Origin of the sequence: Azospirillum sp. 11R-A (genome assembly GCF_049472615.1) — a bacterium.
GTDB classification, from domain to species: Bacteria; Pseudomonadota; Alphaproteobacteria; order Azospirillales; family Azospirillaceae; genus Azospirillum; species Azospirillum palustre.
In genome coordinates, this window is the sequence record NZ_JBCEBL010000024.1 from 54,832 (window position 1) to 112,318 (window position 57,487).

Genomic DNA, 57,487 nt, shown 5'->3' on the forward strand with positions numbered 1-57,487 from the left:
CCAGCGCGCCGGCGTTCGACCAGCGGTCCAGCATCAGCTGTCCACGGTCGGGGGCGACATGGTCGGGCGGCGCCTCGAACTTGTAGCCGCGGCCATAGACCGTCTCGATGTAGCGGCCGCCGCCGGTCGCCGTGTCGATCTTCTTGCGCAGCTTGCAGATATAGACGTCGATCACCTTGTCGAGCGGGTCGGAGCCGGACAGGCCGTAGACCTCCTCGTAGATGTGCTCCTTCGACACCACCCGGCGGTGGTTGAGGGCGAGCACCGACAGGATGGCGTGTTCGCGCTGGCTGAGGCGCAGGCGTTCGCCGTCCACCTCCGGATCGCGGCCGTCGAGGAAGACGGTCAGGCGGCCCACCGTCACCGCGTTGCTGGTCAGCCCGTAGGAGCGGCGGCGGATCGCCTCCAGCCGGGCGCGGATTTCGGTGCTGACGACCGGCTTCACCAGCACGTCGTCGGCCCCGGCCCGCAGGATGCCGGCGGTGGTGTTGGCGCAGCGGCGCTCGATCAGGCAGATGATCGCGGCGGTGACGTTGCGGGCGCGCAGCATGGCGACGCAGGCTTCGGTGTCGCCGACATCGCCGATGATGATCGCGTCATGGGTGATATCGACGGAGCCATGCCCGCCCACCAGATCGCGCAGTCCATTCAGGTCCAGGCGGTCATGGTTAACCTTGCACAGGGCGAGTTGCTTGCCGATGGCATCGGCGATCAGATCGGCTGGCTCAATCAGCAAAGCCTGCATTGGATTCTCCATTGTCGAGCAAGCGCAGATAAAGCATTGTTTTTTACGCAATTGCGCTGATGTCACATGCTTATCACAGCCTCAAAAGAACCTATCGAAAGGCAGTATGTCAACAGATTGGGTTACCCGGATAGACATAGGTGCGACCCTGGTTTTACGTGGTTTTAATGGTTCCGTTCTACTAAAGACTGGATAAATTTTTATTCATGTGGGGTTTTACTTGGAAACTCTATGCGAATTTCGAGTGATCGCCACGAACAACCATTAATTCACCCGCCACCTATGGTTAACGTTGGTGATGAAACAGAAAACCAGCGCTTACAAACATGAACGCTGGTTTAACCCTGATGTCCTAGGGTCCCCGGGCACCCGCGTTTGAGGAGGTTCCATGTCCGGAACGACGTTGTCCGTCCTTGGGGCGGCCGCAGCCGCTGCTTGCCTGCTTGTCCTGGGAGGCTGTGCGCAAGTGTCGCAGGCACCAGACAGCGATTACCGCCAAGCCCTTGAAAAAGCGCTGACCGCCGGCCGATGCGACGGCGATGCCGTGCGCGACCTGTGGTCGGCCTATGGGCGCTGGTACGGAGTCGCGTCCTCCATCGCCGGCCATCCGAAGACCGACGAGGCCGCCGCCCTGCTGCGCCAGGGCGACCAGTTCCGCATCCTGAACTGCCCGGAGGTGGCGCGCGCGTCCTACCAGACGCTGATCCGCCGTTTTCCGGAGGACGGCTTCGCCCCGATGCGCGAGGCGGCGCGGGCGTCGCTGCGGTCGCTGCCGGCCCCTCCCCCGGTTGCGGGCGGGCCGATCCCGGTCAGGCCACCGGCGGAGATTTGAGAGCGGAGCGGACGGGCCGGCGGCGGGGCACTGCGGAGGTGCGGCAAGAGGCCCGGAAACAAGGCCCGGAAACGGCGAAGGCCGCCAACCCGTTCCGGTTGGCGGCCTTCAGAATGGTGGTCCCGACTGGGATTGAACCAGTGACCCCTACGATGTCAACGTAGTGCTCTCCCGCTGAGCTACGAGACCACGGGAACCCTATAAACTGTCGCTCCAGATCATGGAGCGGGCGAAGGGATTCGAACCCTCGACCCCAACCTTGGCAAGGTTGTGCTCTACCCCTGAGCTACGCCCGCAAAGTGGCGCGAGTGACGGGACTTGAACCCGCGGCCTCCGGCGTGACAGGCCGGCGCTCTAACCAACTGAGCTACACCCGCGCTGAGGAGCGGCGCCTTATACAAGGCTTCACCCCGACAGACAAGACCTAAACCTACCCAAACTCTTCAGAAGTGGTGGAGCCAATCGGGATCGAACCGATGACCTCTACAATGCCATTGTAGCGCTCTCCCAGCTGAGCTATGGCCCCACTATACTTCTGCACCTCTACACCAACACTTGAAGTGTTGGTGCGCTTGGAGGGACTCGAACCCCCACGGCCTTTCAGCCACTAGGACCTGAACCTAGCGCGTCTACCAATTCCGCCACAAGCGCTTTTCCCCGCACCGCGTTGGGCGCCGCGGGGAGCGCTTATGTAGCGGGATGGATCGCGGCCCGCAAGCAGAGAATTCACTCTCCGCGCATTTTTTTCCCAAGCCCGTTCCGGCGGGCCAGAAGGGCCAGTCCGACCCCCACCGCCGCCGCCGCGGCCACCCCGGCGCCGATGCGCCATGCCGTCCGGTTCACGTCGCCGAACACCGTCGCCCCGCGCAGGATGGTGGTCGCCATCGGCTCCGGACGGTCGGGGTCGAGCAGCCGCTCCTCCACCAGCTTGCGTTCCGTCTCGGTCAGCGGCTGCGGCTCCAGCGGGCGGAGCGAGCGGCCGGCCGGGCGGATCAGCCGGTCAATCGTGGCGGTCAGCGACCCGGTCGCCTCCTCGGTGCGCTCCACCTCCTCGACGGAGACGCCGAGATGCTCCGCCATCAGGCGGGTGCGGACCGAGCGGATGGACCGGCAGACCTCCGGCCGTTCGCCCGGCGCGCACTCGATGGCGAGGTCGCATTCGGTGTCCAGTCCCTGGGACCGGTTGTTGATGTTGGACGACCCCACCCGCAGCAGCCGGTCGTCGACCACCAGCACCTTGGCATGGACATAGATGCCCTCACCGCCTTCGGTCACCGGCGCCAGGATGCGGAAGCGGGGATTGGCGACGTCCTCGTGCAGGCGCTGGAGCAGCAGCGAGCGGGCGCTGCCCATCGACTCCTCCTCCACCCAGGCGGGCGTGCGTTCGGGATTGATCACCACCACTTCGGGCCCGTCCGGTTCCGACAGCCGGTCGATGATGGCGCCGACGATCTTCTGCGAGGCGAAATACTGGCTTTCCAGATAGATGAAATCCCGCGCGGCGGCGATGGCGGCCAGATACAGCGCCTCGATCTCGCGCACGCCGCGCTTGCCGGTCTTCTGCGTCCCCTCATGGTCGGCCATGGGGTCGGTGCGGGCGATGGCGACCGGAAGGTCGCGGAAGTCGGGCTCCAGATCGTCGGGCCAGAAGGCCGGGACCGGCGGCGGCGGGGTCAGCCTCTCGCCGGTCGCCCGGTGCCAGCGCTCCCGCGCCAATTCCCCCAGCGCCCGCGCCGCGGCGCCGTCGACGGCGGTGGTCACGTCATGGAAGGGACCGTAGGACTCGCCGTTCGGCCGCACCCGCCGGGGATCGCCGTCGCGGTGGTCGGGCGTGTCCCAGCGGTCGGTGGTCATGTCGATGCCCCCGCAGAAGGCCAGCGCATCGTCGATGATGGCGATCTTCTGGTGGTGGCAGGCGCCGGGCGGGTGGGCGGAATCCAGGCGGAAGCGCAGGCGCCGGCTGCTGATCCAGTCGAGCAGGACCAGCGGCGTCCCGCCGCGGAACGGCATCTTCAGGATCGCCAGATCCCATTTCAGCACATTGATGGTCAGCTCCGGCCGGACCCGGACGATCCAGGACAGGAAATCGCCCAGCTCGTTCGGCACGCCCGGCATCGGATCGTCAAGTTCCAGCTTGATCCGGGTGTCGAAATCCCAGCCGATCAGCATCACCGTGTGGCGGGCATTCAGGATGGCCGTCTTGATCCGGGCGAAATAGGCGGCGGCGTCGATGATGACCGCCACGCGGTCCGCCTTCTCCATCCGCCAGCAGGTCCGGCCGGGCAGCAGGATCGGATCGGCGGCGTTCTGGCTGGACTGACAATTGGAGCTTGGGCGGGCGGCGTCAGGCATCGCGGCCATATCGACCATTCCTTCCGGCGTCGTGGGCATCATCGCAGGGGCGACAGCGGAGCCGCTGCCGTGCCATGGATGAACCCCGCGAAGCCAGGGACGGTTCCCGCGCCGCGCTCAGCCCGCCCGGAATCGCAGCTGCATCCGGTGGCGGTAGGTCTCGCCGGGATCGAGCCGGGCCGAGGGGAAATGGCCGATGTTCGGGCTGCCGGGGAAGCGCTGGCTTTCCAGCGCCAGACCGGCGAAGCGGCAGTAGGGCTGCCCGCCCTTGCCGACGATCTTCTCGCTGAGATAGCCGCCGGTGTAGACCTGCAAGCCCGGCTGGTCGGTCGCCAGCTCCATCCGCCGGCCGCTGCCGGGATGCTCCAGCAGCGCCACCGGCCGCAGTTCGCCCGCCGGCCCCTCCAGGCACCAGTTGTGGTCGAAGCCGAAGCCGCCGACCGCCTCCAGCGCCTCATCCAACCTCACCCCGCCGCGGAGATCGAAGGGGGTGCCGTCCACCGGCCGCACCTCTCCCGTCGGGATCAGGTCGGCGCCGACCGGCGTGGTGAAGCCGCCCTGCACCGTCAGCCGATGGTCGCGCAGGTCGCCCGACGCGTGGCCCGCAAGGTTCCAGTAGCTGTGGTGGACGATGTTGACGATGGTCGGCCGGTCGGTCGTCGCCGTCATGGCGACGTCCAGCACACCGTCGTCGGTCAGCCGGTAGCGCGTCGTCGCCGTCAGCGTGCCGGGATAGCCCTGGTCGCCGTCGGGCGAGATCAGCGTGAAGGTGACGGCGTTCGCCGCCGCATCGGCCTCCGCCTGCCAGATCCGCCGGTCGAAGCCGTCCGGCCCGCCATGCAGCTGGTTCGGCGGCTCGTTGACGGCCAGCCCGTACCGCACCCCGTCCAGCGTGAAGGCCGCACCGCCGATGCGGTTGCCGTAGCGGCCGCAGGTGGCGCCGAAATAGGCGTCGCTCGCCAGGTAGTCGGCCACACGGTCGAAGCCCAGCACCACGTCGGCGGCGGTTCCGTCATGGCCGGGCACCAGCATCCGCACCAGCCGGGCGCCATGGGCGATAACCGTCGCCTCCAGCCCGCCGGCGGAGAGGGTGAAGCCCTCCACCGGACGGCCCTCGACGGTGTCGAGCAGAAAACTCTCGATGGGCATCATGCCTCCGCCGGTTCGCCGCCGCGGCCGGCCCAGACCACCAGCAGGCCCTTCTGCAACAGGATGAAAACGAACAGCAGCACGCCGATGGCGATCTTGGTCCACCAGCTGCTCAAGGTTCCGTCGAAGGTGATGTAGGTCTGGATCAGCCCCTGGATCAGCACGCCGACGAAGGTGCCGACGACATAGCCGTAGCCGCCGGTCAGCTGCGTGCCGCCGATCACCACCGCGGTGATGGTGTCCAGTTCCACCCCGGTCGCCGCCAGCGAATAGCCGGCCCCGGTGTAGAGCGAGAAGACGATCCCGGCCAGCCCGGCCAGCAGCCCCGACAGCCCATAGACCGCCACCGTCGTCCGCGCCACCGGCACGCCCATCAGCTCCGCCGACTGGCGGTTGCCGCCCAGCGCATAGAGATTGGCGCCGAAGCGCGTCCAGTGCGCCAGCACCACCGCCGCGACCACCACCCCCAGCATCAGCAGTGCCGGCAGGCTCAGCTTCAGCCCGAAATCGAAGCGCAGCGCCATGTCGTTCAGCTCACCATAGAGCGGGTGGTTGATCGGCACGGAATCGGTGGTCAGGACGAAGCCCAGGCCGCGGGCGATGAACATGCCGGCCAGCGTGACGATGAAGGGCGGCATCTGGAAGACATGGATCACCCCGCCCATCGCCGCGCCGAAGCCGCCGGCGGCGATCAGCGCCACGGCGAAGGCGGGAACCGGGTGCCAGCCGCCATGCTCGATCAGCACCGCCAGCAGCACGGTGGTGAAGCCGATCACCGCGCCCACCGACAGATCGATGCCGCCGGAGAGGATGACGAAGGTCATGCCGACCGCGGTGATGCCGAGAAAGGCGTTGTCGGTCAAAAGGTTGGCCACCACCCGCCAGGAGGCGAAGTTGGGGAACTGCGCCGCGCAGATCAGGAACCCCACCACCAGCACGGCGGTGGTGACGATCAGCGGCAGAAAGCGCTGGAGTGCACCGGTCATGGTTTCGCCCCTCCGCTGGTCGGCGCCACCGGCGGCTTGACCGTCCCGATCGGCCGCGCGCCCTTGGGCCGCGGCAGGAACAGGGTCAGCGTCGGCGATTGCAGCAGCAGGACGACCAGCAGGACGCCCGCCTTGACGATCAGGTTGAATTCCGGCTTGAAGCCGCTCAGCAGGATGCCGGTGTTCATCGACTGGATGATCAGCGCGCCCACCACCGACAGCACCAGCCCGAAGCGCCCGCCGAGCAGCGAGGTTCCGCCGACCACCACCGCCAGGATGGCGTCCAGTTCCAGCCACAGCCCGGCATTGTTGGCGTCGGCGCCGCGGATGTCGGCGGTGACGATCAGCCCGGCCACCGCCGCGCACAGCCCGCACCAGACATAGACGGCGACCAGCACCACCGGCGTGTTGACGCCGGCCCCGGCGCTCGACAGCCGGTTGACGCCGACCGCCTCGATCATCAGCCCCAGCGCCGTCGCCCGCACCAGCAGCGCCGTCACCGCCAGCACGACGATGGTGAGGACCACCGGCATCGGCACGGTCAGGAAGGACCCGCTGCCGATGAAGGCGAGCGCCGGGCTGGTGAAGGTGACGATCTGCCCCTCCGTCACCAGCTGGGCGATGCCGCGGCCGGCGACCATCAGGATCAGGGTGGCGATGATCGGCTGGATGCGCAGGACCGCCACCAGCACGCCGTTCCACAGCCCGCACAGCAGGCCGGCGGCCAGCGACGCCGCCAGCACCGCCGGCAGGCTCCAGCCCGCCCCGGTCATGGTGGCGGCGATGGCGCCGGAGATCGCCATGACCGCGCCGACCGACAGGTCGACGCCGCGGGTGGCGATGACCATGGTCATGCCGACGGCGAGCAGCGCCACCGGGGCGCCGCGGTTCAGCACGTCGATCAGGCTGCCGAACAGCCGGCCGTCCTGGAGACGGATGGCGAAGAAATCGGGAAACAGCAGCCAGTTGGCCAGCAGGACGGCGATCAGCGCACCGTATTGCGGCAGGTTGCGCGCCGGTCCGGGCGCGGACAGCGTCATTGCCGCACCTCCGCACCCGATCCGGCTACATTGGGCGTCTCCGACGCGATGGCGGCGACGATGCGCTCCACGCTGACCTCCCCTCCCCTCAGTTCCGCCACATGGCGGCGGTCGCGCAGCACGACGACGCGGCGGCTGTAGGCGACGATCTCCTCCAGCTCCGACGACACCACCAGCAGCGCCATGCCGTCGGCGCACAGCCGCTCGATCAGGCGGATGATCTCGGCATGCGCCCCGACGTCGATGCCGCGCGTCGGCTCGTCGAGGATCAGCAGCCGCGGCTCGGTCGCCAGCCAGCGCGCCAGCAGCGCCTTCTGCTGGTTGCCGCCCGACAGCAGCTGGATCGGCCGCTCGGCGTCCGGGGTGCGGATGTCGAGCAGGCGGATGAAGCGGTCGGCGATCTCCTCCTGGCGGCGGCGCGGGATCGGCTTCAGCCAGCCCTGCCGCGCCTGGAGCGCCAGGATGATGTTCTCGCGCACCGACAGCTCGCCGACGATGCCCTCCTTCTTGCGGTCCTCCGGGCAGAAGCCGAAGCCGAGCCGCACGGCCTCGCGCGGGCCCCTGAGCCGAACCGCCCGGCCGTCCACCGTCGCCTCGCCCTTGTCGGCGCGGTCCATGCCGAAGACCAGCCGGACCGTCTCCGTGCGGCCGGAGCCCAGCAATCCGGCCAGCGCCACCACCTCGCCGGGGCGGATGTCGAGGTCGAAGGGCTCGACGCTGCGCGCCTTGCCGAATCCCTTGAAGCTGGCCAGCGGCGGACGGCTGTCCAGCTCCGCCGGGCCGAGGTCGATGCGGTGCGCCGCCGCCTCCAGCTCCCGTCCCAGCATCATGGCGACGAGGTCGAGGCGCGGCAGGTCGGCCGTGCGCCGCTCGCCGACCAGCCGGCCGTTGCGCAGCACGGTGATGCTGTCGCAGACCTCATAGACCTGATCGAGGAAATGGGTGACGAAGACGATGCCGATCCCGCGCGACCGCAGGGTCCGCATCACCCGGAACAGCACCGCCACCTCCTGCGCATCCAGGCTGGCGGTCGGCTCGTCGAGGATCAGCACCTTGGCCGACATGTCGACCGCCCGCGCGATGGCGATGATCTGCTGGGTCGCCACCGAGAAGCGCCCGAGCGGCGCCGTCACGTCGACGGACAGGCCGTAGGGGTGCAGCACCGCCCGCGCCCGCCGCCGCATCGCGCCGCGGTCGACCAGCCCCCAGCGCATCGGCTGGCGGCCGAGGAACAGGTTCTCCGCCACCGACAGGTTCGGCAGCAGGTTGACCTCCTGATAGACGGTGCCGATGTGCAGCCGCTGCGCCTCCTCCACCCCGCGCGGCGCGATCTCCCGCCCCTCCAGCGCCACGGTGCCGCCGTCGCGCTGGTAGACGCCGGTCAGCGTCTTGATGAGGGTCGATTTGCCGGCACCGTTCTCGCCCAGCAGGGCATGGATCTCGCCATGGCGCAGGGTGAAATCGACGCCGTCGAGCGCCTGGACGCCGAGAAACGCCTTCGACAGCCCGCGGATCGCCAGCAGCGGCGCGGAAGGAGGAGCGGTGGATGCCGTCATGGCGGACCTCGCCGGATGCGCAGAGAAACAACGTGGAAAATCCCCTCTCCCCGGGGGGGGAGAGAGGGATTTCTGCAACCCTCAACCCAGATCAGTAGGCGTCCTTGCGGCGCTCATACTCGGCCTTGGCGGTGTCCGGGGTGAACAGGGCCGATTCGGTCTGGATCCACTTCGGCGGCGCCTTGCCGTCCTTCTTGAAGGCGATCAGCGCGTCATAGGCGGGGCCGGCCATGTTCGGCGTCAGCTCGACCGTGGCGTTCGCCTCGCCTTCCGACATCGCCTTGAAGATGTCCGGCACGCCGTCGATGGAGACGACCAGGATGTCCTTGCCCGGCTTCAGGCCGGCTTCCTTGATCGCCTGGATGGCGCCGACGGCCATGTCGTCGTTGTGGGCGTAGACGGCGCAGATGCCCTTGCCGCCATTCTCGGCCTTGATGAAGCTCTCCATCACCTCCTTGCCCTTGGCGCGGGTGAAGTCGCCGGACTGGGTGCGGACGATCTTCATGCCGGGATTCTTGGCGACGATCTCGTCGAAGCCCTTCTTGCGGTTGATGGCGGGCGACGAGCCGACGGTGCCCTGCAACTCGACCACGGCGCATTTGCCGCCGGTCTGCTTGGCCAGCCATTCGCCAGCCACCCGGCCCTCATGCACCGTGTCGGAGGTGACGGCGGTCATGTACAGGCTCTGGTCCTTGGTCTCGATCTGGCGGTCGAGCAGAACCACCGGGATCTTCGCCTCCTTGGCCTCCTTCAGCACCGAATCCCAGCCGGTCGCCACCACCGGCGCGATGAAGATCGCATCGACGCCCTGGGCGACGAAGGAGCGCACCGCCTTGATCTGGTTCTCCTGCTTCTGCTGGGCGTCGGAAATCTTCAGGTCGATGCCGCGCTTGTCGGCCTCCGCCTTGGCGGTCTTGGTCTCGGCCGCGCGCCAGCCGGACTCAGAGCCGATCTGCGAGAAACCGACCACCAGCTTCTTGTCGGCGGCCTGGACGGCGCCGAGCCCGATGAACAGGGCCGTAGCAGCGGTGGCGGCGGAGATCACCCATTTCCTGGACATCCGATTCACTCCCTGAGTGTTATGGCGAGGTTTATTGCGGTGCGCGATGGATAAGGGACGAGGGATAAGGGACGAGGGATAAGGGACGAGGGGCAGGCGTCGGGACGGGGCGCTGAAACATCGTGATCGCCACCCGGTCCGGAATTGTTCGTCATGCCTACTTTAAGTACGCAGAACCATAACTGTCCAATACGATTCTTGACCGATGCGATGCTGAAAAACATATATCCAGCTGAAGATGCGGCCCGGAATCCGGTCAAAAAAACGGCCGGGCAGCGGAGTGCCGCCCGGCCGTGAGGTGACCCCGTTCCAGCCTGGACCGGGGCCGACGCACCCGAGGGAGAGCGCGCCGGGACGCAACCACCGCGGCGGGATGGAGAGAACACCGCGGCGGCGCGAAGCCGAAGGAGACGGAAAAGGCCAGGACGTCGGTCGGCCTTTTCGGAACGACAGGCTGTTAGAAGGCCAGATCGGTCCGGATGATGAAGATGTCGCCCTTGTCGCTGTTGGCGGCGACGTCGGAGGTGAGCTTGAAGTGGTTGTATTCCGGCGCGAGGCTGAAGCCGGGAGCGACGACATATTTGGCGCCGACGGTGATCAGCTCGAACTTGCTGCGGCCGCGCACCGTCAGGTCGCCGGCATCCTTGGCGTTCAGGTAGCCGACGCCCAGCGTGGTGGCGCCGAAGGTGTACTGCGCACCGGCCGTCCAGACATCCTGCTTCTCGCGGCTGACGATGCCGGCGGTGCCGGCCTTGGCATAGCCGCTGTCGCCCGACCAGGCATAGCTGCCGCCGACCTTGAAGCCGGCATAGGCCAGCGTCAGGCCGGCATGGGTCGAGGACAGCTTGTCGAACTGCTGCGCCGGGGTGGTGGTGGAGTTTTTGGCCTCGCCGCCGAGATAGAACAGGCTGCCGTTGACCGCGACGCCGCCCAGCGTGTTGGTGTAGGTGCCACCCACTTCATAGACGTCGCGATAGGCGCCGGTGCGGTTGGCCGAGGCGAGCGCCAGCTTGGAGCGGTTGACGTCGGTATTGCTGCTGTCCGACGCCGGCTGGTAGGAGGCGCCGAGCTTGAAGCCGGCGATCTCCGGCGTCCAGTAGGTGGCGCGGGTGGCGCTGTTGCCGGAGATCAGGGCGCGGATGTTGCCGATGGTGACCGGCGCGTTGGCCGCGCTGTTGCCGAGCCAGGACGGGAAGGAACCGTCGACGCCGCCGGTGCCCCAGTCGGACGGGGCGATGATGCCGCTGTCGTCGGACGGGCCGTTCTCGACGCCCAGATGCAGGACGCCGAAGCCGCCGTTGACGAAGATGAAGGCGCGGTCGTTGGTGACGGTGCGGGCGTTGTTGGTGCCGTTCTCCGCCAGCAGGCGGATGCGGGCGCCGTATTCCAGCCCGTTGTCGGCCTTGGCCTTCGGCGTCACCAGCAGGCGCAGGCGGTTGCGGAACTCGGTGTTGCGCTGGCCGGAGTCGCGGTCCTGGTTGACGTAACCGCCTTCGAAATAGGCGTCGCCGCCCAGCATGATGTCGAACTTCGATTGCGCGGAGGCGGAACCGGTCGCCATGACACAGGCGAGCGAAAGGGTGGCTGCGCCAAGCAGCAGAGCTGATCTCACCATTTGCGTTTCCTCTAAATGCGGTTTGTTTTTGCTTCGATGCACTGGGTGGGAGCGATGCTTCGGCGATGCGTCAGGCGCACGCCCTGCCCGACCGTCAGGCCCGGCGCGGGGCCGGGTCCGACGGTGTCCTCTGCGTCAGCGCTCCCTCTGACGCAGCCGTTGCGGGTTGGTGGTGCCGGTCGGTTCCGGCGGCTGGTTACTCCCGTCCAAGCGTCCCGTCGACCCGGCGCCAGATCCCTTGCGGGTTGCCGTCGCGCAGGGCCTCCGGCAACAGCTCCGCGGGGATGTCCTGGTAGCAGACCGGGCGCAGGAAACGGCGGATCGCCAGCGTGCCGACCGAGGTGCTGCGCGGGTCCGAGGTTGCCGGGAACGGGCCGCCATGCACCATCGCGTGGCAGACCTCCACCCCCGTCGGCCAGCCGTTCGCCAGGATGCGCCCGGCCTTGCGCTCCAGCGTCGGGATCAGCCCGGCCACCGCGGCCTTGTCCGCCCCATCCATCTGCAAGGTCGCCGTCAGCTGGCCTTCCAGCCTGTCCGCCACCGCCGTCATCGCCGCCACGTCCGCGCAGCGGATCAGCAGCGAGGCGGCGCCGAACACCTCCTCCTGCAACTCCGTGTCGGCCAGGAAGGCGTCCGCCGTCGCGGTGAAGAAGGCCGCCTGCGCCTGGTTCGGCCCGCTGCACGCCAAGCCGCGGGCCAGCGTCGTCACGGCACCGCTGCCGGCCAGCTTGGCGACACCGCTGTCGAAGGCGGCATGGATGCCCGGCGTCAGCATGGTCGAGGCGGCGCTGCCGCCGAGAGCCTCCACCRCCGCGGCGACGAAGCGGTCGAGGTCCGGCCCRTCCACCGCCAGCAGGATGCCGGGGTTGGTGCAGAACTGCCCSGCGCCCATGGTCAGCGAYSCSACGAACGCCTTGCCSAGCGCCTCGGCGCGGGAYGCCAGSGCCGCMGGCATCAGGAAGACCGGGTTGATGCTGCTCATCTCGGCATAGACCGGGATCGGYTCCGGCCGYTTGGCCGCAACCCCCATCAGCGCCAGYCCGCCGCCGCGCGAGCCGGTGAAGCCSACCGCCTTGATGCRCGGATCGGCGACCAGCGCCGTGCCGATCTCGTTGCCGGTGCCGAACAGCAGCGAGAAGACSCCCTCGGGCAGGCCGCAGGAKGCMRCCGCCGCCTGGATGGCGCGGCCGACCAGYTCSGASGTGCCGGGATGGGCGCCRTGGCCCTTGACCACCACCGGGCAGCCGGCGGCGAAGGCCGACGCGGTRTCGCCGCCGGCCACCGAGAAGGCGAGCGGGAARTTSGASGCGCCGAACACCGCGACCGGCCCCAGCGCGATGTGRCGYTGGCGGATGTCGGCRCGCGGCAGCGGTGTSCGCGCCGGCAKSGCCGGGTCGATGCGGGCCTCGACCCAGCTTCCCTCGCGCACSACCTGGGCGAACAGGCGMARCTGGCCGACGGTGCGGCCGCGCTCGCCCTCCAGCCGGGCRCGCGGCAGRCCGCTTTCGGCCATGGCGCGGRCGATCAGCTCGTCGCCGATGTCGAGGATGTTCTGGGCRACCGTYTCMAGGAAGGCGGCGCGCTGCTCCAGGCCGGTCTCGCGGAARGCRTCGAAGGCGGCCCAGGCCAGCGCGCAGGCGCGCTCCACCTCGGCGGCACCGCCRCCGCCGAAGACGGGCTCCAGCGCCTCGCCGGTGGCGGGGTCGACGGCGCGGAACTCGCCCTGGCTGCCACGATGTGCCGTGGCGCCGATCAGCATCTCGCCGGTGATGGTCATCTTGGGTCTCTCCTTAACTCGAACGCCGCAACTCGAATGCCGCTCAGCGCGCCCAGCGCAGAACGAGCGGATCGAGACGCTTCGCGGCGTCAAGCAGCCCTTCACGGCTGATCGGATGCGGGTTGGCCGTCGGGTGGCGCATCGCGTCGGACGCGATGATGCCGCCCTCCTTCATCAGGATCTTGGCGGTGGCGATGCCGCACTGGCGGTTCTCGTGGTTGATCAGCGGCAGCCAGCGCCCATAGGCCGCCACCGCCGCCTCGCGGTCGCCCGCCAGATAGGGATCGACGATCTGGCGGATGCCGTCCGGATAGCCGCCGCCGGTCATCGCGCCGGTGGCCCCGGCGTCGAGATCGGCCAGCAGGGTGATCGCCTCCTCGCCGTCCCACGGCCCCTCGATGGCGTCGCCGCCCAGTTCGATCAGCGTGCGCAGCTTGGCCGCCGCCTGCGGCACCTCGATCTTGAAATAGGAGACCTGCGCAATCTCCCGCGCCATCCGCGCCAGCAGCGGGGCGGACAGCGGCGTGCCGCTCACGGGGGCGTCCTGGATCATGATCGGGATGTCGATGGCATCCGACACGCGGCTGAAGAACTCGACGATGCCGGCCTCCGGCACGCGGATGGTCGCGCCATGGTAGGGCGGCATCACCATCACCATCGCGGCGCCGAGATCCTGGGCGCGGCGGCTGCGGTCGGCGCAGGCGCGGGTGCTGAAATGGGTGGTGGTGACGATCACCGGAACCCGGCCGGCGACATGGGCGAGGATGGTCTCCATCAGCAGCGTGCGCTCGTCGTCGGTCAGCACGAACTGTTCGGAGAAGTTGGCGAGAATGCACAGGCCGGTGGAGCCGGCGTCGATCATGAAATCGACGCAGCGCTTCTGGCCGTCGAGGTCCAGTTCTCCCGCTTCGGTGAAGATGGTGGGGACGACGGGGAAGACGCCGCGATAGGGGCGGGCGCTGGACGGCATGGCGGTAAGGTCCTTCCTCGGAATCGGATCGGCAGACAGAAGTCAGCAGTCAGGAATCAGCGCGACGGGGCCCCGAATTGTCCGGGCGGCAGGCCGCGGACACCGGGGTCGCACTCGAACAGCGCCCCGGCCAGCGGTTCGTCCGGCCGGCCATGCGCCGCGGTGGTGATGAACAGCCGGTCCAGATCCGGACCGGCGAAGACGCAGGAGGTGACGCGGGAGACCGGCAGGGCGACGGCGCGGTCGAGCGTGCCGTCGGGGCGGAATCGGCTGACGCGCCCGCCGTCCCAATGGCAGACCCACAGCCCACCCTCGGCGTCGCAGGTCATGCCGTCGGGATAGCCGTCGGCCTCGGTGAAGCGGATGTGGACGCGCTTGCCCGATAGGCTGCCGTCGGCGCCGATGTCGAAGGCGTAGACCGTCCGCGCCGCGCTGTCGGTGTGGTAGATCGTCCGCCCGGCCGGCGCCAGCGCCGGCCCGTTGGCGACGGTGTAGCCCTCGTCGACCGTCGTGACGGCGCCATCCCCGTCGATGCGGTAGAAGCTGCCGGCCGGCGCCTCCTCCGCATCGTCCATGCTGCCGGCCCACAGCCGGCCGTCGCGGTCGGCCTTGCCGTCGTTCAGGCGGTTGCCCGGCTTGTCCGGCTCGATCCGGGCGATCTCCTCGCCGACGACCGCCGCCCGGCCCGGCTCCAGCCGCAGCCGGACCACCCGGCGCGAGCGCAAGCCCGCGATGAAGCCGTCGCCGTCGGCGCTCTCCACCAGCCAGCAGGCGGCGTCATCGAGATCCCACCCCGCCTGCGATCCATCGGACAGGCCGTGGCGCAGGATGCGGGATCCGCGGATATCGACGAAATAGACGGAATCCTGCCGTGGGGACCAGAGCGGACCTTCCCCAAGCACAGCCCGGGCCTGCCAGACGCAACGCGCTTCCTGCGCCATCCCGCTTAACTCCCCTCGCTTCGCTCTTCTCGTCCCGGAGATCGCCCCCGGCAAATCGCCGTCACCGGTGAATTCTTAAATTTGTTGACGGCGCAAACGATAAGAGGCCTCTTGATAATCGTCCAATATGAAGATCGGCGCTTGCGATACCAAATGTCGTATCCCGACATCTGCCATCGAGGCGCCACCGCCCCAGTCGGAGGCTTTCCCCCCGTGACCCCCCAACGCTTTCCGCCGAACTGGTTCCAGAAGGCGCGGCTGAAGCTGCGCCATCTCCAGCTGTTCGCGGCGCTCGACGAACACCGCAACCTGCACCGCGCCGCTGCCAGCCTGAACATGTCGCAGCCCGCCGCCTCCAAACTGCTGGGCGACCTGGAGGAGACGCTGGGCATCGAGCTGTTCGACCGCCATGGCCGCGGGATCGAGCCGAACTGGTACGGCAGCCTGATGATCCGCCACGCCCGGATGATCCTCAGCGAGTTGCAGGAGACGGGCGAGGAGCTGAACGCCCTGCTCGCCGGCCACAGCGGCCGGGTGTCGATCGGCACGGTGATGGCCCCGGCGGTGGAGCTGGTGGTGCCGGTCATCAGCAGCCTGACCCGCGACCATCCCAATCTGAAGGTTGCCGTGGCGGTGGAGACCAGCGACGTGCTGGCCGACCGGGTCCACCAGGGGGTGATGGATTTCGCCATCGGCCGCCTGCCCGGCCATTACGACCCCACCGCCTTCGAGTACCAGGAGATCAGCAGCGAGGAGCTGTGCTTCATCTGCCATGACACCAACCCGCTGCTCCGGCTCGGCCGCCCGCTGACCGCGGCGGATCTGTCCGACGCCACCTGGATCCTCCAGCCCGTCGGCACCCTGCTGCGCGACCGGGTGGAGGCGCTGTTCCGCGCCGAGGGTGCCCGGCTGCCGCACCGGGTGATCGAGAGCGCGTCTCCGGTCATCTCGATGGCGATGGTGGCGGAAACCGAGTCGATCACCGTCTTCGCCCGCGCTCTCGCCCAGGTGTTCTCGCCCAGCGGCTGCTGCGCCATCATGCCCTTCCACAAGCGGTTCAGCGTCGAGCCCTACGGCATCTTCTGGCTGAAGGACCGGCCTTTGTCGCCGGGTGCCCGCACCGTGCTGTCGGCCGTCCGCGCGGCCTCGGAACTCAAGATGCGCCTCGTCGCCGCGAGCCCCGCCGCCACTGCCGCAGCACGGTGACGACCGATACCGAAATGCATATCGATTTGCCGAATAATCATATTTGACAGTTATGGGAAAAGGGAGGATTGCTAGGGACACCAACCATCGCGTCCAACGCCATCCGCGCCACAGAACGCGGGGGCGGCGTATCGCGTGCCGTAGTAACGGGGAGGATTCCGGTCCATGTCGTCTGCCAAGCGCACTTCCTTCAGCTCCAAACTGGCCGGCCTCGCCGTCGGCCTGATCGTCGTCGCCGGCGCCGCTGCCGTCCCGGCCATGGCCCAGGACAAGCCGACCGTCGGCATCGCCATGCCGACCAAGTCCTCGGCGCGCTGGATCGACGACGGCAACAACATGGTCAAGTATTTCCAGGAGAAGGGATACAAGACCGACCTGCAATATGCAGAGGACGACATCCCCAACCAGCTCGCCCAGATCGAGAACATGGTCACCAAGAACGACAAGGTTCTGGTGATCGCCGCCATCGACGGGACGACGCTGACCGACGTGCTGCAAAAGGCCGCCGAGCGCGGCGTGAAGGTCATCGCCTACGACCGCCTGATCCGCGGCTCGGCCAACGTCGATTACTACGCCACCTTCGACAACTTCCAGGTCGGCGTCCTCCAGGCCTCCTACATCGAGAAGGCGCTCGGGCTGAAGGACGGCAAGGGTCCGTTCAACATCGAGCTGTTCGGCGGCTCGCCCGACGACAACAACGCCTACTTCTTCTACAACGGCGCGATGTCAGTGCTGCAACCCTACATCGACAGCGGCAAGCTGAAGGTCGGCAGCGGCCAGGTCGGCATGGACAAGGTGTCGACCCTGCGCTGGGACGGCGCCGTCGCCCAGGCCCGCATGGACAATCTGCTGAGCGCCTATTACGGCAACAAGCGGGTGGACGCGGTGCTGTCGCCCTATGACGGCCTCAGCATCGGCATCATCTCGTCGCTGAAGGGCGTCGGCTACGGTTCGGCGGCGCAGCCGATGCCGGTCGTCACCGGCCAGGACGCCGAGGTGCAGTCGGTCAAGTCGATCCTGGCGGGCGAGCAGCGCTCCACCGTCTTCAAGGACACCCGCGAGCTGGCGAAGGTCACGGTGGGCATGGTCGACGACCTGCTGGCCGGCCGCACCCCGCAGGTCAACGACACCAAGACCTACGACAACGGCAAGAAGGTGGTTCCCTCCTATCTGCTGAAGCCGGTCAGCGTCGATCTCTCGAACTGGAAGCAGGTCCTGGTCGACGGCGGTTACTACAAGGAATCGCAGATCAAGTGAGTGAACGGCGCGGGAGCGGGGCGCCATCCGGCATCCCCTCCCGCGCCTCGCCTTGCGGAAGGTCGGGCGGTCAGAGGTCAATCCATGGACAGCATTCTTGAGATGCGCGGCATCACGAAGACGTTTCCGGGCGTCAAGGCTCTGGACAACGTCAACCTCTCGGTCCGCAAGGGGGAGATCCACGCGCTGATCGGCGAAAACGGCGCCGGCAAATCGACGCTGATGAAGGTGCTGAGCGGCGTCTATCCGCACGGCACCTACGAGGGCGAAATCCGCTTCGGCGGCCAGCCCGTCGCCTTTCGCGGCATCGCCGACAGCGAGAAGCTGGGCATCATCATCATCCACCAGGAACTGGCGCTGGTCCCGCTGCTGTCGATCACCGAGAATCTGTTTCTCGGCAACGAGCAGGCGAAACGCGGCCGGATCGACTGGGTCGCCGCCACCGCCCGCGCGCGCGAACTGCTGCGCATGGTCGGGCTGACCGATTCGCCGGAGACGCTGATCACCGACATCGGCGTCGGCAAGCAGCAGCTGGTCGAGATCGCCAAGGCGCTGTCCAAGCAGGTCAAGCTGCTGATCCTGGACGAGCCGACCGCCAGCCTGAACGAGAGCGACAGCGACGCGCTGCTGGCTTTGCTGCTGCGCTTCAAGGAACAGGGCATCTCCTCCATCCTGATCTCGCACAAGCTGAACGAGATCGCCAAGGTCGCCGACCGCGTCACCATCCTGCGCGACGGCACCACGGTGGAGACGCTGGACTGCCACGACGCGCCGATCAGCCAGGACCGCATCATCAAGGGCATGGTCGGCCGCGACCTCGCCGACCGCTACCCGCGCCGCACCAGCAACCCGGGCAGGATCCTGTTCGAGGTGAAGGACTGGAGCGCCGACCACCCCATCCATGCCGGCCGCCGCGTCGTCAAGGACATCGACCTGCATGTCCGCCGGGGCGAGGTGGTGGGCATCGCCGGGCTGATGGGCGCCGGCCGCACCGAATTCGCCATGAGCCTGTTCGGCCGATCCTACGGCCGCAACATCCGCGGCCAGGCCTTCCTCGACGGGCGCGAGATCGACGTTTCGACCATAGCCAAAGCGATGGGCAATGGCCTCGCCTATGCCACCGAGGACCGCAAGCATTACGGCCTCGTGCTCGACAACGACATCCGCCACAACGTGACGCTGGCCAATCTGGACGGCGTCGCCAAGCGCGGCGTCATCCACCACGAGCGCGAGATCGAGGTCGCCAACGAGTTCCGCCGCCGCCTGCGCATCCGCTGTTCGGACGTGTTCCAGCAGACGGTCAATCTGTCCGGCGGCAACCAGCAGAAGGTCGTGCTCAGCAAATGGCTGTTCGCCGACCCGCAGGTGCTGATCCTGGACGAGCCGACCCGCGGCATCGACGTCGGCGCCAAATATGAAATCTACACCATCGTCAACCAGCTGGTGGCCGAGGGCCGCGGCGTCATCCTGATCTCCTCGGAACTGCCGGAGCTTCTGGGCGTCGCCGACCGCATCTACGTGATGAACGAGGGCGCCCTGGTCGCCGAGATGCCGGCGGCCGAGGCCAGCCAGGAAAAGATCATGCACGCCATCATGTCGTCCGCCTCGAAAGCCACGGCAGCCCGCGCCGCCGTCGCCGCTGCCGCCTTGAACAATGGTGCCCGGGAGTCCCTGCAATGAGCGCCGAACTGAACCTGCCGGCCGCGCCGCCGCGCCAGGCCTCGATGGCCAAGTTCCTGAAGAGCCACATGCGCGATTACGGCATGCTGATCTCGCTGCTGGCGATCGTGGCGTTCTTCCAGTACATGACCAACGGCACGCTGCTGCAGCCGCTGAACCTGACCAACCTCGTCCTGCAGAACAGCTACATCGTCATCATGGCCCTGGGCATGCTGCTGGTGATCGTCGCCGGGCACATCGATTTGTCGGTGGGCTCCATCGTCGGCTTCATCGGCGCGCTGGCCGCCATCCTGATGGTGCAGTTCCACTGGCACTTCATCCCCACCGCCATCGTCAGCCTGTTGGCCGGTGCGGCCATCGGCGCCGCCCAGGGCTATTGGGTCGCCTATTTCCGCATCCCGTCCTTCATCGTGACGCTGGCCGGCATGCTGGTCTTCCGCGGCCTCAGCCTCGCGCTGCTGGCCGGCCAGTCGGTCGGCCCCTTCCCGGTGGAGTTCCAGCGCCTCAGCTCCGGCTTCATCCCGGACATCTTCGGCACCGAGGGCTTCCACACCACCACGATGGTGCTGTGCCTCGCCACCCCGGCGATCCTGATCGCCTTCAGCGTCGCCGCCCGCCTGCGCCGCCACCGCTTCGCCATCGAACAGGAGCCGCTGGTCCTGTTCCTGCTGAAGAGCGCCGGGCTGTTCGCGGTGGTCGCCTATGTCGGCTGGCTGCTGTCGACCTACAAGGGCCTGCCGAACGTCCTGATCATCATGGCGCTGCTGATCGGCATCTACGCCTTCGTCACCCGCGACACCACCATCGGCCGGCGCATCTACGCGCTGGGCGGCAACGAGAAGGCCGCCAAGCTGTCGGGCATCGACACCCGCCGCCTGTCCTTCTACACCTTCGTCAACATGGGCGTCCTGGCGGCACTCGCCGGCCTGATCTTCGCCGCCCGCCTCAACACCGCCACGCCGAAGGCCGGTGTGTCCTTCGAGCTGGACGTGATCGCCGCCTGCTTCATCGGCGGCGCGTCGGCCTCGGGCGGCGTCGGCCGGGTGACCGGTGCGGTGATCGGCGCCTTCATCATGGGCGTGATGAACAACGGCATGTCGATCGTCGGCATCGGCATCGACTGGCAGCAGGTCATCAAGGGTCTGGTGCTGCTCGCCGCCGTCTGCTTCGACGTCTACAACAAGGGCAAGGCCTGACGGCGGCCTCGTGACCGCCGCCGACCTTCCCCGACCGGACATATCGCCATGACGCTCCCCACCCTCGGACTTGTCGGTCTGGGAAAGATCGCCCGCGACCAGCATATCCCCGCCATCGCCGCCACCGGCCTGTTCAATCTGGCCGCCGTGGTCAGCCCGGACGGTGCGACGGTCGACGGCGTGCCGAGCTTCCGCTCCCAGTCCGACATGCTGGCGGCCCTGCCCGGCCTCGACGCCGTGGCGCTCTGCACCCCGCCCGCCGTCCGCCACGGCCTGACGGTGGAGGCTCTGCGCGCCGGCTGCCATGTGCTGATCGAGAAGCCGCCCGCGGCCACCCTGTCGGAGCTTCACGATCTGGCGGCGGAGGCGGAGACCGCGCGGCGCACCCTGTTCACCGCCTGGCATTCGCAGTTCAACCCGGCGGTGGAGGAAACCAAGCGCCGGTTGGCGGATGCGGACATCCGCAGCGTCGCCATCACCTGGAAGGAGGATGTGCGGCGCTGGCACCCGGGCCAGGACTGGATCTTCGCGGCGGGCGGCTTCGGCGTCTTCGATCCCGGCATCAACGCCTTGTCGATCCTGACCGACATCCTGCCGGCCCCGGTCTTCGTCCGCGCCGCCGACCTGCATGTGCCGGCCAACTGCGACACCGCCATCGCCGCGACGCTGGAGATGGGGGCCGCCCCCGGTTCCCGCATCGGCCGCGTCACCGCCGACTTCGACTTCCTCCAGCAGGGCGAGCAGACCTGGTCCATCGTCATCGAGACTGCGGACGGGCGCCTCGACCTGACCCATGGCGGCACCCGCCTGTTCGCGGACGGCGTACCGGTGCTGGCCGAGCCCGATACCGAGTACCAGCGCATCTACCGCCACTTCCACCGGCTGATCGGCGATGGGGCGAGCGACGTCGACGGCCGCCCGCTGTCGCTCGTCGCCGACGCCTGCATGGTCGGCCGCTGGCACCGCACCGATTCCTTCGACTGGTAGCAGCCCCCGCAACAGGGCCCCGCAATAGGGAGGTCCCCCCGCATGCCCACCGCAGCCGGCATCAAACTCGGCACCCGCATCGGCCACCGGATCACCGCCGGCAGTGCCGGCATCCTGCTGTTCCTCGCCGCCGTCGCCGGTGTGGGCATCAATGCCCTGTCGGAGACGGAGACGGTGGTGCGCCGCAACGGCGTGCTGGCGGAGCAGGTGGTCGATCTCGGGCGCATGCAGACGCTGATGCTGGACATGCGGCTGAAGACCACCGCCTTCCTGCTGAACGGCCGCGACGAGGATGCCGACGCCGTCGCCTCGCTGTCGGCGGAGGCCGCGAACCTCGTCGCCGCCGTCGACCGGCGCCTGTCCGGCAGCGGCGACACTGCAGCAGTGCAGCAGATGACGGCCCGCGTCGCCCAGTATCGCGACAGCTTCGCCGCCGTCCGCGAGGCGCACGGCCAGCGCAGCGAGGCGGTGGCCGAGGTGGCGAAGTTCGGGTCGAAGTTGCAGACCATGCTCAGCACCATCCTGACCAACGCCAAGAGCGGCGGCAATGTCGAGGCCCTGAACCTCGCGGCCCAGGCGGCGATGCATGTCCAGGCCGCCCGCACCGTCGCCGCCCGCTTCCAGGGCGAGGGCAGCGCCGGCCTCGCCACCGCGACGAAGACCGAGCTGAAGACCGCTGCCCAGAATGGCGACGCCATGGCGAAGACGGTGACCGACCCGGCGCTGCGCGGTCTGGTGTCCGCCTTCCTCAAGACGCTCGACGGCTATGCCGCCGGCTTCGACCGGCTGGTGGAGACCACCCAGCGCCGCGACGCCCTGGTCACCGACACCCTGACCCCGCTCGGCACCGCCATCGGCGATCAGGCGCGCGGCCTGACCGACCAGGGCATCGCCGACGAGCAGCAGCTGCGCGCCGACACCACCTCCGACATCGCCGGCTACCGGCAGGCGATGGCCGGCGCGTCGGCCGCCGGGCTGATCCTCGGCCTTGCCGCCGCGCTGCTGATCGCCCGCAGCCTGTCGCGGCCGGTGGTCGCCATGACCGACGCCATGACCCGGCTGGCCGGCGGCGACCGCTCGGTGACCGTCCCCGGCCTCGACCGCCGCGACGAGATCGGCGACGTGGTGCAGCTGATCGGTTCCATCGCCGCCCAGACCAACCTGCTGGCGCTGAATGCCACCATCGAGGCGGCGCGGGCCGGCGAGGCGGGACGCGGCTTCGCCGTGGTGGCGAACGAGGTCAAGAGCCTCGCCGCCCAGACCGCGAAGGCGACCGAGGAGATCGAGGCCCAGATCGCCGCCGTCCAGCGCGTCAGCAGCGAGGCGGCCGGCGCCATCACCGAGATCGTCAAGGTCATCGGCGAGGTCAACGAGGTCTCCGGCACCATCGCCTCCGCCATCGGCGAGCAGCGGGCGGCGACCAGCGAGATCAGCGGCAGCATCCAGCGCGCCGCGCGCGGCACCCAGGATGTCCGCGACAGCATCGCCGGCGTGACCCACGCCTTCCAGGCCACCAGCGACGCCTCGCGTCAGGTCAGATCCGCCGCCGACGGCCTGTCCGGCGAGGCCGACGACCTGCGCGGCTGCGTGTCGCGCTTCCTGGCCGACATGCGCGCGGCCTGACCCGACCACGGCCTTGAACAAGGCCAAAGAAACGCAACCACACCTCCGGCGCCGGGCCTACGGTCCGCGCCCCAACCTGAAACCGGTGTCGATATGTCCGAGACGAAGCCCCCCTTCCCCGCCAATGCCGATGGTTCGGCCCCCGGTTCAGAACGGCGTCTGCGCTCGCGCGCGTGGTTCGACAACCCCGCCAACCCCGACATGACCGCGCTGTATCTTGAGCGCTACCTGAATTTCGGCCTGACGCGCGAGGAGCTGCAATCCGGCGCGCCGATCATCGGCATCGCCCAGACCGGGTCCGACCTCAGCCCCTGCAACCGCCACCATCTGGTGCTGGCCGAACGGCTGCGCGAAGGCATCCGCACCGCCGGCGGCATCGCCATCGAGTTCCCCGTCCACCCGATCCAGGAGACCGGCAAGCGGCCGACCGCCTCCATCGACCGCAACCTCGCCTATCTCGGGCTGGTCGAGGTGCTGCACGGCTATCCGCTCGACGGCGTGGTGCTGACCATCGGCTGCGACAAGACCACGCCGGCCTGCCTGATGGCCGCCGCCACCGTCAACATCCCGGCCATCGCGCTGTCGGTCGGCCCGATGCTGAACGGCTGGTTCCGCGGCGAGCGCACCGGATCGGGCACCATCGTGTGGAAGGCCCGCCAGATGATGGCGGCCGGCGAGATCGACTATCAGGGCTTCATCGAGCTGGTGGCCTCCTCGGCCCCCTCGACCGGCTACTGCAACACGATGGGCACCGCGTCGACCATGAATTCCCTGGCGGAGGTGCTGGGCATGCAGCTTCCGGGCTCCGCCGCGATCCCCGCCCCCTACCGCGAGCGCCAGCAGGCCGCCTATGAGACCGGCAAGCGCATCGTCGAGATGGTGCGCCAGGACATCAAGCCGTCCGACATCCTGACCCGCGACGCCTTCCTCAACGCCATCGTCGTCAATTCCGCCATCGGCGGTTCGACCAACGCGCCGATCCACATCAACGCCATCGCCAAGCACATCGGCGTGCCGCTGACGGTGGACGACTGGCAGACCCACGGGCTGGGCGTGCCGCTGCTGGTCAACCTCCAGCCGGCCGGCGAATATCTGGGCGAGGACTTCCACCGCGCCGGCGGCGTGCCGGCCGTGGTCGGGCAGCTGATGACCCAGGGCCTGATCCGCGAGGACGCGCCCAACGTCAACGGCCGCAGCATTGGCGAGAACTGCCGCAACACCGAGATCCTCGACACCCGCGTCATCCACCCGATCGACGACCCGCTGAAGATCAACGCCGGCTTCGTCGTGCTGCGCGGCACCCTGTTCAACGCCGCCATCATGAAGACCAGCGTGATCTCCGACGAGTTCCGCGAGCGCTACCTGTCCAATCCCAAGGATCCGGAAGCCTTCGAGGGCAAGGTCGTCGTCTTCGACGGCCCGGAGGACTACCATCACCGCATCGACGACCCGTCGCTGGGCATCGACGCCTACACCATCCTGGTCATCCGCGGCGCCGGCCCCATCGGCTACCCCGGTGCGGCGGAGGTGGTGAACATGCGTCCGCCCGCCGACCTCATCAAGCAGGGCATCCATTCCCTGCCCTGCATCGGCGACGGCCGCCAGTCCGGCACCTCGGGGTCGCCGTCGATCCTCAACGCCTCGCCGGAGGCGGCGGCCGGCGGCAATCTCGGCCTTCTGCGCAGCGGCGACCGCGTGCGGATCGACCTGCGCCGCGGCAGCGCCGACATCCTGATCTCCGAAGCGGAGCTTGCCGACCGCAAGGCCACGCTGGAGGCCGCCGGCGGCTACCCCGCCCCGCCGTCGCAGACCCCGTGGCAGGAAATCCAGCGCGGCATCGTCGACCAGCTGGACGAGGGCATGGTGCTGAAGCCGGCGGTCAAGTACCAGCGCGTGGCGCAGACCATGGGGATCCCGCGCGACAACCACTGAGGCCGGGAGCTTCGGGGTGGATGCCGCCCTCCTGCAATGCGGGAGGGCGGTGGCCATCGGCACGGAGCCGGCACGGACCTTCGGAAGGGAATCGGCTTCACGCTTCAAACCGGGTCCGATTTTGCCAGACCGATCCAAACGTACGGCGTTACAGGAGCTGGATTCCGACAGACTTCACCTGCAAGCGGCGCGCGTGCAGCAACTGACCGCAAGGCGGTTCGACAAGATCGATCCGGATTGGACTTTGCACGCTACCGGGACGCAGCAAGTGTATGCTTATGAATTATGGAACGAGACGCGTCCCCTGATCCGTCCTACTGAATGACTTTTCCGCCGGGGCCGCTCATCACCCCGGCGCACTCAGGCAAAAATATTCAAAATATCACGACATTCAGGGCCTTCTTGAAGTCCTTCAGAAAGGCTGCCACTTCTTCCGCAGCCTGCTTGTCATCCCAGGCCGCCAATGACTTCATGTTCTTTTCAATGTCGGGCTTGATCTCCATTTCCGTCTTGCGGTTTGCAAATGCATTTGCCGCTCCCAATTTTTCATGATGCCCGTCCGATTTTTTGGCCTCGTCGGCCAATTTTTTGAGCAGCGGAATCATTTTTGAATCATCCATGGCAACAGCGAACAATGCTTTGTTCTTAGTCTTATTGTCTTTCAGCATCTCCGCCCACTCCTTCCCGAGCAACCTCGGGTTCACTTCGTGAGATTCGTGGGTGATGCATTTGCAAAAATTATCGAGGGCTTTGAGTCCGTCCTCTTTTTCCTTTTTTGTAGCAGTCAGCCTGGCTTTCAGTTTCTTACCCAAAGCTTCCGCTTGGGCCAGGACCTGCGACATTACGGATTCAACGACCTTGTTCTGCTCGGACCACAGCTTGGTGTAGGCCTTGTACTCGACGACGTGTGCATCGACTTCCTTCGACAGAACGGCGAACTTGTTGCTGAACTTGTGCTTCACCAAATGCGCACGGTGCTTCTTGATAAGGCCATCCCACTCAGTCAGAAGATCCTCAAGGTTCTTTGCCATTTCTACCCTCGATGACACAATAAATTGGGCGAAAGGAACGAAGCACAGCCTCTCTCCCGTCGCAGTAATCCCGTTATAAATCCATCGCATTTTCAGCCAAACAGACGAACCATCCAAAATGGGGCTTCTCAAAGCCGCCAGGGTCCGGACTATAGCCAATGGACTAAAGTTACCGCGACATGGACGGGCCCGCACCGCCATGGAGTCAGTCATCCACAGGGGGGCATCCACAGGCGGGTTGCCACGGGGGTCAGGCGAAGTCGCGCCCCTGGGCTTTGAATCGCAACGATCCCACCCGGAGAAGTCTCTTATGGGTCCAGCCCCCAATAGCAGGATCGAACCTTCGGCGCTCTGCCCCGGTCGATTGGGATCACCCGGCCTGCGCATCCCAGCAATGCCCCACCATTTCGTGTGACTTTTTACGGATGCCCTTGACGTGCATCTCCCTTTGCCCACATAAGCCCTGACGAAACATTCGGTCACAGTCGTCCGACGGCCGCCGCACGGCGCCTCCGGCAGGGGCCTTTCCACACCGGGATCCGCATCGACGAGCGATGCACGCCCGTCCGGCAGCGTCGAATGCCGGCCTAAGTGAGACGTACGACAGAGGCATGACGTTTGATTCAAAGCGGCGCCGGATGGCGCCGAACAACCGCGCACGCAACCGCAACCCGCGTCCGCGTGACGATTTCGACAGCTCCCGCCCGCCGGCCAATCCGGTCCATGGCGGCGGCCCCACCGGTCCGGTTCCGGGCAAGGACGAGATCCTGTTCCTTCCGCTGGGCGGTTGTTCCCGCATCGGCATGAACATGGCGCTCTACGGTCACGCCGGCAAATGGCTGATCGTCGATGCCGGCGTCGCCTTCGTCGGCGACGAGATGCCGGGCATCGACAGCCTGATGGCCGATCCGGCCTTCATCGAAGAGCGGATGCAGGACGTCGTCGGCTTGGTGGTGACCCATGCGCACGAGGACCATATCGGCGCGATCCACCATCTGTGGCCGCGCCTGCGCTGCCCGATCTATGCCAGCCCCTTCGCCTCCCACATCATCCGGGACCGGCTGAAGGAAAAGGGCGCGCACCGCGCCGCCAAGGTGCAGACCTTCGAGATCGGCGACACGCTGAGCATCGGTCCCTTCCGGATCGAGACCATCGCCGTCACCCATTCGATCCCGGAGCCGATGTCGCTGGCGATCCGCACGGCGGCCGGCACGGTCCTGCACACCGGCGACTGGAAGTTCGATCCCAACCCGCTGGTCGGCCGCAGCACCGATTTCGCCGCCCTCAAGCGGCTGGGCGACGAAGGGCTGCTCGCCATGATGTGCGACAGCACCAACGCCGACGTGCCCGGCTCGACCGGGTCGGAGGCCGACGCCCGCGCCGGCCTGATCGGCGCCTTCGCCAACCGCTCGGGCGCCATCGCGGTGACCGGCTTCGCCTCCAACGTCGCCCGCATGACCGCGGTGGCGGAAGCGGCGGCGGCGGTCGGGCGCAAGGTGGTGCTGGTCGGCCGCTCCATGCTGCGCATGGAAAAGGCGGCGCAGGCCTGCGGCTATCTCGACCATGTGCCGGACTTCATGGATGTCCGCGAGGCGTCCTGGACCCCGCGCGACAACCTCGTGTTCCTGTGCACCGGCAGCCAGGGCGAGGAACGGGCGGCGCTCAGCCGTCTGGCCCGCAACGAGCACCGCGAGCTGTGGCTGGAAGAGGGCGACACCGTCATCTTCTCCGCCCGCATCATCCCCGGCAACGAAGAGGCCCTGGCCGAAATCCACGGGCATCTGCGCGGCATGGGTGTCGAGATCGTCACCCCGGCCGAGGCGCCGGTCCATGTCTCCGGCCATCCGAAGCGCGACGACCTCGCCCGCATGTACGGGCTGGTCCGCCCCCGCTTCGCCGTGCCGGTCCATGGCACCATCGAGCATATGGAAGCCCACGCCCGCCTCGCCCGCAGCTGCGGCGTCGAACGCGCGCTGGTTCCGGAGGATGGCGACATCCTGCGCATCGCCAGGGAAGGCACCCGCGTCATCGGCCGCATCGAGCCGAAGCGCCTCGCCAACACCGGGCGGGAGCTGATCTCCTGGATCCCCGCCGAGCTGCCGGCGGAAGAGACGCTCGTCGCGGCGGCCTGATTGCCGCGGAAGCGCTAACGGACAAAAGCGAACGGGCCCTGTGGAACACTCCACAGGGCCCGTTCGCTTTTCTACGATGCTTGAACCGTCATTCGGCCGGAGTGGCGACCATCGGAACCTCGATGGCGCGGGCCTGGAGCAGTTCCTTCCATTTGCGGAAGGCGGCGATCAGGATGATGAAGCCCAGCGTCAGCATGATGATCGAGATGCCGGCGTTGAAGGGGTTGTAGCCCTTGGCCGCCTTGTTCAGATAGACGTTGGCGATCATCCAGTAGCCGGCGACGTTCACCGTGACGAACAGGTAGGCCAGCGGGATCAGGCAGGTCAGCATGTAGATCCGCTTCTGGGCCAGCCGCAGGATGATGGTGGCGCCGATGATCAGGCCGACCGAGGCCATCAGCTGGTTCGACACGCCGAACAGGGCCCAGACCGAGTTGATGTCGCCCGACGTCAGCAGATACCCCCAGGCCACGCAGGCGATGACGCTGGCGATGATCGAACCGGGGACCCAGTCCAGCCGCTTCATCGGGGCATAGACGTCGCCCAGCAGGTCCTGGATCAGGTAACGGGCGACGCGGGTGCCGCTGTCCACGGCGGTCAGGATGAACACCGCCTCGAACATCACGACGAACTGGAAGAAGTAGGAGGCGAGGCTGTTGAACCACGGCACGCGGGTGAAGATCTCGGTCATGCCGACCGCCAGGGTCACCGCGCCGCCGGTCCGGCCGTAGAGGTCGAGGCCGATGTCCTGGCTCAGCCGCGGCAGGTCCACCACATTCATGCCCAGGGCCTTGAAGGCGGCCGGCGCGGAGTTGATGGCGAAGTAATCGGCCGGATGCAGGGCGGTGGCGGCGATCAGCGCCATGACGCCGACCAGGCATTCCGCCAGCATGCCGCCGAAGGCCACCGGACGGATGTCGCTCCACTTGTCGATCAGCTTGGGCGTGGTGCCCGACCCGATGAAGGCATGGAAGCCAGAGATGGCGCCGCAGGCGATGGTGATCGAGATGAAGGGCCAGACCGGGCCGTTCAGCACCGGGCCGCCGCCATGGATGAAGTCGGTCAGGGCCGGGAAGCGGATTTCCGGGTTGATGAAGACGACGCCGACGACCAGCGCGCCGAACACGCCGACCTTCATGAAGCTGGACAGGTAGCCGCGCGGGGTCAGCAGCAGCCAGACCGGCAGCGCCGTGGCGAAGAAGGCGTAGATGGGCAGGATGACGGCGACCGTTTCGGCATGCAGCGTCAGCCACTCGCCCAGCAGCGTGCCCTGGATGTAGGGGCCGGCGAAGACCGAGGCGGCGATGGCGGCGATGCCGACCTGGGTGGCGCCTTTGGACGAGCCGGTGATCTTCTCGTAGAGGCCGAGCGCGATGGCGATGGGGATCGTCATGAACACCGCGAAGGCGCCCCAGGCGTTGCGTTCCAGCGCATGGACGACGACCATCGACAGGCCGGCCATGGTGATGGTGATGATGAACAGCATCGCCAGACCGGTGCACCAGCCGGCCACCGGGCCGAGTTCGGCCTTGGCGACTTCGGACAGCGACTGTCCCTTGTGCTTCATCGAGGCGAACAGCACGACGGTGTCATGCACCGCACCGCCGACGACGCAGCCGATCAGCAGCCACAGGAAACTCGGCAGGTAGCCGAACTGGGCGGCCAGCACCGGACCGACCAGCGGGCCGGCGGCGGCGATGGCGGCGAAATGCTGGCCCGCATTCACCCATTTCTTGGTGGGCACATAGTTCTTGCCGTCCGCCAGGATGTGGGACGGGGTGACTTCCGAATCGTCGGCACGGAGAACCTTGCGCACGAAGAACACGCCGTAGAAGCGGTAGCAGAGCGCAAGAATGCAGAGTGTCGCGATCACAAATGTTAGGGCGTGATCCATGACGGTTCTCCTGAAAAGGATATGCCGCCGGTGTAATCCCGCCGCGAAGCTCCGTGGGGTGGAATGCCGCGAGCGGCAGCCGGGACGTGCCGAGCGGCAGCCGGCAGGGGGCGAGCGGCGGCGCCCAAATGCCCTGCCGGCTGCCGCCCCGCTTATGCTCACTTGCCGCCGGTGACGTCCAGGAAGGTGCCGGTGATGAAGGAAGCCTCGGGGCCAGCCAGCCACAGGATCGCCCGCGCGACCTCCTCGGGCTGGCCGCCCCGTCCCATCGGGATCGAGTCCTTGACGCGGTCCACCCGTCCCGGCTCCCCACCGCTGGCATGCATGTCGGTGTAGATGTGGCCGGGTCGGATGCAGTTGACGCGGATGCCGTCCCGCGCGACCTCCTTGGAAAAGCCGATGGTGAAGGTCTCCAGCGCGCCCTTGGAGGCGGCATAGTCGACATACTCGTTCGGGCTGCCGAGCCGGGCCGATGCCGACGAGATGTTGACGATCACGCCGCCCGGCCCGTTGTGGCGATGCGACATGCGCCTGGCCGCCTGCTGCGCGCAGAGGATCGGGCCGATGGCGTTGACCGCGAAGATGCGCTGCATCCGCTCGAAGCCGAGATCCTCGGTCCGGCACTGGCGCGCGAGCACCGCGGCGTTGTTGACCAGGACGTCGATGCGGCCGAACTCGCGGTCGATTGCCTCGAACAGTGCCACGACCTGCGCCGGATCGGCGCTGTCGGCGCGCACCGCCAGGGCCCGACGCCCCTGGGCTTCGACATCCGCCACCACGGCATGGGCGGCGGTCTCGTCGGAAACGAAGCTGATCGCGACGTCGTAGCCCTGGGCGGCGGCGAGCCTTGCGGTCGCGGCCCCCATGCCGCGCCCGCCCCCCGTTATCAGGATCAGCGGCGCTTGAGAGACGGTGGTCATTGGGAAGGATCTCCTTATGGCAGGGGAACGGTCAGGCGGAGCGCGGCAGGCCGGGCTTCCCATGCGGTTCCGCGGCGGAAGCGTTCAGATGCGGCCTCAGCATCAGGACGAGCGGGACGATCAGGGCGGCGGTCGCCGCGGAGGCCAGCACGCCGGTGGTCTGGCTGCTGTGGTCGGCGATGGCGCCGTAGAGGATCGGGGCCAGCCCGCCGGAGCCGATGACGCTGGTGTAGAAGACCGCGAAGGCCCGGCCGGTGTCGCCGTTGGACAGCTCCGGCACGGTGCCGTAGAGCACCGAGGAGGTGCCGTTGAGCACGATGCCGAGCAGCGGAAGCAGGACGAGCGTCGGCGTCAGCGAGGTGAGCAGCGTCGCCGCGATCAGCAGGGCCGTGGCGGCTTCGGTCACCATGACGCAGCCGACCACCCCCAGCCGCTCCCCGAGCAGGCTGCATGTCGCCTTCCCCAGCGCGCCGCCGATGAACAGCAGGGCCAGCGCCAGCCCGACCGTCGCCGAATCCCCGCCCTGGCCATGGATGAGAAAGGGCAGGAAGAGCAGATAGCCCATGCGGGTGGCGGTATCGAGCGCACCGATCACGGTCAGGATGCCGAAGCCGCCGCGGCCGCGCCCCGCCGCCTTCGTCTTGACGGCCCTGGTGATGGGAACCGCCGGCAACAGCGGCAGCAGGGCGACCGACAGGACGAGTCCGATGGCCGCCATCATCCCCAGCACCGGCTGCCAGCCGACCGTCGGCAACAGCACGGCGACGAGCGCCGGCAGCGCCGCCTTCCCGAGGTCGCCCGAGAAGTTATAGATGCCGAGCGGATGGCGCGATGCCGCGCCGTAGCTGACGGTGACGAGCATCGAGCCGCAGGGGTGCTGGATGCTCGATCCGATGCCGGCGACGACGAGGCCGACGCACAGGCCCGGCAGGCCGAGCGGCAACGCCATGATCAGCAGGCCCGCCGCGGCAAGGACGGTCGACAGGATCAGCGCCGCCCGCGGCGACAGGCCGCGAAGGGCGCGGTCGGCCGGGATTTGCAATCCCCCCATCGTCCCGGAGTAAAGGGCGCGGATGACGGCAAGCATCGCATAGGACAGGCCGAACTGCGCCTGCCACACCGGCAGGAAGACATAGAGGGCGTCGGTGTAGCCGTCATGCACCGCATGGGCAAGACACGCGCCCGTCAGGCTTTTCTTCTTCTCTGTCCACCACTGTCTCGCAGTCATCTTCGATGGCTTTCCCGGAGGCGCCACAGGCATTGCCCGGCTGGTCTGAATGGGCAGGCAGGGTATACCCGTGACGATTCATCGACTAGTATGGTTTGAATCACGAATATCGTCAGTTTTCCTCACGGGTTTGCCCTCAAGGATCGCCCATGCGCCGCCTTCCTCCGCTGAACGCCCTGCGCATCTTCGAGGTCGCGGCCCGCACCGGCAGCTATGCCGAAGCCGGGGCCGAACTCGGCCTCACCCATGGCGCGGTGAGCCGGCAGATCGCCGCGCTGGAAAGCTGGCTCGGGCAGAGGCTGTTCACCAAGGAGGGGCGCCGCATGGTGGCGACGCCGATGGCGCGGATTTTCGCGTCCGAGGTCGGGCTGTCCTTCGACCGGCTGGCCGTCGCGGCGGAAGCCTGCGGCCGGCCCGACGCGCGGCGCATCCTGCGGGTCAGCGCCCCGACCAGCTTCGCGATGCGCTGGCTGATCCCGCGGCTCGGCCGCTACCATGCCGGACATCCGCAGGTCGAGGTGGCGGTCACGACGGTGTCGACCGTGCTGGAGGAGCTGCGCGGCGGCGTCGACGTGGCGATCCGGCGCGGTGCCGCGCGGGAGCATGTGTGGCCCCAGCACCGCGTCGTTCCGGTGCTGGACGATGTGGACACGCTGATCATGAGCCCGGCGCTGTTCGCGCGGCGGCCGATCCACAAGCCCACCGACATCGAGGGGCACACGCTGCTCGCCAGCGAAACCCGTCCGGGCGATTGGACCGGCTGGCTCGAAGCGGCGGGGCTCCAGCATCTTGCCGGTCATCCCCGCCAGATATTCGATCATTTCTTCGTCACCCGTCAGGCGGTGGAGGACGGGCTCGGCATCGGGATCGGCCCGCTGCCGATGCTGGACATCGACATCGCCAACGGCAAGCTGATGACGCCGCTACCGGACATCCGGGTTCCGAGAACGGGATACGTGGCGCTGGTTCCACCCCAGGCCGATGCGGGGAAGCTGGTCGCCGGTTTCGTCGACTGGCTGGTCGGCGAGGCGCAGGGAGCGGTGTGACGGGCCGGGCCGGCGCAAGGCCCCCGGCGGCATGGCCCCAAAACCGCTCGAGGCCCGGAATGCGCCGCTCGGGCCGACAGAGCGCCGCTCGCCGGAAAGCGGCCCGGCGCGGGCGGCAACGGCGCTAGGGTGGGACGTCCCACAATGCCGCGCCGGCTTTCGCCAGAGATCTCCGATGACCGAGTCCTGCCCCCGTACCCCCCTGCGCAAGGCGCTTGCCAACCTGCGCCGCCTGTTCAACGACGACAGCTACGACCGCTACCGCGAGGCCCAGGCCCGCCTCGCCCCGGACGAGCCGCCGCTCGACCCGCGGTCCTTCAAGGCGCGGCAGATCCTGATGACTCTGGGACGGGGCTGCTGCGGACGGTAGCCCCCTCCCCCGGGCCGGGGGCTGGGGCGGGACCGGCCTCGGGCTTCAGTCCGGGAAGCCGCGCCCGGCTGCCGCTGCGTTCCGAATAGGCGCGGGTCAGCTCCGCCCCGAACAGGAAGATGACCGCCGAATAATAGACCCACAGCAGGATCAGCACGAAGGAGCCGGCCGCGCCATAGACCGACACCACGCCGCTGGTGGCGATGTAGAAGCCGATCAGGAATTTTCCCACAGCGAACAGGAAGGCGTTCACCGCCGCCCCCAGCCAGACGTCGGCCCAGCGGATGTAGGCGTCGGGCAGGATGCGGTAGATCAGCGCGAACAGGCCGGTCAGCACCGTCCAGGACACCAGCACGTCGAACAGCCACAGCAGCGACGGCATCGCCGGCAGATAGGCCGAGGCCCAGCGGCCGGCCGCCGCCAGACCGGCGCTGACCACCAGCGAGACGATCAGCAGGAAGCCGATGGCGCCGATCAGCGCCAGCGCCTTCAGCCGCACCCGCACCAGCCAGGTGATGGTCGATTCCTGGGGGGCCGCCACCCGCCAGATGCGGTTCAGCCCGGCCTGAAGCTCGACGAAGACGGTGGTGGCGCCGACCAGGATGGTGCCGATGCCGATGACGCTGGCGACGATGCCGGTCTCCTTCGCGCCGGCCCGCGCGATCAAATCCTGCAGGGTTTCGCCGGCATCGTGCCCGACCAGCGTCGTCAGCTGGTCGACCAGCGCGCCGCGCGCCGCCTCGTCGCCGAACACCAGCCCGGCCAGCGCGATCACCAGGATCGCCAGCGGCGCCAGCGAGAAGATGGTGTAGAAGGCGATGGAGGCCGCCATGCTCATCGCGTCGTCGTTCATCCAGCCATAGGCCGCATCGACGACGATCGCCCATCCCCTTCGCACACTGCCCATCGCCCCCTCCCGTCCCGCACCGTCTCCCCCGGTAACACCGGCGGCGGCCATTCGGTCATGGTCGGGGGCCCAAAGCGCCCGTTTCATCCTGCCCTACCCGCCCGACGGGTCTCCATGATAGGAAGGAGGAAGCAGCGGCGAGCGGCCGTTGAACAGGTGAACGGCAGGCCGAAACCTGTTTCATGCTGTTCCAAACGTTCCATCCGAAGCCAGGACAGGAGACCCGCCCGGTGTCGCAGAAGGTGATCGGCCTGATCGGGGGCATGAGCTGGGAAAGCTCCGCCGAATATTACCGCATCGTCAACGAAGGCGTCCGCGACCGGCTGGGCGGTCTGCGCTCGGCCCGCTGCCTGATGTGGTCCTTCGACTTCGCCGAGGTCGAGGCGTTGCAGCATGCCGGCCGCTGGGACGACGCCACCGCCCTGATGATCGACGCCGCCCGCCGGCTGGAGCGCGGCGGCGCCGACTTCCTGCTGATCTGCACCAACACCATGCACCGCATGGCCGCCGAGGTGCAGGCCGCCGTCGCCATCCCGCTGCTGCACATCGCCGACCCCACGGCCGAGCGCATCCGAGCATCCGGCCATCGCCGCGTCGGGCTGCTCGGCACCGCCTTCACCATGGAGCAGGACTTCTACAAGGGCCGGCTGGCCGAGCGCCACGGGCTGGAGGTTCTGATCCCCGACGAGGCCGACCGCGCCATCGTCCACCGCATCATCTACGAGGAACTGGTCCAGGGCCGGGTCGAGGCGGCGTCCCGTCAGGCCTACCGCGAGGTGATCGCCCGGCTGGTCGAGCGCGGCGCCGAGACGGTCATCCTCGGCTGCACCGAGATCATGCTGCTGGTGAAACCGGAGGACAGCGCCGTCCCGCTGTTCGACACCACCGCCATCCATGCCGAAGCGGCGGTGGAACTCGCCATCGCCGGCTTCACCCCATCCCCAGCCGTTCCTTGAGCGCACCCAGGAAGCGCCTGCTGACCGGGACCGCATGGCCGCCGGTGGTCTGGATTTCCGCCAGCCCGCCATCGGCGAAGCGGATTTCCCGGATGCGGTCCGGATTGACCAGATGCTGGCGGTGGCAACGGAACAGCGGGCTCTTCTCCTGGATGGTGTGGAGCGTCAGCTCGGTGAAGCGCTCCTGCCCGTCCTCCCCCACCACATAGACGCCGGCGGGGCGGGAGACGACATACTCGACATCGGCCAGCTTCATCAGGGTGATGCGGTTGACCCCGGTGCAGGGAATGTGGCGCAGCTCCGCCGCCCCCGGCAGGACCGACAGCTCCTGCGGCGCATGCTGGCGGCGCAGCCGCTGCAACGTCTTCGCCAGCCGCGCCGGATCGGCCGGCTTCAGCAGATAGTCGAAGGCGTGCTCCTCGAAGGCCTGGACGGCATACTCGTCGTGGGCGGTCAGGAAGACGATGCGCGGCATCCGCTCGGGATCGAGCATGCTCAGCATCTCCAGCCCGCTGACCCGCGGCATCTGGATGTCGAGGAAGACCACGTCGGGCGCCTGCCGGTTGATGGCGCCGATGGCCTCGATGGCGTTGGCGCATTCGCCGACGATGCGGATGTCGGAGGATTCCTCCAGCAGGCGTCGCAGTTCCTCGCGCGCCAGCGGTTCGTCATCGACGATCAGGACGTTCATGGCAGCCGTCATGCGGGCACGGTCTCTTCAAGAGGCAGGCGCAAAGTGACGCGGGTGAAGGCATCCGGCTCGCAGGCGACCGAGACGCCGTACTCCTCACCGTAGCGGTTGCGGATGCGGCGGTCGACGATGGTCATGCCCAGCCCGTCGCCGCCCGGCTTGGCCTCGAAGAGCCCGGCATTGTCCTCCACCGCCAGCAGCAGGTCGCCGCCGTCGCGTCGCGCCGCGATGCGCACCCGGCCGTCGCTGAGAAGCTGCGCGGTGCCGTGCTTGATCGCGTTCTCCACCAGCGGCTGGAGCGAGAAGGCCGGCAGCCGGGCGTGGCGCAGCTCGTCCGGCACCTCGATCTCCACCGCCAGCCGCCCGGTGAAGCGGGCCAGCTCGATCTGGAGATAGGCGCTGACATGCTCGACCTCGTCGGCCAGCGTCGCCATCTGGCTGGGGCGCTTCAGGTTCTTGCGGAAGAAGGTCGACAGGTTCTGCACCAGCTGGCGCGCCCGCTCCGGATCGTTGCGGATGACGGCGGAGATGGTGTTGAGCGCGTTGAACAGGAAATGCGGGTTCACCTGCGCATGCAGAAGCTTGATCTCCGACTGCGCCAGCAGCGCCTTCTGCTGCTCGTAGCGGCCGGCCAGGATCTGGTTCGACAGCAGGCGGGCCACGCCCTCGCCCAGCGTGCGGTTGATGGTGGAGAAGATCTTGGTCTTCGGCTCGTACAGCTTGATGGTGCCGATCACCCCGCCATCCTCGCCAACCAGCGGGATGACCAGCGCCGCCCCCAGCCGGCAGGCCGGGCTGATCGAGCAGCGGTAGGCCACCTCGTTGCCGTCGGCATAGATGACCTGATTGCTGGCGATGGCCTGATGGGTCTGCGGTGAGCTGATCGGCGTGCCCGGCAGATGGTGGTCGTCGCCCATGCCGATGAAGGCCAGCAGTTTTTCCCGGTCGGTGATGGCGACGGCGCCGACGCCGGTCTCCTCGAAGATGATGCGGGCGACGCGGGTGCTGTTCTCGCTGTTGAAGCCGCCGCGCAGCACCCCGTCGCAGCGCGCGGCGATCTTCAGCGCCTTGGCGGAAAAGGCGCTCGACTGCTTCTCGTCCAGCACCCGGCGCTCCAGCAGGATGCGCATGAACAGCGCAGCACCCAGGGTGTTGGCGACGATCATCGGCGCCGCCACCACCTCGACCAGATGCATCGCCGCCTCGAAGGGCCGGGCCACCGCCAGGATGATCAGCATCTGCACCACCTCCGCCACGAAGGTGACGGCGCCGACGCGCAGCGGGTTGAACAGCGGCTCGATCCGGCCCTGGCGCACCATGTGGCGGTGGACCAGCCCGCCGATCAGCCCCTCCGCCATGGTGGAGATGGCGCAGGCCAGCGCCGACATGCCGCCCAGCGAATAGCGGTGCAACCCGCCGGTCAGCCCGACCGCCAGCCCCACCGACGGCCCGCCGAAGATGCCGCCCAGCACGGCGCCGATGGCGCGGGTGTTGGCGATGCTGTCGTCGATGTGCAGGCCGAAATAGGTGCCCATGATGCAGAAGATCGAGAAGATCACGTAGCAGGCCAGCTTGTGCGGCCAGCGCACCGTCACATGGGTCAAGGGCAGGAACAGCGGCGTCCGGCTCAGCAGATAGGCGATCACCAGATAGACGCACATCTGCTGGAGCAGCGAGAGGACCAGGGTGAAGGGTTCGACAGGCATGGCGGTTTTCCCGGCAGCGGCCTTACGGGACCGGCGCTGCTCCGCGCCATCCTACACCGGCAGGGCGTCCCCGCCGATGGGACATCCTTGCATTCCTACCCTGGCACGGATACTCACCGCCGCCGCGGGGCCGGGTGCAGCAGGGCCAGTTCCGGGGTTACCGACTGCCGCATCGCCGCGTCCCATTCGGTCATGGTGACGAAGCGCAGGCCCTGCCTCTCCCCTTCCTCCAGGATCGCCGGCAGCGCCGCGACGGTCGCCGCCTTGGTGCTGTGCATCAGCACGACGGCGCCGGGCGCCAGCCGTTCGACGATGCGGTGGCGGATGATGTCGGGACCGGTGTCCTTCCAGTCCTGGCTGTCGGCGGTCCACAGCACCGTCGCCATGCCGTGCCGACGCGCCAGCGCCGTCAGCGCATCGTCCACGTCGCCATAGGGCGGCCGGAACCACGTCGCCGTCACCCCGACCGACGCCAGCGCCTTTTCCGCCTGCGCCAGGTTCCACTCGCGCTCGGCCGGCTTCAGGTCGGTGGTCATCGGGTGAGTCTGGGTGTGGCTGCCGACCTCGTTGCCGGAGGTGGCGACCATCCTGGCGATGTCGTGATGCTCCGGGATCTTGGCGCCGATGTAGAAGAAGGTCGCCTTCGCCCCATGCGCCCGCAGGATGTCGAGGATGTGCGGGTCGTTGCCGTCCGGCCCATCGTCGATGGTCAGCGCCACCACCCTGGCCGATGGCAGTGTCGGATCGACCTGGGCGAGGTCGAGGTCCGATCCGGGGATCAGATGCCGAGTCACGAAGGGAGCCGCCCCATGGGTGGCGGCATAGCTGCGCTGGCCGGACATCGCCGGTGCAGGCAGGCACAGCAGGGTTGCCGCCAGCCCGAGCGGCAGGACGGCGCGGCGGAACAGGGTCATCATCGCAAGGGGCACTTGGGAAAAGGTCGGAGCCAGCCGCCCCCTCGAAGGGGGTAGGGCCGGCGGAAGACCTGAGCTTTGCGCCCGCCCGCCGCGATGGACAAGCGATTTCTTGGGGACTTGCGGGGGTAGAGGCCGACCCGCCCCCACCCCCGCACAGCCGCCGTTACAGCTTGGCCCGCAGGGTCAGCAGCACGGTGCGCGGCTCGCCATAGATGTTGCCCGACTGCACGTTGTTGATGCGCTGGTAATAGGTGCGGTCGAACAGATTCTTGACGTTCACCGCCGCCGTCACCTTCTCGGTCACGTCATAGGCGACGCGGGCGTCCACCGTCGCATAGCCGCCCTGGGTCAGGCGGGCGCCGCCCAGCGACGGGAACTCGTTGTACATCGAGGTCTGGGCGGTGACGCCGCCGCCGACGCTCAGCCGGTCGTCGATGCTCTCGGGCAAGCGGTAGTTGGTCCACAGCTTGAACTGGTGCATCGGCGCGATGGCGGTGAAGGCGCTGCCGGAGTTGGCGCTGCTGTCCAGGCTCTTGGCGCGGGTGAAGGTGTAGCCGGCATAGGCGTCCCAGCCCGGCAGAATCTCGCCGGAGACGTCCAGCTCGAAGCCGCGGCTCTGCGCCTTGCCGCCGGAGATGTAGATCGACTGGTTGGGATAGCGCGGGTCGGACTGCGGCCGGTTCTCCTCCTCGATGTGGAAGACCGACGCGGTGGCGTGCAGCCGTCCGCCGAAGTAATCGGCCTTGACGCCGGCCTCGTACTGCCGGCCCTTCAGCGGCTCCAGCACCTTGCCGGACGCATCGACGAAGGATTGCGGCTGGTACATCTGCGTCACGCTGGTGTAGAGCGCGTAGGTGGAGTTGACCTCATAGACGAGGCCGGCATAGGGCGTGACCTTGCCGCGGACGGACGCGCTGCTCTCCGCGGTGCCCGCCAGCGCGTCGGCATCGACCTTGGTCTGCCACCAGTTCATCCGCCCGCCGACGATCAGCTTCAGCGGGTCGGCCAGCTTCAGGCGCAGGACGCCGTAGGTGCCCCAGCTGTCGGTGGTGGTCTTGGTGTCCCGCTGCCAGTTGCGCCAGGCCGGTTCGGGGGCGGAGGCGTTGGGGGCGAAGATGTTCTGCGTCACCGACCAGCTGCCGACCGGGTTGGCCGCGCGGTGGCGGAAGGTCCAGCGCTCGTAATTGGTGCCGACCGCCGCCTCGTGGGTCTGGCCGAACAGCCCGAAATTGCCGCTGGCCGACAGGTCGGCGCCGATCTGGTCCTGGTCGTAACGGACCTTCTGGGCGTAGAGCGTCGTCCGGTTCACCCCCGGCGTGACCGGGGAGTAGGCATAGGCCATCTTCCGGTCCATCTCGTTGTCGATGTAATGGGTGGCGAGCTTCACCGCCCAGCCATTGTCGAAGCGGTGCTCCAGATCGGCGAAGCCGCCCTTGGTGGTGAAGATGTCGCGGTTCCATTCCTCGCCCAGCGAGGTCGAACGGTCGACGTCGAGCAGCCGGAACTGCGGCTGTCCGTTCACCACCGTGGCATAGCCCGGCAGGTTCCAGGCGCCCTTGTAGCTCATGCGCTGGTACCAGGCGCCGGCGGTCAGGGTGGTGTCGGGCGTCAGGTCGGCGGCGATGCTGCCATAGGCGACCGCCCGGTCCTGTGTCGTCCAGTCCTGGAAGCCGTTGCGGTCCTGATAGGCGCCGACGAAGCGCCCGCGCAGGCTGCCGGACTGGTTCAGCGGCCCGGTGATGTCGCCTTCGCCGCGGTAGTTGGCATAGGAGCCGGCGGTCAGCTCGCCATAGCCTTCCAGCGTCTTCTTCGGCGTCTTGCGGACGAGATTGATCGCGCCGCCGGGGCCGCCCATGCCGTTCAGCAGCCCGGCCGGACCCTTCAGCACCTCCACCCGCTCATACATCGCCAGATCGGGCGAGGCGAAGATGCGGCTGTCCAGCGTGGTCGGCACGCCGTCGAACTGCAGGTTCGTCATCTCGAAGCCGCGCGAATAGAATTGCAGGCGGTTGCCGTCGATCAGCTCCACCGTGACGCCCGGCGTCTGCTTCATCGCGTCTTCGAGCGTGATGAGCTTCTGTTCCTCGATGCGCTCGCGCGGCATCGTGGTGACGGTCTGCGGCACCTCGCGCGGAGCGAGCGGCAGCTTGGAGCCGACGGTGGTCGGCGGGTTGGCGTCGCGCTGGCGGTCGGCGCCGACGTCGATGGTCGGCAAGGTCATCGCTCCGGACGACATCGCACCCGACGAGGCGGTGGTCCCCGTGTTCGTCGTCGCCTGCGCCAAGGCCAGGGCCGGCAGCAGCAGGGCTGCCGCCGCAACCGACGCCAGCAGGCGGACGCGCCCCCTGTTCTGTCTCCCAAGGCGTCCGGGCTGCCTGTCAATCGTCATTCCGATGATCCCCCATTCGTCACTGTGCCGATGTCAATTCACGGATTTGTTGGCTGCTTTATTGGCTGCGGCTCCGGCCGGTTCCCCCGGTCAAGGCCAGCGGGATGCGCACCCGCAAGACCGCGTCGCGCTTTCCTGCGTAGTGAGATTGATTCTTATTTGCAAGATGATTTGCGGTGAGCCAGCGTTCGGCCCGGCTGAACGGTGACGCCACCGATACCCGCGTGATGTGTGGCGTCTCCGCCCCTGCCCTGCCGCGTGCTCAACCCGGAGCCGGCACCCTCTGTGGTTGTTGCCCGCCCGTCGGCCGGCGGCAGTGGCGCACCATCATTATGCGAACGATTCTTACTTGTGGCGAAGGTGTTCCCCTGCCCGCCCCTCTCCGTCAGATGCGGGTCACGCTGGATCCGGTGCCTGCCGACCGGTAGGACGAGCGATGTGGGACGTCCCACATCATCCCGCTACCGCCGCCCGGCAAGCTCCCGCACCAGATCCACCAGCGCCCGCAGCCCCGGCGGCAGATGGCGCCGGCCTGAGTAGTAAAGACACAAGCCCGGAAACGGCTGCGTCCATTCCTCCAGCACGCGCAGCAGGCGGCCGGCGGCGATGTCCTCGGCGACATGCCATTCCGCCAGATAGCCAAGCCCGAGCCCGCCGCGGACCGCGTCGAGCATCAGGTCGGCATCGTCCAGGATCAGCGGCCCGGTACCGTCGATGGCGACCGCCTCGCCATGCCGCTCGAACTCCCAGCGATAGAGGGCGCCGCTCGGCAGGCGGCTGCGGATGCAGCGGTGCCCGGCGAGGTCGGCCGGCGTCTCCGGCAGGGTGCGGCCGGTGAAATACTCCGGCGTGCCGACGACCGCGAAGCGCAGGGCGGGGCCGAGCGGGATGGCGATCATGTCCTGCGGCACCTGCTCCGCCAGCCGCAAGCCGGCGTCGAAGCCCTCCAGCACGATGTCGACCAGCTTCCCTTCGGTGACGAGATCGACCGTCATCTCGGGATAGCGGCGCAGATACTCCAGAATGACCGGCTTCATGATCATCCGCGCGGCGCCGGCCGAGCTGTTGATGCGCAGCGTTCCGGCGGGGGCCAGCCGATGGTCGGACAGCCGGTCGATGGCGGCACGGATGTCGCGCAGGGCAGGGGCGGTGTCGGCGACGAACTGCTCGCCCGCCTGGGTCAGCGCCACGCTGCGCGTCGTGCGGTGGAACAGCCGCACCCCCAGCCGCTCCTCCAGCGCCGCGATGGCATGGCTGAGCGCCGAGCGCGACATCCCCAGCTCGGCCGCCGCGGCGCGGAAACCGCGATGCCGGGCAACCGCCTGCACGGCTTCCAGCTCCGCCAGTCCGGTCACACTCATTGTCCCGATCCGTTCACCGATGCATGCGGGATTGTCCACCTTATCACCCGGCGGCCCCTGTGCCACCTGAATGGCCGACACCCACTGACCGCTCCGGGAGAGCCCGATGCACGAGATCGACAGCATCTATATCGACGGCCGCTTCGTCACCCCGCATGGGACGGAGCTGTTCGACCTGCACAATCCGGCGACCGGCACCGTGACCGGCCGCGTCCGCCTTGCCGACGAGGAGGATGCGCACGCCGCCATCGCCGCCGCCAAACGCGCCTTCCCCGCCTTCTCCCGGACGGCCAAGGCGGAGCGCATCGCCCTGCTGCACCGGATGGGCGATGCCGTGGCCGCCCGGCGCGACGAGTTGCTCGACGCCGTGATCGAGGAATATGGCGCCCCGGCCTCACGCGCCGGCTTCATGGTCGATCACCCGGTGAACGCCTTCCGCGAGACCGCCGCCCTGCTCGCCGACTACCCCTTCGTCCGCCGGATGGGCACGGCGGAGGTCAGGATGGAGCCACTCGGCGTCGCCGGGCTGATCACACCGTGGAACAGCAATGCCGGCTTCATCTGCGGCAAGCTCGCCACCGCCATCGCCGCCGGCTGCACCGCGGTGATCAAGCCCAGCGAGATGAGCGCCCGCCAGACGCAGATCGTCACCGAGGCGCTGCATGCCGCCGGTCTGCCGCCCGGCTTGGTCAACATCGTGACCGGCCGCGGCGACCGGGTGGGGGCGGCGATCTCCAGCCACCCCGACATCGCCAAGATCTCCTTCACCGGCTCCACCGCCACCGGCAAGGCGATCCTGCGCGCGGCGGCCGACAGCTTGAAACGCGTCACGCTGGAGCTGGGCGGCAAATCGCCGACGATCATTCTCGACGATGCCGACCTGTCGCGGGCGATCCCGCTGGCGGTCAGCGCCGCCTTCATGAACAGCGGGCAGGCCTGCATCGCCGGCACCCGCCTGCTGGCTCCGCGCAGCCGCCTCGCCGAGATCGAGGCGCTGACCAAGGCGGCGGTCGAGGCGGTGCGCACCGGCGACCCGCGCGATCCGGCCACCAGTGTCGGCCCGATGGTCAGCCGGACCCAGTGGGAGCGGGTGCAGCGCTACATCCGCATCGGGGGGGAGGAGGGCGCCGTCCTGCTGGCCGGCGGGGAAGGGCGGCCGGAGGGCCAACCGGAATTTTCCGGCGGCTGGTTCGTGCGGCCGACCCTGTTCACCGGCGTCCGCAACGACATGATCATCGCGCGCGAGGAGATCTTCGGCCCGGTCCTCTCCATCATCCCCTATCGCGACGAGGAGGAGGCGGTCGCCATCGCCAACGACACCGTCTACGGCCTCCAGGCCTATGTGCTGGCCGGCGACACCGCCCGCGCCCGCCGGGTGGCCGACCGCATCGTTGCCGGCCGGGTGCTGATCAACAGCCTGGCCCACGATCCGAAGGCGCCGTTCGGCGGCTTCAAGCAATCCGGCATCGGTCGCGAATATGGCAGCTTCGGCCTCGACGCCTTCCTGGAACCCAAGTCGCTGCTGGGGGAGGGCGTTTAGAATCTGTCTGATGTTTATCGAAGCATCAGACAGATTCTAAGCTTTTGGTTTTCCGTGTGATTCACGCTTCAAGCGATTCCGCTTGAACCGATCACACTCTAGACGCCCTCGTCCAGAATGGCGTCGATCTCGGCCCGCAGCCGCAACAGCCGGTCGCGGTTGTCGGGGTCGAGATGGCGGCGCTGTTCGCGCACCACCGCCACGTCGCGCAGGATGCGCTTCACGCTGGCCTGCAAGGCCCGCACCGCCTCCTTCGCATCCGGCTCCTGGGCCGGCGCATCGTCCGCGGCGCCGCCCTGGGCATGATCGCGCTTGGCCTGCCGCACCGCCTTGACGCTGGCGCCCTCCTTGGCCCGCTTCCACAGCCCGGCCTGCAACCCGGCGGGAGCGGCGGCGATCTCGATCATCACGGAGCGGGAGACGTGGGCGAACCCGGTCGCATACTCCTCTCGGATTTCCGCCGGCAGTCCCATGATCGCCAGCAGCTTGGTCACGTCGGTGCGGTCGCGCCCGACGACGGCGGCCAGCTCGTCATGGGTGTAGCCGTGCTTGTCGATCAGCCGGGCCAGCGCCGCCGCATATTCCACCGCGTTCAAATCGACGCGCTGGACATTGTCGATCAGCCCGATCTCGTCCGGATCGCCGGAGGTCAGGATGGCGAAGACCGTCTTGCGGCCCAGCATCTCGTGCGCACGAACCCGCCGCTCGCCGCCGATCAGCAGATACTCGCCCTGGGGCAGGGGACGCACCAGGACCGGGTTCTGAAGCCCGTGCCGCTCGATGGAGGAGGCGAGGCCGCGCAGCTCCGCCTCGTCGAAATGGCGGCGGGGCTGGTCGGGGTTGCGGTGGACGCGGGCGAGGTCCAGCTCCACCACATGCGGGAAGCCGGCCGAGGTGCCGAACAGCCGGTCGCTGCCCACCGTCAGCCCGCCGGCCATGCCCCCCATCGCGGCGCCCGCAGGCTCGGCCGCAGTGCCCAGCAGCTCGCGGGTCTTGCGTTCGAACTTACGCGACATGGGTCGTCTCCCGGTTCTGGGCATAGGCGCGGATCTGGCGCGCCACCTCGCGGAAGGTCTCGGCCCCCGGCGCCTTGGGATCGCCGGCCAGCGTGATCATGCCGGCCGCCGCCGCCTTGCCATAGACGGTGGCGCGCGGGATGGGATCGAAGACCGGCACCTGACCGGCGTAGGATTCGTGCAGTTCCTGCAACGTCGCGCGGTCCTGGGTCAGCCGGTCGTTGTACATGGTCGGGATGATGCCGGCGATGCGCAGGGCCGGGTTCACCCGGCGGCGGATGCGGCCGATGGTGTCGACCAGCCGCTTGACGCCCAGCAGGGCCAGCGCCTCCGTCTGCACCGGCACCACCACCAGCTCCGCCGCCGACAGGGCGTTGGCGGTCACCAGCCCCAGATTGGGCGCGCAGTCCATCACCACGAAATCGTAGGAGTGGCGCACCTCGTCCAGCTTCTCGCGCAGGATCAGCCCGCCGGTGGAATCGGCGGCCAGCTCCACGTCGGCATCGGCCAGCGACAGCCCGGCCGGCGCCAGATCCAGCCCGCTCTCCGTCGTCGGCATGATCACCGAGGTCAGCGGCTCTTCCGAGCGCAGCACATAATAGAGTGTCTTGCGCTGCTGCTCCAAGGCGACGATGGCGGCGTTGCCGATGCCGACATGGACGGTGGCGTTGCTCTGGGAATCGCAGTCGATCAGCAGAACCCGCGCCCCGCCCTCGGTCAGGGCATAGGCGAGGTTGACGGCGGTGGCGGTCTTGCCGACGCCGCCCTTCTGGTTGGCGACCGCCAGATATGTCGCGGAGCGCGGCCGTTCGTCCGCCTTGTGGCGGGTCAGGAAATCGACGAGCTGCTGCGGGATGCGTTCCGCCCCGCTTTCCCAGCGGCTGATCCGCGCCTTGGTATAGCTGCGGCCGAGCTGCCCGTTCAGCCAGTCGGCGAACTGCGTCTGGTTCTCGCCGCGGCGCTCGCGCAACTGGCGCATCTCGTCGCCCCCGCCACCCATCGACCGCACTCCCGTCATTCAGCTTGGACTCCGCCCCCCATCGGCGGCCGGGCGGAGTCTGAGCAAGTTGCCGGAACTTTGTCAATGGAGCCCGTGCGGAGTTGCAACAACAAATGCACCCCCGCGCCGCCGGTGGGCGGTGGACCTCACTCCTCCGTGTCGGCCGGCTGCTCGACCCTGGGCATCACCAGCACCTTGTCGATGCGGCGGCCGTCCATGTCGACCACCTCGAAACGGACGCCGTTCCACTCGAACCACTCGCCGGCCTGCGGCACATGGCCCAGCCGGTGCAGCACCAGACCCGCCAGCGTGTGGAAGTCGCCGGCATCGCGCAGGCCGCGCACGCCGACGGTGTCCTCGAACTCGTCCACCGGCATCCAGCCCTCGACCAGCCAGGAACCGTCCTCGCGCCGGATCGCCGCGGTCTCCACCGCCTCGCCGGCTTCCGGCAGGTCGCCGGCGATGATCTCCAGGATGTCGGTCAGGGTGACCAGCCCTTCGATGCTGCCATACTCGTCGACGACCATCGCCAGATGGTGGCCGGAGTTCTTCATCAGGTCGAGCAGCTTCAGGATCGGCGTGCCGTCATGCACCACCAGCGGCTTGGCGGCCCCGGCCTCCAGATCGAAGGGGCGGCCCTGGACGACGGCGCCCAGCAGGTCGCGGGTGTGGACGACGCCGACCAGCTCGTCGAGCGTGCCGCGGCACACCGGATAGCGGGAATGGCCGAAGCTGCGGATCGCCTCCAGCAGTTCGGCCTGCGGCTTGCCCGGATCGAGCCAGGCGACGTCCGGGCGGGGGACCATGATGCTGCGCACCGTGCGGTCGGCCAGCCGCAGCACGCCGTCGATCATCTCCTTCTCGGCCGGGGCGAAGACGCCCGACTCGGTGCCCTCGGAGATCATCGAGCGGACCTCCTCCTCGGTGACCGTCTCCTCGCGGGCGCCATGCAGGCCGAGCAGCCGCAGCAGCAGGTCGGTGGAGGCGCCGAGCAGCCAGACGAAGGGGCCGGCGATGCGGGACAGCGCGCGCATCGGCGGCGCGATGAGGGCGGCGATCCGCTCCGGGTTCTTCAGGGCGATGCGCTTCGGGATCAGCTCGCCCAGCACGATGGACAGATAGGTGATGACCACCAGCACGCCGCCGACGCCGAGGATCTCGCCCTTCCCGGCCAGGGCGGGGAAGCCGTCCAGCCACTGGCCCAGCCGGTCGCCCAGCGTGGCGCCGCCATAGGCGCCGGCGACGACGCCGACCAGCGTGATGCCGATCTGGACGGTGCTGAGAAAGCGGCTCGGCTCCTCGATCAGCCGCAGCGCCGTCCGGGCTCCACGGTCGCCCTGGTCGGCCAGATGCTGGAGCCGGGCCTTGCGCGAGGAAACGACGGCCAGTTCGGACATGGCGAACACCCCGTTGAGGAGCGTCAACGCGACGATGATGGCGATCTCAAACGAGAGCATCGAAGGATTCCTTGGAAAAATGGGCATGAGTCGTCGCGCGGCCGGCGCCTGGGGCACCCCGCGTTCGACAGAACAGGTGACGATAAGAAGAGCCGGCAGCGTAATGCGCGTCAGGCATCGGTCGGGCCGTGCACCAGGCCGGGCAGCATGGGGGCGACCGGATCGCTCATGCAGAAAGATATGGATACGCCGCGGGCGACCGGAGATCCGATCCCCCGCGGCCATCTGGGGCCGCTTGGCGAAGTGTTCATCGGGTCCCCGCCTGCCGGGCAGGGCTGCTCCATCCTGATTGCGCTCCGCCCGGCATGTGGTGTCGGTTCGGCCTTTTGCAAGATTTGGCCTTTTGCAAGGTTCAGCCGTCTGCAAGGTTGGGCCGGTCGCCGGCCGCCCGCACCTCGGTGAAGACGCGGCGGATTTCCGGGAAACGCTCCTTCACCCGGCGTTCGATGCGGGCCAGCGTCCGCTCCACCTCACCGGCGCTGACCTCGTCCCGCACATCCAGGCTGAGATTGACGATCACCACCTTGGGGCCGAGATGGATGGTCAGCACCTCGTTCACGTGATCGACCGCCTCCTCCTCCCGCACCAGGGCGCGCACCCCATGCACGAGGTCGGGGCGGGCGGCCTCGCCGATCAGCAGGCTCTTCGTCTCATAGGCGAGGAAGGCGGCGGTGGCGGCCAGCACCAGCCCGATCAGGATCGACCCGACGCCGTCATAGACCGGCTGGTCCAGCAGCAGATCCGCCGACAGGCAGGCGGCGGCGACGATCAGCCCGACCAGGGCGGCGCTGTCCTCGAACAAAACGATGAAGACGGTCGGGTCCTTGCTGGCATGGACGGTCTCGAACACGCCGGCCTCGCCGCGGTCAGCGTTGAAGGCGCGCAGCGCCACCACCCAGCTGATCGCCTCCATCACGAAGGCGACGCCCAGCACGACGAAGTTGATCCAGGCGGACTCCACCGGCTGCGGATGGAGGATCTTCTCCACCCCTTCATAGATGGAGACCACCGCACCGCCGGCGAAGATCACCAGCGCCACGACGAAGGTCCAGAAATATAGCTCGCGCGCGTAACCGAAGGGGTGGCGCTCGTCGGGCAGCTTCTTCGACCGCTTCAGCCCGACCAGCATCAGCGCCTCGTTCCCGGTATCGACCAGGGAATGGACCGCCTCGCTCAGCATCGACGCGCTGCCGGTGATCAGCGCCGCGACGAACTTGGTGACGGTGATCGCCAGATTGGCCGCGATGGCGGCAAGGACGACCTTCCCCGACTCCCCGTCTTCCATCTCATTCGCCAATGCCGCACCAGATGTTCCGGCCATTGCATCCCGCATCCTGTCGCCCCCCTCCGGCCAGTCAGGCCCCAGGGCAAGGAAACTCCGCCACGCTCGGCCTGTTCCCTGGCGCCCTGTTTCCTGGCGGCCAGAATCCTGAACCTTGGTGACGCTTCGAGGGCACGGGGACCGGTCCGGGTTTGAACTTTGGTGACGCCGACAGCCGGACCGACTCGGCGTGACTCCTGAACTTTGGTGACGCTGGGCGCTTGCGGGGTTTGAACTTTGGTGACGCTCCGGGCCTCGACTCGACGTGGATTCGACTCGATCAGGCGTTTGAACTTTGGTGACGCCCGGACTGTGGGAAGCGATGACGGGTGGTGGAGCGAACGTCGCCTCACCTCCTCCACCAGCCCCGCAAAGGCATGTTTCTAGTAACATCAAACACTTGATGGGATTTCGCCTGGATCCCCGCCTTCGCGGGAACGATGGAAAGCGCATGACCTTCAATAGGCAACAGGCCGGACAAAGGGCGTGCAGCCCGTCACTCCGCCCATCTCAGCCGCCTGGAATCCTTGAACTTTGGTGACGCTCCACAGCCGGCGAAGACCGACTCCGGCCTCGAATCGACAAGGCCAGCGTCACCAAGGTTCAAGCAGACAGCCCGTTCCCTGCCGCGATTCGTCCACAGACGCCTGAGTCCTCCCCATGAACTCTGGTGACGCCCGGCTTGAACTGTGGTGACGCGACTCGGACTTATCCCCTGAACTTTGGTGACGAATCTAATAGTTGATTCCAAATAGGTTCCAAATAGCCTGCGTCACCAAGGTTCAAATTGCCTTCGGCGCGATCCGGGGTGTTGTATCTGGCAGGTTCGGTCATCGGCCCGTCACAGGACGGTCACGCTGGCCAAAAGCTGGAGGTCGGCATGGGCAGCATTCATCGTTTGATCGAGACACACGGACGCGACGGCGCGCTGGCCCTCGTTTCGGACGAGGAACGGCCGCTGATCGACATCGCGGCGGCGGTCCAGGCAGCGGAAAACGGCAAGCTCGGCATCACCTATGCCGGATTCTGCCAGACCGCGCTGCCGCACCGCCAGCTTCCCGACGACCAGCATTGGGAACGGCCCGGCCACAAGGTCAAGCTGGTCATCCAGCCCGGCGTGATCGAGGACCGCAACGGCGTCACCCGCCGAATCGGCGTTCCCTACGGCAGCCGGGCGCGCATGATTCTGCTCTATCTCCAGACCCGTGCGATTCAGACCGGGAATCCGGAGGTCGAGCTTGGCGGCTCCATGCATGACTGGCTGAAGCGCATGGACATTCCGATCTGCGGCAAGGCCTATCGGGACGTGGAGGATCAGGCGGCGCGCCTGTCGGCCTGCCACCTGACCTTCTTCACCGACGCCGACGGCGGCCGCCGGCAGAGCAAGGAATCGATCGTCGCCGACGCCATCCAGCTGCGCCGGCCCGACGACCGCCAGGGCACCCTGTTCACCGAGACGGTGCGGCTCAGCGACAGCTTCTTCAAGGCCTTGCGCGAACACCCGGTTCCGGTGGCGGAAGAGGCGCTGAAGGCGATCAGCGGCAAGTCGATGGCGCTCGACGTCTATATCTGGCTGGCCTACCGCCTGCACTCGCTGGACAAGCCGACGCCGATCACCTGGGCGGCGCTGCATGGCCAGTTCGGCGCCGGCTATGCCCTGGTCCGCCAGTTCAAGACCAAGTTCATCCCGAATCTGAAATACGCCATGGCCGCCTATCCGGACGCCCGTGTCGAGGAATCGGGCGAAGGGCTGATCCTCCACCCGTCGCGTCCGCCGATCAACGAGCGGGTGGTTGCGCGCATCGCCTGATGCCATTCCGATTCTTGAACTTTGGTGACGCGGGCCGCTCCGATTCTTGAACTCTGGTGACGCCCCACCCTTCGGACTACGCCTTTCGGACTCCCGTCACCAGAGTTCAAGAATCGCCGCTGACGCACCTCGGCCGAGCCGTTACGCCCGGCCCGCCGTCACATCGCGCAGGTAACCGCGGGGCAGGGCATCGTTCAGCCCATCGACCCCGGTCTGCACCGCGCGGGCGAGCGCGGTTCGGGCCAGCACCACCAGCAGGTCGGTCTGGGTGATCATTCCCAGCACGCGCCGGTTCTGGTCGACGATCACCACATCGTGGGTGCGGCCGTCGGACAGCCGGCCGAGCAGAGCGAAGACCGGGGTGTCGGGCAGCTCGGTCGCCGCCGGCGCCATCACGGTGGCGACCCGCGATCCATGGTGCAGGGCGTCGCCATGCGACAGCTGCTCGTGCCCGACGATGCCGACCACGGCATTCTGCGCATCGACCACCGGCAGGGTGCGGAAGCCGTGCTCCAGCAGCCGGGCGCGGGCCAGCTGGGGATGGGTGTCCGGCGTGACGGTGACGAGGTCGCGCGACATGATCTCGCGGCAGGTGATGTCGGCATGCAGCCGCTCCAGCGCGTGCAGCTCGGCATTGACCAGCAGGGCGCCCAGGTCGTCGCGGCTGACGTCCAGCGTCTCGGCCAGCGTGCGCAGCGCGCCGTCGACATCGCCCTGGGTCAGGCCGGGGCGCAGCTGCGGCGGCGGATCGTTGGTGCGGTGGGTGTTGACCGCCTTGTGCGGATAGCGGTGGCCGGACAGCCGGTGGAACATCAGCCCGGCGGTCAGCAGCAGGATGGAGTTCACCGCAACGGGGAAGAAGGCGAACTTGATGCCCATCTCGGTCACCGCCGGCCCGCCCAGCACCGCGGTCAGCGCTGCGGCGCCGCCGGGCGGATGCAGGCAGCGGGTCAGCGACATGGTGGCGATGGCCAGCGCCACCGCGGCGGCCCCGGCCAGCATCGGGTCGGGGATGACGGCGGCGACCAGCACCCCGACGATGGCCGACAGCGTGTTGCCGCCGACAATCGACCAGGGCTGGGCCAGCGGGCTGGCCGGCACGGCGAAGAGCAGAACGGCCGACGCCCCCATCGGCGCCACCAGGACCGGCGCGCTCGACATGTAGGTCAGCATGTTGCGGCAGAGCAGTCCCGTCGCGGCAATGCCCAGCAGCGCGCCGCAGCAGGCGATCATGCGGTCGCGCAGCGTGGCGCCGGGCAGGATCGGCCGGAACACCACCGCACCCAAGCCCGCCAAGCGCTCGCGCAGGGCGGCAAGCTTTCCCCTGGTCATTCGGTCCCCAATCCCCTAGTCCAAATATCTGATTGCCCAACCGGCACTTTGCCCATTCCTGCGGCAAAGTCGGGGCAGGCTAAAACCTCAACAGAACTTGAGGTCAAGCGGAAAAGCCGCCAGACTGGCGGGACGGAGGGTTGCAGGAGAGGGGAGGGCCGGAATGCTGTCACCGGAGGAGTACGACAAGGACCTGACGGTGGGGGAGGTGGCGCGCCGGTCAGGCGTGGCGGTCTCGACCATCCATTTCTACGAGGCGCAGGGGCTGATCCGGAGCTGGCGCAATCCCGGCAACCAGCGCCGCTTCTCCCGCGACGTGCTGCGCCGTGTGGCGGTCGTCAAGGTGGCGCAGCGGCTGGGCATCTCGCTCGCCTCCATCGCCGACGCGCTGAACGCCCTGCCGGAGGACCGCACCCCGACCACCGCCGACTGGCGTCGCATGTCGGAGCGCTGGCGGGAGGAGCTGGACGACCGCATCGCCAAGCTGACCAAGCTGCGCGACAATCTGGACGGCTGCATCGGCTGCGGCTGCCTGTCGATCCGCGACTGCCCCCTGCGCAATCCGTGGGACGAGCTTGGCGACGGCGGCGCCGGGCCGCGGCTGCTGGATCCTGCCTGAATTCCCGGCCTGACCGTTCGGCTCCCCACATTAAAATTGGGGGCCATACGAAAATAAGGGGTGAAGCCGGCGCGGCGATGGTCCATGGAAACGGCCTTCGCAAGACCCATCCGTCGCCTCAGGGGATCCACAGGGTGATCGTCGTCAATCCGCGGCCGCGCACCGAAGGCCGTTCCGCCGCACTGCTGTGCCGGCTGTCCATTCGCCATCTGGCCGGCTGCCTGTCGCTCGCCGCCGCCATGCTGCTGTCCGCCCCGGCACTCGCGCTGTCCCAGCCGGACACCGCGGCCAAGCAGGCCTATCTGGTCGATCTCTCCAGCGGTGATGTGCTGCTGGACAAGAACGGGACGGTGCGCATGGCGCCGTCCTCGATGACCAAGATGATGACGGCCTATCTGACCTACGACGCGCTGGTCCATGGCCGGACGACGCTCGACACCAGTTTCCCGGTCAGCCAGACCGCCTGGAAGATGGGCGGCTCGCGCATGTTCCTGAAGCTGGGCAGCGCGGTGCGGGTGGAGGATCTGCTGCGCGGCCTGCTGATCGACAGCGGCAACGACGCCGCCGTGGCTCTGGCCGAGGGGCTGGCCGGCAGCGAATCCGCCTTCGCCGGGATGATGAACGCCAAGGCGCGCGAGTTGGGGATGGCCGACAGCCATTTCATGAACGCCAGCGGCTGGCCGGATCCGGGCCACTACACCACCGCCCGTGATCTGGCGACCCTGGCCACCCACCTGATCCGCGATTTTCCGCAGTTCTACCACTATGAGTCGGAGCGGAACTTCGCCTGGAACGGCATCCGCCAGGGCAACCGCAACCCGCTGCTCTACCACCCCGTCAGCGTCGACGGCATCAAGACCGGCCACACCGAGGTCGGCGGCTACGGCCTGACCGCGTCGGGGGAGCGCAACGGGCGCCGTCTGGTGCTGGTGGTCAACGGCCTGCCCAGCCCGCAGGCCCGCAACGACGAGCCGACCCGGCTGCTCGATTGGGCGTGGAACAGCTTCAAGCTCTATCCCCTGCTGCGCAAGGGCGAGCTGGTGGAGCAGGCGCCGGTGTGGATGGGCGAGGAGGACAGCGTTCCGGTGACGGTCGCCGACGACGTCACCGTCACCCTGGCGCCGGCAGACCGCAACAGCCTGCATGTCGTCGCCACCCTGGCCGAACCGCTGCCGAGCCCGGTCCATCGCGGCGACGTGGTCGGCCGGCTGCGCATCGACTATGACGGCGCCGTCCGCCGGCAGGTCGATCTGGTCGCCGGTGCCGACGTGCCGGCCTCCAGCGGCCTGACCGCGCTCGGCCAGCGGCTGGGGCATCTGCTGCCGTGAGTGGCGGCTCCCTCTCCCGTCCCGGGAGAGGGAAGGGGCCCGCCGCGAAGCGGTGGGAAGGGTGAGGGTGGTGCAAGGAACCATGCGCTCCTTGATTCTTGACCAACCCCTCACCCTCCCCACTTCGTGGGTCCCCTCCCTCTCCCGGGGCGGGAGAGGGCTTTACCCCCCTCAGTCGACCTTCAGCGTGATGGTGCCCATGGTGCCGTAGCGGGCAACCGAGCGGCTGCCCGGCTCGACGAAGATGGTGCCGGTGCAGGAACCGGTGGTCACCACCTCGCCCTCATGCAGGCCGCCGAAGCTGCGGGCGCCGACATTGGCCATCCACACCAGCAGGCGGACCGGATCGCCGGCGCTGTTGCCGCCGACGACGTCGACCTTGGTCTCGCCGTCGATCTCCAGCGTCACCGTTTCCTTCACCGGATCGAGCGCGCGCCAGTCGGCGATGGCCGGCCCGACGATCAGGGCGCCGTGGTTGAACTGGTCGGCCATGTGGCTCAGCCGATCCTGGCTGCCGAAACCGGCGAAGCGGGTGTCGACGATCTCCCAGGCGGGATGAACCGAGGCGACGGCGGCCAGAACCTCTTCCCGGCTGTAGGGCTGCTCGCGCACCGGCAGGTCGCGGGCGAAGCGGTAGGCGATCTCCGCCTCCACGCCGATGGCCTGGAACAGCTTGGCCGGGAGATGGTCGGTGTTTTCGAAGACGGTGGCGGCGTTGATCGGCGCGCGGAACGGCTCGGCGTCGGGCGTGGCGGCGCCGACCTTCCAGGCGGTGACGGGACCCAGGCGGCGGGCGACGGCGTCCTGGATCTCGTAGGCCTCCGCTTCGGTGGCGGGGCGGTTGTCCAGCCCGGTCAGCCACTGGCGGGTCTCGCGCGCCTCGATCAGGGCCTCGACGGTATCGGTCATGACAAATCTCTGTGATGGAGGGAAGGGGAGGGAGCGGCGCCAGGGGAGCCACAGGATTGGCGGACGACCAGCCGGCTCGGCAGGATGATCCGCTCGGGCGGGCCCTGCGGGTCGGCGATCCGGCGCAGCAGCAGCCGGGCGGCCTCCTGCCCGATCTGCCTTGCGGAGGTGGCGACGGTGGTCAGCGCCGGCCGGCTGAGCGCCGCTTCCGGCACGTCGTCGAAGCCGGTGACGGCCAGATCGCGCCCGGCCCGCAGGCCGCGCGCCTCCAGCCCCAGCATCAGCCCGAGCGCCACCACGTCGTTGTAGCAGAGCGCCGCCGTGGGTGTCTGCGGCCTATTCAGCAGATCGTCGGCGATCCCGGCACCCGACCGCCGGGTCAGCGGGCAGCGCAGCACCAGATCGTCGGCCAGCCCGTGCCGCCGCATCGCCGCGGTGAAGCCGGCATGGCGGCCGGCGTAGGCGGAATGATCCAAGGTGCCGCCGACGAAGGCGATCCGCCGATGGCCCAGCGCGACGAGATGATCGATGACCGTCTCGATGCCCGCCTGATAATCGACCCCGGCATAATCCCGCCCCCGGCCGGACTCCAGGCTGTCGGGGACGAAGCGCAGCGCCTGGACGCAGGGCAGCCGCCAGCCGTCCAGCCGGTCGAGCAGCCCGCTGTCCGTTCCGGCGGCCGGGCAGAGGATCACCCCGTCGACATTGTGCTCCCGCATCCGTTGCAGGAAGCGGTCCTGACGCTCCGGCTGCTCGGCGGTGTTGGCGATGAAGGCGACGAAGCCTTCGGTGTCCAGCACATCGTCGACCCCCGCCGTCAGCTCGGCATAGAAGGGGTTGTTCAGTTCGCAGACCAGCAGCCCGACCGTCTGGGTGCGGGCGGCGCGCAGGTTGGCGGCGCCGCGGTTGTAGATGTAGCCCAGCGCCGCCATGGCGGCCTGGACGCGCTCCCGCGTTTCCGCCGCCACCAGCGGGCTGCCGCGCAGCACCAGCGACACGGTCGAGCGCGACACCCCGGCATGGCCGGCGACCTCCGTCAGGGTGACGCTTCCCGGCTTCTCGCCGCCCGGCTTTTCTCTATCGCGCGGCCCGGCCACGGCGGGGGCGCCTCACACCACGGCGGTCGGCAGTGGCCGGCCGGCGAAGAAGGCCTCCAGATTGTCGAGCACCAGCTGGCCCATCGCCGTCCGCGTTTCCACCGTGGCGCTGGCCTGATGCGGCTGGAGCACGACGTTGTCGAGGGCGTAGAAGCCCTCCGGCACGTTCGGCTCATCGGCGAAGACGTCCAGCGCGGCGCCACCGATCCGGCCCTCGGTCAGAGCCGCCAGCAGCTCCGGCTCGTCCACCACGCTGCCGCGCGCGACATTGACCAGCAGCCCTTCCGGCCCCAGCGCGTCGAGCACGGCGCGGCCGACCATGTTGCGGGCATCCGCCCCGGCCGAGGCGGCGACCATCAGGATGTCGCTCCCCCGCGCCAGATCGACCGGCGAGGCGACGAAGCGGTAGGACACGCCGTCGCGCGGCTTGCGGTTGGTGTAGGCGATGGTCATGCCGAAGGCCTCGGCGCGCTTGGCGATGGCCTCGCCGATGCGGCCCAGACCCAGCACGCCCAGCTTCTTGCCGCTGACCTTGCGGGCGAGCGGCAGCTTGCCCGTCGGCCATTGCCCGGCGCGGACGAAGCGGTCGCCCACCATCATCCGGCGCGACCCGGCGATCATCAGCCCGATGGCGAGATCGGCCACATCGTCGGTCAGCACGTCCGGCGTGTTGCTGACGCGCACGCCGCGGCCGCGGCAATGCTCCAGATCGACCGCATCGGTGCCGACGCCGTTGATGGCGACGATCCCGAGAGTGGGCAGGGCATCGACCACCGCGTTCTTCACGCCGGTCCCGCCACCGGTGACGACGGCACGCACCCGGTCGCCGACCTCGGCGATCAGCCGGTCGCGATCCGCAGCGGCGGACAGGCGATGGACGGTGTAGGCCGCATCCAGACCCTGCTCGACGGCGGGCATCATGGGTTCGATCAGCAGGATTTCGGGCTTCATAGCAATTCGTCCTTGATGGAACAGAAGACTCTCAATGGGCCAGGATCTGGCCGAGGAAGCTCCGCGTCCGCTCCGATTTCGGCGCGGTGAAGAACTCCTCCGGCGTGTTCTGCTCGACGATCTCGCCGCGGTCCATGAAGATGACGCGGTGGGCGACCGATTTGGCGAAGCCCATCTCGTGCGTCACGCACAGCATGGTCATGCCGTCCTCGGCCAGGCCGATCATGGTGTCCAGCACTTCCTTGACCATTTCGGGGTCAAGCGCGGAGGTCGGCTCGTCGAACAGCATCACCTTCGGGTTCATGCACAGCGACCGCGCGATGGCGACGCGCTGCTGCTGGCCGCCCGACAGCTGGCCTGGGTATTTGTCGGCCTGTTCGGGGATGCGCACCCGCTCCAGATAGCGCATGGCGGTGGCCTTCGCCTCGGCCTTGGTGGTGCCGCGCACCTTCAACGGCGCCAGCATGCAGTTCTCCAGCACGGTCAGGTGCGGGAACAGGTTGAAGCTCTGGAACACCATGCCGACCTCGCGCCGGACCATGTCGAGCTGGCGGTGGTGCGGACCGAGTTCGACGCCGTTGACGGTGATCCGGCCCTTCTGGTGGCGTTCCAGCTGGTTGATACAGCGGATCAGGGTCGATTTGCCCGATCCGGA

At 68.1% G+C, this 57,487-nt stretch carries 46 protein-coding genes and 5 tRNA genes (2 of these 51 running past the window's edge); 16 read left to right on the plus strand and 35 right to left on the minus strand.

Annotation, left to right across the window (positions count from 1 at the left end; genetic code table 11):
- On the minus strand, positions 1-745 hold the 5' portion of the coding sequence (locus VH569_RS26190; RefSeq protein ID WP_098735371.1) for a winged helix-turn-helix domain-containing protein. 68 nt of this gene lie to the left of the window's left edge; 745 of the gene's 813 nt are visible here — the first part of the coding sequence; its start codon is at positions 743-745; its stop codon lies beyond the left edge, outside the window.
- A 466-nt stretch (positions 746-1,211) separates the two neighbouring features.
- On the opposite strand from VH569_RS26190, the gene VH569_RS26195 reads away from it, so the two are divergent.
- Positions 1,212-1,577 carry a hypothetical protein gene (locus VH569_RS26195; protein WP_377807589.1) on the plus strand — a complete coding sequence of 122 codons (366 nt, stop codon included), beginning with the start codon at positions 1,212-1,214 and terminating at the stop codon, positions 1,575-1,577.
- A 114-nt stretch (positions 1,578-1,691) separates the two neighbouring features.
- Here VH569_RS26195 and VH569_RS26200 read toward each other — a convergent pair.
- The 15 genes from VH569_RS26200 to VH569_RS26270 all read right to left on the minus strand — a co-directional run bounded on the left by VH569_RS26200 (position 1,692) and on the right by VH569_RS26270 (position 15,023).
- A tRNA-Val gene (locus VH569_RS26200) sits at positions 1,692-1,766 on the minus strand.
- Positions 1,767-1,798: 32 nt separating this feature from the next.
- A tRNA-Gly gene (locus tag VH569_RS26205) sits at positions 1,799-1,873 on the minus strand.
- A 4-nt stretch (positions 1,874-1,877) separates the two neighbouring features.
- Positions 1,878-1,954 (minus strand) — tRNA-Asp (locus tag VH569_RS26210).
- A 73-nt stretch (positions 1,955-2,027) separates the two neighbouring features.
- A tRNA-Ala gene (locus tag VH569_RS26215) sits at positions 2,028-2,103 on the minus strand.
- A gap of 38 nt (positions 2,104-2,141) precedes the next feature.
- Positions 2,142-2,228, minus strand: a tRNA-Leu gene (locus tag VH569_RS26220).
- A 75-nt stretch (positions 2,229-2,303) separates the two neighbouring features.
- Positions 2,304-3,938, minus strand: a complete 1,635-nt coding sequence (locus tag VH569_RS26225) for a phospholipase D-like domain-containing protein (protein ID WP_423319177.1) — start codon at positions 3,936-3,938, stop codon at positions 2,304-2,306.
- Positions 3,939-4,046: 108 nt separating this feature from the next.
- Positions 4,047-5,081, minus strand: coding sequence for an aldose epimerase family protein (locus tag VH569_RS26230; RefSeq protein ID WP_423319178.1), 1,035 nt, complete (start codon positions 5,079-5,081; stop codon positions 4,047-4,049).
- The gene (yjfF, locus tag VH569_RS26235) at positions 5,078-6,064 is read right to left on the minus strand and encodes a galactofuranose ABC transporter, permease protein YjfF (protein ID WP_376965138.1); all 987 of its coding nucleotides are present in this window, start codon (positions 6,062-6,064) and stop codon (positions 5,078-5,080) included. The genes VH569_RS26230 and yjfF overlap by 4 nt, the downstream gene beginning before the upstream one ends.
- Entirely contained in the window at positions 6,061-7,104 is a 1,044-nt protein-coding gene (locus VH569_RS26240) for an ABC transporter permease (RefSeq protein WP_423319180.1), read from the minus strand. The genes yjfF and VH569_RS26240 overlap by 4 nt, the downstream gene beginning before the upstream one ends.
- Positions 7,101-8,660 carry a galactofuranose ABC transporter, ATP-binding protein YtfR gene (ytfR, locus tag VH569_RS26245; protein ID WP_423319182.1) on the minus strand — a complete coding sequence of 520 codons (1,560 nt, stop codon included), beginning with the start codon at positions 8,658-8,660 and terminating at the stop codon, positions 7,101-7,103. The genes VH569_RS26240 and ytfR overlap by 4 nt, the downstream gene beginning before the upstream one ends.
- Before the next feature lie 91 nt (positions 8,661-8,751).
- Complete coding sequence (gene ytfQ / locus VH569_RS26250; RefSeq protein WP_423319184.1) at positions 8,752-9,720, minus strand: galactofuranose ABC transporter, galactofuranose-binding protein YtfQ; 969 nt, start codon at positions 9,718-9,720, stop codon at positions 8,752-8,754.
- Between the two features lie 457 nt (positions 9,721-10,177).
- Positions 10,178-11,335 carry a porin gene (locus VH569_RS26255; RefSeq protein WP_423319185.1) on the minus strand — a complete coding sequence of 386 codons (1,158 nt, stop codon included), beginning with the start codon at positions 11,333-11,335 and terminating at the stop codon, positions 10,178-10,180.
- 196 nt (positions 11,336-11,531) lie between these two features.
- Positions 11,532-13,112 (minus strand): aldehyde dehydrogenase (NADP(+)), encoded by a 1,581-nt coding sequence (locus tag VH569_RS26260; RefSeq protein WP_423319186.1) that lies wholly within the window; start codon positions 13,110-13,112, stop codon positions 11,532-11,534.
- A gap of 43 nt (positions 13,113-13,155) precedes the next feature.
- Positions 13,156-14,082 (minus strand): dihydrodipicolinate synthase family protein, encoded by a 927-nt coding sequence (locus VH569_RS26265; protein WP_423319188.1) that lies wholly within the window; start codon positions 14,080-14,082, stop codon positions 13,156-13,158.
- Between the two features lie 56 nt (positions 14,083-14,138).
- Positions 14,139-15,023 carry an SMP-30/gluconolactonase/LRE family protein gene (locus VH569_RS26270; RefSeq protein ID WP_423319189.1) on the minus strand — a complete coding sequence of 295 codons (885 nt, stop codon included), beginning with the start codon at positions 15,021-15,023 and terminating at the stop codon, positions 14,139-14,141.
- A 213-nt stretch (positions 15,024-15,236) separates the two neighbouring features.
- Between VH569_RS26270 and VH569_RS26275 the strand changes: the two genes are divergently transcribed.
- The 7 genes from VH569_RS26275 to VH569_RS26305 all read left to right on the plus strand — a co-directional run bounded on the left by VH569_RS26275 (position 15,237) and on the right by VH569_RS26305 (position 24,904).
- On the plus strand, positions 15,237-16,229 hold the full coding sequence (locus VH569_RS26275) for a LysR family transcriptional regulator (RefSeq protein ID WP_423319191.1): 993 nt from the start codon (positions 15,237-15,239) through the stop codon (positions 16,227-16,229).
- A gap of 165 nt (positions 16,230-16,394) precedes the next feature.
- The gene (gene chvE / locus VH569_RS26280; RefSeq protein ID WP_423319192.1) at positions 16,395-17,486 is read left to right on the plus strand and encodes a multiple monosaccharide ABC transporter substrate-binding protein; all 1,092 of its coding nucleotides are present in this window, start codon (positions 16,395-16,397) and stop codon (positions 17,484-17,486) included.
- An 84-nt stretch (positions 17,487-17,570) separates the two neighbouring features.
- The gene (mmsA, locus tag VH569_RS26285; RefSeq protein ID WP_423319194.1) at positions 17,571-19,166 is read left to right on the plus strand and encodes a multiple monosaccharide ABC transporter ATP-binding protein; all 1,596 of its coding nucleotides are present in this window, start codon (positions 17,571-17,573) and stop codon (positions 19,164-19,166) included.
- Entirely contained in the window at positions 19,163-20,362 is a 1,200-nt protein-coding gene (mmsB, locus tag VH569_RS26290) for a multiple monosaccharide ABC transporter permease (RefSeq protein ID WP_109048183.1), read from the plus strand. Before mmsA ends, mmsB begins: the two co-directional genes overlap by 4 nt.
- A 48-nt stretch (positions 20,363-20,410) precedes the next feature.
- A complete protein-coding gene (locus VH569_RS26295) occupies positions 20,411-21,349 on the plus strand; it encodes a Gfo/Idh/MocA family protein (RefSeq protein ID WP_423319196.1) in 939 nt (312 codons plus the stop codon).
- Between the two features lie 42 nt (positions 21,350-21,391).
- Positions 21,392-22,972 (plus strand): methyl-accepting chemotaxis protein, encoded by a 1,581-nt coding sequence (locus VH569_RS26300; RefSeq protein ID WP_423319197.1) that lies wholly within the window; start codon positions 21,392-21,394, stop codon positions 22,970-22,972.
- A gap of 93 nt (positions 22,973-23,065) precedes the next feature.
- Positions 23,066-24,904, plus strand: coding sequence for an IlvD/Edd family dehydratase (locus tag VH569_RS26305; RefSeq protein ID WP_423319199.1), 1,839 nt, complete (start codon positions 23,066-23,068; stop codon positions 24,902-24,904).
- Positions 24,905-25,278: 374 nt separating this feature from the next.
- On the opposite strand, the gene VH569_RS26310 is transcribed toward VH569_RS26305, so the two are convergent.
- Complete coding sequence (locus tag VH569_RS26310; protein ID WP_423319201.1) at positions 25,279-26,148, minus strand: hypothetical protein; 870 nt, start codon at positions 26,146-26,148, stop codon at positions 25,279-25,281.
- Between the two features lie 398 nt (positions 26,149-26,546).
- On the opposite strand from VH569_RS26310, the gene VH569_RS26315 reads away from it, so the two are divergent.
- Entirely contained in the window at positions 26,547-28,067 is a 1,521-nt protein-coding gene (locus VH569_RS26315; RefSeq protein WP_423319203.1) for a ribonuclease J, read from the plus strand.
- Positions 28,068-28,155: 88 nt separating this feature from the next.
- On the opposite strand, the gene VH569_RS26320 is transcribed toward VH569_RS26315, so the two are convergent.
- The 3 genes from VH569_RS26320 to VH569_RS26330 all read right to left on the minus strand — a co-directional run bounded on the left by VH569_RS26320 (position 28,156) and on the right by VH569_RS26330 (position 32,109).
- Positions 28,156-29,961: a carbon starvation protein A gene (locus VH569_RS26320; protein ID WP_423319205.1), complete on the minus strand. Its 1,806-nt coding sequence runs from the start codon at positions 29,959-29,961 to the stop codon at positions 28,156-28,158.
- A 158-nt stretch (positions 29,962-30,119) separates the two neighbouring features.
- Complete coding sequence (locus tag VH569_RS26325) at positions 30,120-30,881, minus strand: SDR family oxidoreductase (RefSeq protein ID WP_423319207.1); 762 nt, start codon at positions 30,879-30,881, stop codon at positions 30,120-30,122.
- 31 nt (positions 30,882-30,912) lie between these two features.
- Positions 30,913-32,109: an MFS transporter gene (locus VH569_RS26330; protein ID WP_423319208.1), complete on the minus strand. Its 1,197-nt coding sequence runs from the start codon at positions 32,107-32,109 to the stop codon at positions 30,913-30,915.
- 149 nt (positions 32,110-32,258) lie between these two features.
- Between VH569_RS26330 and VH569_RS26335 the strand changes: the two genes are divergently transcribed.
- Both VH569_RS26335 and VH569_RS26340 read left to right on the plus strand, forming a co-directional pair.
- On the plus strand, positions 32,259-33,155 hold the full coding sequence (locus VH569_RS26335; RefSeq protein ID WP_423319210.1) for a LysR substrate-binding domain-containing protein: 897 nt from the start codon (positions 32,259-32,261) through the stop codon (positions 33,153-33,155).
- Positions 33,156-33,330: 175 nt separating this feature from the next.
- The gene (locus VH569_RS26340; RefSeq protein WP_376965176.1) at positions 33,331-33,525 is read left to right on the plus strand and encodes a hypothetical protein; all 195 of its coding nucleotides are present in this window, start codon (positions 33,331-33,333) and stop codon (positions 33,523-33,525) included.
- Here VH569_RS26340 and VH569_RS26345 read toward each other — a convergent pair.
- Positions 33,473-34,432 carry a YihY/virulence factor BrkB family protein gene (locus VH569_RS26345; protein WP_423319212.1) on the minus strand — a complete coding sequence of 320 codons (960 nt, stop codon included), beginning with the start codon at positions 34,430-34,432 and terminating at the stop codon, positions 33,473-33,475. The genes VH569_RS26340 and VH569_RS26345 overlap by 53 nt on opposite strands.
- Positions 34,433-34,614: 182 nt before the next feature.
- Here VH569_RS26345 and VH569_RS26350 point away from each other — a divergent pair, with 182 nt between their 5' ends.
- The gene (locus tag VH569_RS26350) at positions 34,615-35,388 is read left to right on the plus strand and encodes an aspartate/glutamate racemase family protein (protein ID WP_423319214.1); all 774 of its coding nucleotides are present in this window, start codon (positions 34,615-34,617) and stop codon (positions 35,386-35,388) included.
- On the opposite strand, the gene btsR is transcribed toward VH569_RS26350, so the two are convergent.
- The 5 genes from btsR to VH569_RS26375 all read right to left on the minus strand — a co-directional run bounded on the left by btsR (position 35,363) and on the right by VH569_RS26375 (position 42,452).
- Positions 35,363-36,079, minus strand: a complete 717-nt coding sequence (btsR, locus tag VH569_RS26355) for a two-component system response regulator BtsR (RefSeq protein ID WP_423319250.1) — start codon at positions 36,077-36,079, stop codon at positions 35,363-35,365. The two genes, VH569_RS26350 and btsR, sit on opposite strands and share 26 nt — an antisense overlap.
- A gap of 8 nt (positions 36,080-36,087) precedes the next feature.
- Entirely contained in the window at positions 36,088-37,785 is a 1,698-nt protein-coding gene (locus VH569_RS26360) for a LytS/YhcK type 5TM receptor domain-containing protein (protein WP_423319215.1), read from the minus strand.
- 113 nt (positions 37,786-37,898) lie between these two features.
- A complete protein-coding gene (locus tag VH569_RS26365; protein ID WP_423319216.1) occupies positions 37,899-38,702 on the minus strand; it encodes a polysaccharide deacetylase family protein in 804 nt (267 codons plus the stop codon).
- 163 nt (positions 38,703-38,865) lie between these two features.
- Entirely contained in the window at positions 38,866-41,091 is a 2,226-nt protein-coding gene (locus tag VH569_RS26370; protein WP_423319218.1) for a TonB-dependent siderophore receptor, read from the minus strand.
- 461 nt (positions 41,092-41,552) lie between these two features.
- Positions 41,553-42,452, minus strand: coding sequence for a LysR family transcriptional regulator (locus VH569_RS26375; RefSeq protein ID WP_423319220.1), 900 nt, complete (start codon positions 42,450-42,452; stop codon positions 41,553-41,555).
- A gap of 106 nt (positions 42,453-42,558) precedes the next feature.
- Between VH569_RS26375 and VH569_RS26380 the strand changes: the two genes are divergently transcribed.
- Positions 42,559-43,992, plus strand: coding sequence for an aldehyde dehydrogenase family protein (locus tag VH569_RS26380; RefSeq protein WP_423319222.1), 1,434 nt, complete (start codon positions 42,559-42,561; stop codon positions 43,990-43,992).
- A 98-nt stretch (positions 43,993-44,090) separates the two neighbouring features.
- On the opposite strand, the gene VH569_RS26385 is transcribed toward VH569_RS26380, so the two are convergent.
- The 4 genes from VH569_RS26385 to VH569_RS26400 form a co-directional block, all read right to left on the minus strand.
- Positions 44,091-45,008: a ParB/RepB/Spo0J family partition protein gene (locus tag VH569_RS26385; protein WP_423319224.1), complete on the minus strand. Its 918-nt coding sequence runs from the start codon at positions 45,006-45,008 to the stop codon at positions 44,091-44,093.
- Complete coding sequence (locus tag VH569_RS26390; RefSeq protein WP_247879590.1) at positions 44,998-46,026, minus strand: AAA family ATPase; 1,029 nt, start codon at positions 46,024-46,026, stop codon at positions 44,998-45,000. The genes VH569_RS26385 and VH569_RS26390 overlap by 11 nt, the downstream gene beginning before the upstream one ends.
- Before the next feature lie 128 nt (positions 46,027-46,154).
- On the minus strand, positions 46,155-47,465 hold the full coding sequence (locus VH569_RS26395; protein ID WP_423319226.1) for a hemolysin family protein: 1,311 nt from the start codon (positions 47,463-47,465) through the stop codon (positions 46,155-46,157).
- A 352-nt stretch (positions 47,466-47,817) separates the two neighbouring features.
- Complete coding sequence (locus VH569_RS26400) at positions 47,818-48,786, minus strand: cation diffusion facilitator family transporter (protein WP_423319227.1); 969 nt, start codon at positions 48,784-48,786, stop codon at positions 47,818-47,820.
- An 880-nt stretch (positions 48,787-49,666) separates the two neighbouring features.
- On the opposite strand from VH569_RS26400, the gene VH569_RS26405 reads away from it, so the two are divergent.
- Positions 49,667-50,596 (plus strand): replication protein RepA, encoded by a 930-nt coding sequence (locus VH569_RS26405; RefSeq protein WP_098735578.1) that lies wholly within the window; start codon positions 49,667-49,669, stop codon positions 50,594-50,596.
- 141 nt (positions 50,597-50,737) lie between these two features.
- Here VH569_RS26405 and VH569_RS26410 read toward each other — a convergent pair whose 3' ends face one another.
- Positions 50,738-51,928: an HPP family protein gene (locus VH569_RS26410; RefSeq protein WP_423319229.1), complete on the minus strand. Its 1,191-nt coding sequence runs from the start codon at positions 51,926-51,928 to the stop codon at positions 50,738-50,740.
- Positions 51,929-52,091: 163 nt separating this feature from the next.
- Between VH569_RS26410 and soxR the strand changes: the two genes are divergently transcribed.
- Positions 52,092-52,547: a redox-sensitive transcriptional activator SoxR gene (soxR, locus tag VH569_RS26415; protein ID WP_377807633.1), complete on the plus strand. Its 456-nt coding sequence runs from the start codon at positions 52,092-52,094 to the stop codon at positions 52,545-52,547.
- A gap of 134 nt (positions 52,548-52,681) precedes the next feature.
- Positions 52,682-53,875, plus strand: coding sequence for a D-alanyl-D-alanine carboxypeptidase family protein (locus VH569_RS26420; protein WP_423319230.1), 1,194 nt, complete (start codon positions 52,682-52,684; stop codon positions 53,873-53,875).
- Between the two features lie 171 nt (positions 53,876-54,046).
- Here the strand turns inward: VH569_RS26420 and VH569_RS26425 are convergent, their stop codons facing one another.
- The 4 genes in view from VH569_RS26425 to VH569_RS26440 are tightly spaced (at most 31 nt apart) and all read right to left on the minus strand, a layout consistent with a single transcriptional unit that may run on beyond the window.
- On the minus strand, positions 54,047-54,784 hold the full coding sequence (locus VH569_RS26425; protein ID WP_423319232.1) for a 2-keto-4-pentenoate hydratase: 738 nt from the start codon (positions 54,782-54,784) through the stop codon (positions 54,047-54,049).
- Entirely contained in the window at positions 54,781-55,881 is a 1,101-nt protein-coding gene (locus VH569_RS26430; protein ID WP_423319234.1) for a LacI family DNA-binding transcriptional regulator, read from the minus strand. The genes VH569_RS26425 and VH569_RS26430 overlap by 4 nt, the downstream gene beginning before the upstream one ends.
- 12 nt (positions 55,882-55,893) lie before the next feature.
- Positions 55,894-56,832 (minus strand): 2-hydroxyacid dehydrogenase, encoded by a 939-nt coding sequence (locus VH569_RS26435; RefSeq protein ID WP_423319235.1) that lies wholly within the window; start codon positions 56,830-56,832, stop codon positions 55,894-55,896.
- 31 nt (positions 56,833-56,863) lie between these two features.
- Positions 56,864-57,487 carry the 3' portion of an amino acid ABC transporter ATP-binding protein gene (locus VH569_RS26440; protein WP_423319236.1) on the minus strand. The gene runs 165 nt beyond the window's last position, so only the last 624 of its 789 coding nucleotides appear in the window; its start codon lies beyond the right edge, outside the window; the stop codon is at positions 56,864-56,866.

What these genes read in the sequence shown, in the direction of transcription:
- VH569_RS26225 (WP_423319177.1), bottom strand. Translation starts at nt 3,938, where the DNA reads ATGGCCGCGATGCCTGACGCCGCCCGCCCAAGCTCCAATTGTCAGTCC.
- VH569_RS26230 (WP_423319178.1), bottom strand. Translation starts at nt 5,081, where the DNA reads ATGATGCCCATCGAGAGTTTTCTGCTCGACACCGTCGAGGGCCGTCCG.
- yjfF (WP_376965138.1), bottom strand. Translation starts at nt 6,064, where the DNA reads ATGACCGGTGCACTCCAGCGCTTTCTGCCGCTGATCGTCACCACCGCC.
- VH569_RS26240 (WP_423319180.1), bottom strand. Translation starts at nt 7,104, where the DNA reads ATGACGCTGTCCGCGCCCGGACCGGCGCGCAACCTGCCGCAATACGGT.
- ytfR (WP_423319182.1), bottom strand. Translation starts at nt 8,660, where the DNA reads ATGACGGCATCCACCGCTCCTCCTTCCGCGCCGCTGCTGGCGATCCGC.
- ytfQ (WP_423319184.1), bottom strand. Translation starts at nt 9,720, where the DNA reads ATGTCCAGGAAATGGGTGATCTCCGCCGCCACCGCTGCTACGGCCCTG.
- VH569_RS26255 (WP_423319185.1), bottom strand. Translation starts at nt 11,335, where the DNA reads ATGGTGAGATCAGCTCTGCTGCTTGGCGCAGCCACCCTTTCGCTCGCC.
- VH569_RS26265 (WP_423319188.1), bottom strand. Translation starts at nt 14,082, where the DNA reads ATGCCGTCCAGCGCCCGCCCCTATCGCGGCGTCTTCCCCGTCGTCCCC.
- VH569_RS26270 (WP_423319189.1), bottom strand. Translation starts at nt 15,023, where the DNA reads ATGGCGCAGGAAGCGCGTTGCGTCTGGCAGGCCCGGGCTGTGCTTGGG.
- chvE (WP_423319192.1), top strand. Translation starts at nt 16,395, where the DNA reads ATGTCGTCTGCCAAGCGCACTTCCTTCAGCTCCAAACTGGCCGGCCTC.
- mmsA (WP_423319194.1), top strand. Translation starts at nt 17,571, where the DNA reads ATGGACAGCATTCTTGAGATGCGCGGCATCACGAAGACGTTTCCGGGC.
- mmsB (WP_109048183.1), top strand. Translation starts at nt 19,163, where the DNA reads ATGAGCGCCGAACTGAACCTGCCGGCCGCGCCGCCGCGCCAGGCCTCG.
- VH569_RS26295 (WP_423319196.1), top strand. Translation starts at nt 20,411, where the DNA reads ATGACGCTCCCCACCCTCGGACTTGTCGGTCTGGGAAAGATCGCCCGC.
- VH569_RS26300 (WP_423319197.1), top strand. Translation starts at nt 21,392, where the DNA reads ATGCCCACCGCAGCCGGCATCAAACTCGGCACCCGCATCGGCCACCGG.
- VH569_RS26305 (WP_423319199.1), top strand. Translation starts at nt 23,066, where the DNA reads ATGTCCGAGACGAAGCCCCCCTTCCCCGCCAATGCCGATGGTTCGGCC.
- VH569_RS26310 (WP_423319201.1), bottom strand. Translation starts at nt 26,148, where the DNA reads ATGACTGACTCCATGGCGGTGCGGGCCCGTCCATGTCGCGGTAACTTT.
- VH569_RS26315 (WP_423319203.1), top strand. Translation starts at nt 26,547, where the DNA reads ATGACGTTTGATTCAAAGCGGCGCCGGATGGCGCCGAACAACCGCGCA.
- VH569_RS26320 (WP_423319205.1), bottom strand. Translation starts at nt 29,961, where the DNA reads ATGGATCACGCCCTAACATTTGTGATCGCGACACTCTGCATTCTTGCG.
- VH569_RS26325 (WP_423319207.1), bottom strand. Translation starts at nt 30,881, where the DNA reads ATGACCACCGTCTCTCAAGCGCCGCTGATCCTGATAACGGGGGGCGGG.
- VH569_RS26330 (WP_423319208.1), bottom strand. Translation starts at nt 32,109, where the DNA reads ATGACTGCGAGACAGTGGTGGACAGAGAAGAAGAAAAGCCTGACGGGC.
- VH569_RS26335 (WP_423319210.1), top strand. Translation starts at nt 32,259, where the DNA reads ATGCGCCGCCTTCCTCCGCTGAACGCCCTGCGCATCTTCGAGGTCGCG.
- VH569_RS26340 (WP_376965176.1), top strand. Translation starts at nt 33,331, where the DNA reads ATGACCGAGTCCTGCCCCCGTACCCCCCTGCGCAAGGCGCTTGCCAAC.
- VH569_RS26345 (WP_423319212.1), bottom strand. Translation starts at nt 34,432, where the DNA reads ATGGGCAGTGTGCGAAGGGGATGGGCGATCGTCGTCGATGCGGCCTAT.
- VH569_RS26350 (WP_423319214.1), top strand. Translation starts at nt 34,615, where the DNA reads ATGCTGTTCCAAACGTTCCATCCGAAGCCAGGACAGGAGACCCGCCCG.
- btsR (WP_423319250.1), bottom strand. Translation starts at nt 36,079, where the DNA reads ATGAACGTCCTGATCGTCGATGACGAACCGCTGGCGCGCGAGGAACTG.
- VH569_RS26360 (WP_423319215.1), bottom strand. Translation starts at nt 37,785, where the DNA reads ATGCCTGTCGAACCCTTCACCCTGGTCCTCTCGCTGCTCCAGCAGATG.
- VH569_RS26365 (WP_423319216.1), bottom strand. Translation starts at nt 38,702, where the DNA reads ATGATGACCCTGTTCCGCCGCGCCGTCCTGCCGCTCGGGCTGGCGGCA.
- VH569_RS26370 (WP_423319218.1), bottom strand. Translation starts at nt 41,091, where the DNA reads ATGACGATTGACAGGCAGCCCGGACGCCTTGGGAGACAGAACAGGGGG.
- VH569_RS26375 (WP_423319220.1), bottom strand. Translation starts at nt 42,452, where the DNA reads ATGAGTGTGACCGGACTGGCGGAGCTGGAAGCCGTGCAGGCGGTTGCC.
- VH569_RS26380 (WP_423319222.1), top strand. Translation starts at nt 42,559, where the DNA reads ATGCACGAGATCGACAGCATCTATATCGACGGCCGCTTCGTCACCCCG.
- VH569_RS26385 (WP_423319224.1), bottom strand. Translation starts at nt 45,008, where the DNA reads ATGTCGCGTAAGTTCGAACGCAAGACCCGCGAGCTGCTGGGCACTGCG.
- VH569_RS26390 (WP_247879590.1), bottom strand. Translation starts at nt 46,026, where the DNA reads ATGACGGGAGTGCGGTCGATGGGTGGCGGGGGCGACGAGATGCGCCAG.
- VH569_RS26395 (WP_423319226.1), bottom strand. Translation starts at nt 47,465, where the DNA reads ATGCTCTCGTTTGAGATCGCCATCATCGTCGCGTTGACGCTCCTCAAC.
- VH569_RS26400 (WP_423319227.1), bottom strand. Translation starts at nt 48,786, where the DNA reads ATGGCCGGAACATCTGGTGCGGCATTGGCGAATGAGATGGAAGACGGG.
- VH569_RS26405 (WP_098735578.1), top strand. Translation starts at nt 49,667, where the DNA reads ATGGGCAGCATTCATCGTTTGATCGAGACACACGGACGCGACGGCGCG.
- VH569_RS26410 (WP_423319229.1), bottom strand. Translation starts at nt 51,928, where the DNA reads ATGACCAGGGGAAAGCTTGCCGCCCTGCGCGAGCGCTTGGCGGGCTTG.
- soxR (WP_377807633.1), top strand. Translation starts at nt 52,092, where the DNA reads ATGCTGTCACCGGAGGAGTACGACAAGGACCTGACGGTGGGGGAGGTG.
- VH569_RS26425 (WP_423319232.1), bottom strand. Translation starts at nt 54,784, where the DNA reads ATGACCGATACCGTCGAGGCCCTGATCGAGGCGCGCGAGACCCGCCAG.
- VH569_RS26435 (WP_423319235.1), bottom strand. Translation starts at nt 56,832, where the DNA reads ATGAAGCCCGAAATCCTGCTGATCGAACCCATGATGCCCGCCGTCGAG.